This is a genomic window from Pseudomonas sp. Irchel 3H9 (assembly GCF_900187495.1).
Taxonomy (GTDB): domain Bacteria; phylum Pseudomonadota; class Gammaproteobacteria; order Pseudomonadales; family Pseudomonadaceae; genus Aquipseudomonas; species Aquipseudomonas sivasensis.
The window spans coordinates 57672-115342 of sequence record NZ_FYDK01000007.1 but is presented as its reverse complement, the minus strand read 5'-3'; the positions used below and the strand labels follow the sequence as shown (position 1 = coordinate 115342).

48 protein-coding genes and 2 tRNA genes (2 of these 50 cut by a window edge) are annotated in these 57671 nt (G+C 59.9%); 34 read left to right on the top strand and 16 right to left on the bottom strand.

Translation table 11 applies throughout. The features are described 5' to 3' along the window. The 9 genes from mutL to CKW32_RS22725 all read left to right on the top strand — a co-directional run. Positions 1–662, top strand: partial view of a DNA mismatch repair endonuclease MutL gene (gene mutL, locus CKW32_RS22765; protein WP_032890480.1) — the 3' portion only. 1252 nt of this gene lie to the left of the window's left edge; the window shows 662 of its 1914 coding nt (coding positions 1253–1914); the start codon falls outside the window, past its left edge; it ends in the stop codon at positions 660–662. Then, positions 662–1633, top strand: a complete 972-nt coding sequence (miaA, locus tag CKW32_RS22760; protein WP_095186068.1) for a tRNA (adenosine(37)-N6)-dimethylallyltransferase MiaA — start codon at positions 662–664, stop codon at positions 1631–1633. Before mutL ends, miaA begins: the two co-directional genes overlap by 1 nt. A gap of 94 nt (positions 1634–1727) precedes the next feature. After that, positions 1728–1988 (top strand): RNA chaperone Hfq, encoded by a 261-nt coding sequence (gene hfq, locus CKW32_RS22755; RefSeq protein WP_003188059.1) that lies wholly within the window; start codon positions 1728–1730, stop codon positions 1986–1988. A gap of 12 nt (positions 1989–2000) precedes the next feature. After that, complete coding sequence (gene hflX, locus CKW32_RS22750) at positions 2001–3302, top strand: ribosome rescue GTPase HflX (RefSeq protein WP_032890483.1); 1302 nt, start codon at positions 2001–2003, stop codon at positions 3300–3302. 96 nt (positions 3303–3398) lie between these two features. Then, complete coding sequence (gene hflK / locus CKW32_RS22745; protein WP_032890485.1) at positions 3399–4574, top strand: FtsH protease activity modulator HflK; 1176 nt, start codon at positions 3399–3401, stop codon at positions 4572–4574. Then, complete coding sequence (gene hflC / locus CKW32_RS22740) at positions 4574–5440, top strand: protease modulator HflC (RefSeq protein WP_010213607.1); 867 nt, start codon at positions 4574–4576, stop codon at positions 5438–5440. The genes hflK and hflC overlap by 1 nt, the downstream gene beginning before the upstream one ends. Before the next feature lie 293 nt (positions 5441–5733). Further along, on the top strand, positions 5734–6921 hold the full coding sequence (locus CKW32_RS22735; protein WP_032890487.1) for an ATP phosphoribosyltransferase regulatory subunit: 1188 nt from the start codon (positions 5734–5736) through the stop codon (positions 6919–6921). A 54-nt stretch (positions 6922–6975) separates the two neighbouring features. After that, positions 6976–8265: an adenylosuccinate synthase gene (locus CKW32_RS22730; RefSeq protein WP_032890489.1), complete on the top strand. Its 1290-nt coding sequence runs from the start codon at positions 6976–6978 to the stop codon at positions 8263–8265. Positions 8266–8404: 139 nt separating this feature from the next. Next, positions 8405–10339, top strand: coding sequence for a methyl-accepting chemotaxis protein (locus CKW32_RS22725; protein ID WP_095186067.1), 1935 nt, complete (start codon positions 8405–8407; stop codon positions 10337–10339). A gap of 19 nt (positions 10340–10358) precedes the next feature. Here CKW32_RS22725 and CKW32_RS22720 read toward each other — a convergent pair whose 3' ends face one another. From CKW32_RS22720 to CKW32_RS22705, 4 genes are all read right to left on the bottom strand, one after another. Beyond that, complete coding sequence (locus CKW32_RS22720; protein WP_095186066.1) at positions 10359–11924, bottom strand: iron ABC transporter permease; 1566 nt, start codon at positions 11922–11924, stop codon at positions 10359–10361. Next, positions 11924–12949, bottom strand: coding sequence for an extracellular solute-binding protein (locus CKW32_RS22715; RefSeq protein WP_032890495.1), 1026 nt, complete (start codon positions 12947–12949; stop codon positions 11924–11926). Before CKW32_RS22715 ends, CKW32_RS22720 begins: the two co-directional genes overlap by 1 nt. A gap of 142 nt (positions 12950–13091) precedes the next feature. Next, positions 13092–13178, bottom strand: a tRNA-Leu gene (locus CKW32_RS22710). Positions 13179–13331: 153 nt separating this feature from the next. Further along, positions 13332–13418, bottom strand: a tRNA-Leu gene (locus CKW32_RS22705). A 224-nt stretch (positions 13419–13642) separates the two neighbouring features. Here CKW32_RS22705 and rnr point away from each other — a divergent pair. From rnr to dnaB, 7 genes are all read left to right on the top strand, one after another. Continuing rightward, entirely contained in the window at positions 13643–16276 is a 2634-nt protein-coding gene (gene rnr, locus CKW32_RS22700) for a ribonuclease R (protein WP_095186065.1), read from the top strand. Next, positions 16273–17034, top strand: coding sequence for a 23S rRNA (guanosine(2251)-2'-O)-methyltransferase RlmB (gene rlmB / locus CKW32_RS22695; protein WP_095186064.1), 762 nt, complete (start codon positions 16273–16275; stop codon positions 17032–17034). The genes rnr and rlmB overlap by 4 nt, the downstream gene beginning before the upstream one ends. Positions 17035–17345: 311 nt before the next feature. Continuing rightward, positions 17346–17768 (top strand): 30S ribosomal protein S6, encoded by a 423-nt coding sequence (gene rpsF, locus CKW32_RS22690; RefSeq protein ID WP_003171371.1) that lies wholly within the window; start codon positions 17346–17348, stop codon positions 17766–17768. A gap of 29 nt (positions 17769–17797) precedes the next feature. Beyond that, positions 17798–18028 (top strand): 30S ribosomal protein S18, encoded by a 231-nt coding sequence (rpsR, locus tag CKW32_RS22685; protein WP_003171373.1) that lies wholly within the window; start codon positions 17798–17800, stop codon positions 18026–18028. Between the two features lie 36 nt (positions 18029–18064). Then, complete coding sequence (locus CKW32_RS22680) at positions 18065–18955, top strand: hypothetical protein (RefSeq protein ID WP_032890500.1); 891 nt, start codon at positions 18065–18067, stop codon at positions 18953–18955. Between the two features lie 18 nt (positions 18956–18973). Further along, a complete protein-coding gene (rplI, locus tag CKW32_RS22675; protein WP_003171376.1) occupies positions 18974–19420 on the top strand; it encodes a 50S ribosomal protein L9 in 447 nt (148 codons plus the stop codon). A gap of 110 nt (positions 19421–19530) precedes the next feature. Continuing rightward, positions 19531–20925 (top strand): replicative DNA helicase, encoded by a 1395-nt coding sequence (gene dnaB / locus CKW32_RS22670; RefSeq protein WP_003217484.1) that lies wholly within the window; start codon positions 19531–19533, stop codon positions 20923–20925. A gap of 5 nt (positions 20926–20930) precedes the next feature. On the opposite strand, the gene CKW32_RS22665 is transcribed toward dnaB, so the two are convergent. Next, complete coding sequence (locus CKW32_RS22665; protein ID WP_256585354.1) at positions 20931–24938, bottom strand: dermonecrotic toxin domain-containing protein; 4008 nt, start codon at positions 24936–24938, stop codon at positions 20931–20933. 206 nt (positions 24939–25144) lie between these two features. On the opposite strand from CKW32_RS22665, the gene CKW32_RS22660 reads away from it, so the two are divergent. The 6 genes from CKW32_RS22660 (at position 25145) to CKW32_RS22635 (ending at position 36039) form a co-directional block, all read left to right on the top strand. Next, complete coding sequence (locus tag CKW32_RS22660) at positions 25145–27448, top strand: YgiQ family radical SAM protein (RefSeq protein ID WP_032890504.1); 2304 nt, start codon at positions 25145–25147, stop codon at positions 27446–27448. Positions 27449–27657: 209 nt separating this feature from the next. After that, positions 27658–28590 (top strand): NAD synthetase, encoded by a 933-nt coding sequence (locus CKW32_RS22655; RefSeq protein WP_032890506.1) that lies wholly within the window; start codon positions 27658–27660, stop codon positions 28588–28590. After that, positions 28587–29036 carry a hypothetical protein gene (locus tag CKW32_RS22650; protein ID WP_095186062.1) on the top strand — a complete coding sequence of 150 codons (450 nt, stop codon included), beginning with the start codon at positions 28587–28589 and terminating at the stop codon, positions 29034–29036. Before CKW32_RS22655 ends, CKW32_RS22650 begins: the two co-directional genes overlap by 4 nt. Before the next feature lie 187 nt (positions 29037–29223). Continuing rightward, positions 29224–32514, top strand: a complete 3291-nt coding sequence (locus CKW32_RS22645) for a DUF2126 domain-containing protein (protein WP_095186061.1) — start codon at positions 29224–29226, stop codon at positions 32512–32514. 148 nt (positions 32515–32662) lie between these two features. Further along, positions 32663–35149, top strand: coding sequence for a circularly permuted type 2 ATP-grasp protein (locus CKW32_RS22640; protein WP_095186060.1), 2487 nt, complete (start codon positions 32663–32665; stop codon positions 35147–35149). Beyond that, positions 35149–36039, top strand: coding sequence for a transglutaminase family protein (locus tag CKW32_RS22635; protein WP_032890514.1), 891 nt, complete (start codon positions 35149–35151; stop codon positions 36037–36039). Before CKW32_RS22640 ends, CKW32_RS22635 begins: the two co-directional genes overlap by 1 nt. Positions 36040–36086: 47 nt before the next feature. Here the strand turns inward: CKW32_RS22635 and CKW32_RS22630 are convergent, their stop codons facing one another. Next, positions 36087–36269 (bottom strand): hypothetical protein, encoded by a 183-nt coding sequence (locus CKW32_RS22630; protein ID WP_032890516.1) that lies wholly within the window; start codon positions 36267–36269, stop codon positions 36087–36089. A 332-nt stretch (positions 36270–36601) separates the two neighbouring features. Here CKW32_RS22630 and azu point away from each other — a divergent pair, with 332 nt between their 5' ends. Further along, positions 36602–37048, top strand: a complete 447-nt coding sequence (gene azu / locus CKW32_RS22625) for an azurin (protein ID WP_032890518.1) — start codon at positions 36602–36604, stop codon at positions 37046–37048. A 136-nt stretch (positions 37049–37184) separates the two neighbouring features. Here the strand turns inward: azu and nadE are convergent, their stop codons facing one another. The 3 genes from nadE to CKW32_RS22610 all read right to left on the bottom strand — a co-directional run bounded on the left by nadE (position 37185) and on the right by CKW32_RS22610 (position 40326). Further along, complete coding sequence (nadE, locus tag CKW32_RS22620; RefSeq protein ID WP_032890520.1) at positions 37185–38012, bottom strand: ammonia-dependent NAD(+) synthetase; 828 nt, start codon at positions 38010–38012, stop codon at positions 37185–37187. A gap of 3 nt (positions 38013–38015) precedes the next feature. Then, positions 38016–39230, bottom strand: a complete 1215-nt coding sequence (gene pncB / locus CKW32_RS22615; protein WP_032890522.1) for a nicotinate phosphoribosyltransferase — start codon at positions 39228–39230, stop codon at positions 38016–38018. Between the two features lie 205 nt (positions 39231–39435). Then, a complete protein-coding gene (locus CKW32_RS22610; protein WP_032890523.1) occupies positions 39436–40326 on the bottom strand; it encodes a LysR family transcriptional regulator in 891 nt (296 codons plus the stop codon). A gap of 154 nt (positions 40327–40480) precedes the next feature. On the opposite strand from CKW32_RS22610, the gene CKW32_RS22605 reads away from it, so the two are divergent. The 9 genes from CKW32_RS22605 to CKW32_RS22565 all read left to right on the top strand — a co-directional run bounded on the left by CKW32_RS22605 (position 40481) and on the right by CKW32_RS22565 (position 51560). Next, the gene (locus CKW32_RS22605) at positions 40481–41971 is read left to right on the top strand and encodes an aldehyde dehydrogenase family protein (RefSeq protein WP_095186059.1); all 1491 of its coding nucleotides are present in this window, start codon (positions 40481–40483) and stop codon (positions 41969–41971) included. 170 nt (positions 41972–42141) lie between these two features. Next, on the top strand, positions 42142–43425 hold the full coding sequence (locus tag CKW32_RS22600; protein WP_095186058.1) for an FAD-binding oxidoreductase: 1284 nt from the start codon (positions 42142–42144) through the stop codon (positions 43423–43425). 374 nt (positions 43426–43799) lie between these two features. Next, a complete protein-coding gene (locus tag CKW32_RS22595) occupies positions 43800–44936 on the top strand; it encodes a branched-chain amino acid ABC transporter substrate-binding protein (protein ID WP_095186057.1) in 1137 nt (378 codons plus the stop codon). Between the two features lie 184 nt (positions 44937–45120). Next, entirely contained in the window at positions 45121–46035 is a 915-nt protein-coding gene (locus CKW32_RS22590) for a branched-chain amino acid ABC transporter permease (RefSeq protein WP_003188099.1), read from the top strand. Positions 46036–46037: 2 nt separating this feature from the next. Then, complete coding sequence (gene livM, locus CKW32_RS22585) at positions 46038–47315, top strand: high-affinity branched-chain amino acid ABC transporter permease LivM (protein ID WP_032890532.1); 1278 nt, start codon at positions 46038–46040, stop codon at positions 47313–47315. Next, positions 47312–48187 (top strand): ABC transporter ATP-binding protein, encoded by an 876-nt coding sequence (locus tag CKW32_RS22580; RefSeq protein WP_027607703.1) that lies wholly within the window; start codon positions 47312–47314, stop codon positions 48185–48187. Before livM ends, CKW32_RS22580 begins: the two co-directional genes overlap by 4 nt. Further along, positions 48184–48900: an ABC transporter ATP-binding protein gene (locus CKW32_RS22575; protein ID WP_032890534.1), complete on the top strand. Its 717-nt coding sequence runs from the start codon at positions 48184–48186 to the stop codon at positions 48898–48900. Before CKW32_RS22580 ends, CKW32_RS22575 begins: the two co-directional genes overlap by 4 nt. A 785-nt stretch (positions 48901–49685) precedes the next feature. Next, entirely contained in the window at positions 49686–50450 is a 765-nt protein-coding gene (locus tag CKW32_RS22570) for an SDR family oxidoreductase (protein WP_095186056.1), read from the top strand. Positions 50451–50654: 204 nt separating this feature from the next. Next, complete coding sequence (locus CKW32_RS22565; RefSeq protein ID WP_095186055.1) at positions 50655–51560, top strand: cation diffusion facilitator family transporter; 906 nt, start codon at positions 50655–50657, stop codon at positions 51558–51560. Here CKW32_RS22565 and CKW32_RS22560 read toward each other — a convergent pair. From CKW32_RS22560 to ureE, 5 genes are all read right to left on the bottom strand, one after another. Continuing rightward, on the bottom strand, positions 51532–52650 hold the full coding sequence (locus tag CKW32_RS22560; RefSeq protein ID WP_095186054.1) for an AGE family epimerase/isomerase: 1119 nt from the start codon (positions 52648–52650) through the stop codon (positions 51532–51534). The genes CKW32_RS22565 and CKW32_RS22560 overlap by 29 nt on opposite strands. A 163-nt stretch (positions 52651–52813) precedes the next feature. Beyond that, positions 52814–53386 (bottom strand): HupE/UreJ family protein, encoded by a 573-nt coding sequence (locus CKW32_RS22555; RefSeq protein WP_095186053.1) that lies wholly within the window; start codon positions 53384–53386, stop codon positions 52814–52816. A gap of 22 nt (positions 53387–53408) precedes the next feature. Then, positions 53409–54026, bottom strand: coding sequence for an urease accessory protein UreG (ureG, locus tag CKW32_RS22550; RefSeq protein WP_032890544.1), 618 nt, complete (start codon positions 54024–54026; stop codon positions 53409–53411). 24 nt (positions 54027–54050) lie between these two features. After that, positions 54051–54725 carry an urease accessory protein UreF gene (locus CKW32_RS22545; protein ID WP_095186052.1) on the bottom strand — a complete coding sequence of 225 codons (675 nt, stop codon included), beginning with the start codon at positions 54723–54725 and terminating at the stop codon, positions 54051–54053. After that, the gene (gene ureE / locus CKW32_RS22540; RefSeq protein WP_095186051.1) at positions 54722–55222 is read right to left on the bottom strand and encodes an urease accessory protein UreE; all 501 of its coding nucleotides are present in this window, start codon (positions 55220–55222) and stop codon (positions 54722–54724) included. Before ureE ends, CKW32_RS22545 begins: the two co-directional genes overlap by 4 nt. A gap of 341 nt (positions 55223–55563) precedes the next feature. Here ureE and CKW32_RS22535 point away from each other — a divergent pair, with 341 nt between their 5' ends. Continuing rightward, entirely contained in the window at positions 55564–56094 is a 531-nt protein-coding gene (locus tag CKW32_RS22535) for a C40 family peptidase (protein WP_095186050.1), read from the top strand. A 5-nt stretch (positions 56095–56099) separates the two neighbouring features. On the opposite strand, the gene CKW32_RS22530 is transcribed toward CKW32_RS22535, so the two are convergent. Beyond that, positions 56100–56732, bottom strand: a complete 633-nt coding sequence (locus CKW32_RS22530; protein WP_032890551.1) for a TetR family transcriptional regulator — start codon at positions 56730–56732, stop codon at positions 56100–56102. 153 nt (positions 56733–56885) lie between these two features. Then, the gene (locus CKW32_RS22525; RefSeq protein WP_032890553.1) at positions 56886–57257 is read right to left on the bottom strand and encodes a hypothetical protein; all 372 of its coding nucleotides are present in this window, start codon (positions 57255–57257) and stop codon (positions 56886–56888) included. Positions 57258–57602: 345 nt separating this feature from the next. Here CKW32_RS22525 and CKW32_RS22520 point away from each other — a divergent pair, with 345 nt between their 5' ends. Continuing rightward, positions 57603–57671 carry the start of an AsmA family protein gene (locus CKW32_RS22520; protein ID WP_095186049.1) on the top strand. The gene runs 2001 nt beyond the window's last position, so only the first 69 of its 2070 coding nucleotides appear in the window; it begins with the start codon at positions 57603–57605; the stop codon falls past the right edge of the window.

Sequence of the window (57671 nt, the reverse complement as noted above, 5' to 3'; positions counted from 1 at the left end):
CGGCCTACCGCGAATTCTTCGCGCCTCTGCCAGGCGCCGAGCCGGGCGCAGTCGCCTTGCCGGAGGGTGGCGGTGACATTCCTCCGCTGGGGTATGCGCTGGCGCAGCTAAAAGGCATCTATATCCTCGCGGAAAACGCTCATGGCCTGGTGCTGGTGGACATGCACGCCGCCCACGAGCGGATCATGTACGAACGCCTGAAAATCGCCATGGCCAGCGAAGGCCTCAGCGGTCAGCCGCTGCTGGTGCCGGAGTCTCTTTCCGTCAGTCAGCGTGAAGCCGATTGCGCCGAAGAGCATCACAGCGTGTTCCAGAAACTGGGCTTTGAACTGCAACGCCTGGGCCCGGAAACCCTGGCGATCCGCCAGATTCCCGCGCTGCTCAAGCAGGCCGAAGCCAACCGGCTGGTGGCCGACGTGCTGGCGGACCTGATGGAGTACGGCACCAGTGACCGTATTCAGGCACACATCAACGAATTGCTCGGCACCATGGCCTGCCACGGCGCCATCCGCGCTAACCGGCGCCTGGCCTTGCCGGAAATGAACGGCCTGTTGCGCGACATGGAAAACACCGAGCGCAGCGGACAATGCAACCATGGCCGGCCGACCTGGACCCAGATGGGCCTGGACGATCTGGACAAACTGTTCTTGCGCGGCCGTTGATGAGTGCCATGCCCCCCGCGATCTTCCTGATGGGCCCTACGGCCGCCGGTAAGACCGACCTGGCCATTGAGCTGACCAAGGTGTTGCCTTGCGAGCTTATTAGTGTCGACTCTGCCCTGGTTTACCGGGACATGGACATCGGCACGGCCAAGCCGTCTAAAGCGCAATTGGCTCAGCATCCGCACCGCCTGATCGACATCATTGACCCGGCCGAGAGCTATTCGGCCGCTGACTTTCGTACCGACGCCTTGGTCGCCATGGCCGAGATCACCGCGCGGGGCAATATTCCGCTGCTGGTGGGCGGCACGATGCTCTATTACAAAGCCTTGCAGGAAGGTCTGGCGGATATGCCGCCGGCCGACGCTCAAGTGCGTGCGGAGCTCGAAGAAGAAGCTGCACGCTTCGGTTGGCAGGCTCTGCACGATCAGTTGGCTGCGGTTGATCCAGTCTCGGCCGCGCGCATTCACCCTAACGATCCCCAGCGTCTCAGTCGCGCCCTGGAAGTCTGGCGTGTCAGCGGCCAGACCATGACTGAACTGCGGCTTAAACAAAGTGCGCAAAGTGCTGACGCAGGCGCATCTGGACAGTCACAATTGCCCTATACTGTGGCGAATCTGGCCATCGCTCCGGCAAATCGCCAGGTGCTGCATGAACGAATTGCACAAAGATTCACAATTATGTTGGAACAGGGGTTTATCGACGAGGTCGTAGCACTGCGTTCCAGAGGTGACCTGCATCCAGGGTTGCCTTCGATACGTGCTGTAGGCTATCGCCAAGTCTGGGATCATCTGGATGGCAAGCTGACGTCAGCCGAAATGCAGGAGCGCGGAATCATTGCCACGCGCCAATTGGCGAAACGCCAGTTCACCTGGCTGCGCAGCTGGAGCGATTTGCACTGGTTGGACAGCCTGGACAGCGACAATCTGTCACGCGCCTTGAAATACTTGGGAACGGTCTCCATATTGAGCTGAGTCCTTGCAATTGCCGTCTATCCTTGGGGGTGTGACGGCCTTGAGCTATCTATTTTCCGATTTTTTATTATTGATCCTTAAAGGAGTGCGGCACATGTCAAAAGGGCATTCGCTACAAGACCCTTACTTGAATACTTTACGTAAAGAGAAAGTTGGGGTTTCCATCTATCTGGTCAACGGTATCAAGCTTCAAGGCACGATCGAGTCGTTCGACCAGTTCGTGATCCTGCTGAAAAACACCGTCAGCCAGATGGTTTACAAGCACGCTATCTCGACAGTCGTTCCAGTTCGTCCAATCCGTCTGCCTAGCGCAGCTGGTGACGAACAAGGTGACGCTGAGCCAGGTAACGCCTGATAGGAGTCTCCTTTGTTCTTTGAGCGCCACGGTGGTGGTGAGCGAGTAATCCTCGTTCACTTGGATGGACAGGACCCTGAGGCGCGCGAAGATCCGCAGGAGTTTCAGGAGTTGGCAAATTCGGCCGGCGCCGAGACCGTTGCGTTTTTTAACGTGCCGCGTCATCGGCCAACCGCCAAATTTCTGATTGGCAGCGGCAAGGTCGAGGAATTGCGCGACCTGGTCCACGCCGAAGAAGCCGATCTGGTGATCTTCAATCACACCCTCACGCCCAGTCAGGAACGTAACCTCGAACGTGTTTTCGAGTGTCGCGTGATCGACCGTACCGGCCTGATCCTCGATATTTTCGCCCAGCGCGCCCGTACCCATGAGGGCAAGCTCCAGGTAGAACTGGCCCAGCTTGACCACATGAGCACCCGGCTGGTTCGCGGCTGGACTCACCTTGAGCGTCAAGGTGGTGGTATAGGCATGCGCGGCCCGGGTGAAACCCAGCTCGAAACCGACCGACGCCTGTTACGGGTTCGCCTGCGTCAGATCAAGGGGCGCCTGGAAAAAGTGCGCAGCCAGCGCGAGCAATCGCGACGCGGGCGTTCCCGAGCGGATATCCCTACTGTGTCCCTGGTGGGCTATACCAACGCAGGCAAGTCCACGTTGTTCAACAACGTGACCAAATCCGACGTTTACGCAGCCGACCAACTCTTCGCCACCCTCGATCCGACCTTGCGCCGTTTGGACATTGACGACCTCGGCCCGATCGTCCTGGCTGACACGGTGGGTTTCATTCGTCACTTGCCCCACAAGCTGGTCGAGGCATTTCGGTCTACGCTCGAAGAGTCGAGCAATTCCGACCTGCTTTTGCACGTGATCGATGCGGCCGAACCGGATCGCATGTTGCAGATTGAGCAGGTGATGGTGGTGCTGGGCGAGATTGGTGCCCAGGACTTGCCGATCCTTGAGGTGTATAACAAACTCGATTTGCTTGAAGGCGTTGAGCCACAAATCCAGCGCGACGAGAACGGCAGGCCCCAACGGGTATGGCTGTCGGCGCGTGATGGCAGTGGTTTGGAGCTGCTTGAACAGGCCATTGCCGAATTGCTCGGCAGCGATTTGTTTGTCGGCACCTTGCGCTTGCCTCAGCGTTTTGCTCGACTGCGTGCACAGTTTTTCGAGCTGGGCGCGGTACAGAAAGAAGAACACGACGAAGAAGGTGTCAGCTTGCTGGCCGTTCGGTTGCCGCGCTCGGAGCTCAATCGGCTGGTCAGCCGTGAAGGTGTAGTCCCGACAGAGTTCATCGAACAACACACTTTGCAATAAAAGCCTCCGAAAGCGGTTGTGCCGCAGTAGCAGGCATTCTGTAGCATTGGTCGGCGCGCCGTGGGCGCGTCTTTGCTTTATCAGATGGAGAGCGCTATGGCTTGGAATGAGCCGGGTGGCAACTCGAATAATCAGGATCCTTGGGGTGGTAAGCGCCGCAATAATGGCGACCGCAAGGGGCCACCAGATCTCGACGAGGCCTTCCGAAAGCTGCAGGAAAGCCTGAATGGGTTGTTCGGTGGTGGAAAAAAACGTGGTGGTGACGACGGTGGTCGCACAAGCAAGGGCGGCGGCTATGGCCTGCTGGGCCTCGGTCTTGTCGTGCTGGCGTCCGTATGGCTGTACAGCGCAGTCTACGTCGTGGACGAGCAGGAGCAGGCCGTGGTGCTGCGCTTCGGCAAGTACTACGAAACGGTCGGGCCGGGTCTGAATATCTACTTCCCGCCGATCGACAAGAAGTACATGGAGAATGTCACGCGTGAGCGTGCCTACACCAAGCAGGGCCAGATGCTGACCGAAGACGAGAACATCGTCGAAGTGCCGCTGACCGTGCAGTACAAGATCAGCAACCTGCAGGACTTCGTGCTGAATGTTGATCAGCCGGAAATCAGCCTGCAGCACGCAACCGAAAGCGCCTTGCGCCACGTGGTGGGTTCCACTGCGATGGACCAGGTGCTGACCGAAGGTCGTGAATTGATGGCCAGCGAGATCAAGGAGCGCCTGCAACGGTTCCTCGATACCTATCGCACCGGCATCACTGTCACTCAGGTAAACGTACAGAGCGCAGCTGCACCGCGCGAAGTGCAGGAAGCCTTCGATGACGTGATCCGCGCCCGTGAAGACGAGCAGCGTTCGCGCAACCAGGCTGAAACCTATGCCAACGGCGTTGTGCCGGAAGCTCGTGGTCAGGCCCAGCGTATCCTTGAGGATGCCAACGGTTACCGTGACGAAGTGGTTTCCCGCGCCAAGGGTGAGGCGGATCGCTTTACCAAACTGGTCGCCGAATACCGCAAAGCTCCTGAAGTCACCCGTGAGCGTCTGTACCTGGACACCATGCAGGAAGTCTTCAGCAACACCAGCAAGGTCCTCGTGACCGGCAGCAAGGGTGGGCAGAACAACCTGCTGTACCTGCCGTTGGACAAGATGATCGAAGGTGGTCGTAGCAGCACCAGCGCACCGGCCTCCGGCTCCAATGCCGCTGCCAACGAAGCGAGCGCCCGTGCCGCCGCTGACTTGCTGCAACAGCAATCACGTACCAGGGAGAGTCGTTGATGAGCAATAAATCGCTGACAGCCCTGATTGTGGGCGTCGTCGTTGTCATCGCTGCCTGGAACTGCTTCTACATCGTGGCTCAGACCGAGCGTGCGGTGCTGCTGCAATTCGGTCGCGTGGTTCAGGCGGATGTCCAGCCGGGCTTGCATGTGAAAGTGCCCTACGTCAACCAAGTGCGCAAGTTCGACGCCCGCCTGATGACCCTGGATGCACCAACACAACGCTTCCTGACCCTGGAAAAGAAAGCCGTGATGGTTGATGCCTACGCCAAGTGGCGCGTCAAGGATGCCGAGCGCTTCTACACTGCGACCTCCGGCCTCAAGCAGATTGCCGACGAGCGTTTGTCGCGCCGTCTGGAATCGGGCCTGCGTGACCAGTTTGGTAAGCGCACTCTGCACGAGGTGGTATCCGGTGAGCGTGACGCACTGATGGCTGACATCACGCGTTCGCTCAACACGATGGCGGAAAAAGAGCTGGGCATCGAAGTGGTCGATGTTCGGGTCAAGGCTATCGACCTGCCTAAGGAAGTGAATCGCAGCGTGTTCGAGCGAATGAGCACCGAGCGTGAGCGGGAGGCTCGTGAGCACCGCGCCAAGGGTAACGAGCTGGCTGAAGGTATCCGCGCGGATGCCGACCGTCAGCGTCGCGTACTGCTGGCAGAAGCCTATCGCGAGTCTGAAGAGGCCCGTGGTGATGGTGATGCTCAAGCTGCGGCGATCTACGCCAAGGCGTACGGCCAGGACCAGGAGTTCTACGCGTTCTACCGTAGCCTGCGCGCCTATCGTGAAAGCTTCGCAAACAAAACCGACGTCATGGTGCTGGACCCAAGCAGCGACTTTTTCCGCTACCTGGAAAAGTCCAAGTAATCAGCCTGTGATTTTGTAGGGCGCACTCCGTCGGGCGGCTAAAATGCCTGGCGGGGTGATCCTTTCAGAAAACGGGTGTATGATGCGGCAGCCGGGAAATTCCCGGCTTTTTTGCGTCTGCATGTTTGATTCGGCAGGCGTGACAGGTTTTTCGAGGAAAGTGCCCGACGAGGCCGTTTACAGGCCGTTCGTCACGTCGCTCTTGCGCGTGGTTTATGCAGGGGGCGGGTATTTTCTGCTTCACTCAAGGCTCGGCCGAGGGCTGGCCGCCCGGATCAAAGGGGAATGGCGTAATGGCAACGGTAGACCGCTGGCTGCTGCCAGATGGCATCGAAGAAGTACTGCCACCAGAAGCTGCGCGCATTGAAGTAGCGCGTCGCCAGGTGTTGGATCTGTTCCAGAGCTGGGGTTACGAGTTTGTCGTAACTCCTCATATCGAGTACCTGGAATCCCTGCTGACCGGCGCGGGCCAGGACCTGGATCTGCGCACCTTCAAGGTCATTGATCCGCAATCGGGCCGGCAAATGGGCTTTCGGGCAGACATCACGCCGCAGGTGGCGCGCATCGATGCGCACACCCTGCGCCGCGAAGGCCCTAGCCGTCTGTGCTACGCCGGTAGCGTGCTGCATGCTCAGCCGCGTGCCTTGTCGTCTTCCCGTAGCCCTATCCAGCTGGGCGCCGAGTTGTACGGTGATGCCAGCCCGAGCAGCGACGTTGAAGTGATCAGCTTGATGCTGGCCATGCTGCAACTGGCTGACGTGCCTGATGTCCACATGGACCTGGGTCACGTCGGTATCTACCGTGGCCTGGCCCGTGCGGCCGGTTTGTCCGGTGAGGTAGAGCAACAGCTGTTCGATGCCCTGCAGCGTAAGGCTATCGATGAAGTAATCGCACTGACCGAAGGTGTGCCTGCCGACCTGGCTGGCATGCTGCGCGCGCTGGTGAATCTGTGCGGCGGCCGTGAAGTGCTGGCAGCTGCGCGTGAACGCCTGGCCAATGCGCCTGCGCCGGTACTGGCGGCGCTGGATGATGTGCTGGCGATTGCCGAGCAGCTGTCGGCACGTTTCCCAGATTTGCCGCTGTACTTTGATTTGGGCGAGCTGCGCGGTTACCACTACCACACCGGTGTGGTGTTTGCGGTGTTTGTTCCGGGCGTTGGCCAGGCCATCGCCCAAGGCGGTCGTTACGACGATATCGGCGCCGACTTCGGTCGTGCGCGTCCGGCGACTGGCTTCTCCACCGATTTGAAAACCCTGGTGACCCTGGGGCGTGCTGAGGTCGAGCTGCCGTCTGGTGGCATTTGGATGCCCGACAGTACGGACGCAGCACTCTGGCAGCAGGTTTGCCAGTTGCGCAGTGAGGGTCAGCGTGTTGTCCAGGCCTTGCCTGGCCAGCCATTGGCCGCCGCCCGTGAAGCGGACTGCGACCGGCAATTGATTCTGCAGAACGGGCTTTGGCAAGTATCGCCACTGGCTTCTTGAGTTTTCCTGCCGGCCATCGCCGGCACCAAGTTTGCGCGAATGAGGACAAGTGTTATGGGTAAGAATGTCGTAGTCCTGGGCACCCAATGGGGTGATGAGGGCAAAGGCAAGATCGTTGATCTGCTGACCGAACATGCTGCCGCCGTAGTGCGCTACCAAGGTGGCCACAACGCTGGCCATACCCTGGTCATCGATGGCGAAAAAACCGTCTTGCACCTGATCCCGTCGGGCGTCTTGCGCGAAGGTGTGCAGTGCCTGATCGGCAACGGCGTGGTGGTTGCACCTGACGCCCTGCTGCGCGAGATCATCAAGCTGGAAGAGAAGGGCGTACCGGTGCGCGAGCGCCTGCGTATCAGCCCATCTTGCCCGCTGATCCTGTCCTTCCACGTTGCGCTGGACCAGGCCCGTGAAAAGGCCCGTGGCGAGCTGAAGATCGGTACGACCGGTCGCGGCATCGGCCCAGCCTACGAAGACAAAGTTGCACGTCGTGGCCTGCGTGTGGGCGATCTGCTCAACATGCCGCGTTTTGAAGACAAGCTGCGTGAGCTGGTGGACTACCACAACTTCATGCTGGTCGGTTACTACAAAGAGCCAGCCATTGAGTTCGACAAGACCCTGGCCGAGTGCAAGGAATACGCTGAGCTGCTCAAGCCGCTGATGCTGGACGTGACGGCCGAGCTGCACGACCTGCGTCGCGCTGGCAAAGACATCATGTTCGAAGGCGCCCAAGGTTCGTTGCTGGACATTGACCACGGCACCTACCCGTACGTGACCAGCTCCAACACCACCGCTGGCGGCGTTGCGACCGGGTCGGGCGTTGGCCCGATGTTCCTGGATTACATCCTGGGCATCACCAAGGCTTACACCACGCGCGTAGGTTCGGGCCCATTCCCGACTGAGCTGTTTGACGAAGTCGGTGCGCACCTGGCCAAACAAGGTCACGAGTTCGGTGCTACCACCGGTCGTGCCCGTCGTTGCGGCTGGTTCGACGCCGTTATCCTGCGTCGCGCTATCGATGTGAACAGCATCTCGGGCATCTGCTTTACCAAGCTGGATGTACTCGACGGTCTGGAAACCATCAACATCTGCGTCGGCTACAAAGATGCGGAAGGCAATGATGTTGCTCCGACTGATGCTGACAGCTACGTAGGCTTGCAGCCTGTGTACGAAGAAGTGCCGGGCTGGACCGAATCGACCGTGGGTGCTAAGACCCTGGAAGAGCTGCCGGCCAACGCCCGCGCTTACATCAAGCGTGTCGAAGCGCTGATCGGTGCGCCGATTGACATTATTTCGACGGGCCCGGACCGCAACGAAACTATCGTTCTGCGTCATCCGTTCGCTTAATAAGCTGTTGATGTAAAAAGCAAAGGGCTCCTTCGGGAGCCCTTTTTCGTTTCTGTTTGCGAGGCGGCACGACCCTTGCTGTGTTTCTCTTTTTCGCGGTGCTATCAAATTAATGGCACCCGTGGTGGAGGGATTCTTGATGTCTGCCGTTCTGTCGTTGTTACAAAGTCGTCTGTTGCGACCGGTCTTCGTTACCTTGGGTATCGCCCTTTTGGTGCAAGTGCTGGTGGCGGTCGCTCTAACCCGGAGCACCGTCACTGCATTGGAAGCTGATTTGGGTAATCGTCTGGGTATCGATAGCCAGAAGCTGTCTGGTGAGTTGGCCCAAGCCGGTAAGGAGGTCACGTCAAGCCTCGATAGCTTGTCTGCCAGCACTCGGCAACGTCTGACGGCAGGGCTTTCCACACGCCTGCAGGAAGAGCAGAAGCAGCTGCGTGCGACCCTGGAAAAAGACTTGAAGGATTCCGCCAACGACATGGCGCAGCTGCTGGCTTCGGTGGCGCCCCGCGCCATGTGGGACAGCGACGTACCTACATTGTCCGAGTTTGCCCGACGGGCCCAGCGCAATCCCAACGTGCTGTTTGTGGTCTACGACGACGCAGCGGGTGAGCATCTAACCCGTTACCTTAATCGCGAAAATCCGATCAACAAGGCGCTGCTGGAAAAAGGCCAAGGCGACCGCGCCTTGGACAAAGTGCTGAATGCCGCGAAAAACGACCCTTCGGTGTTCTACGTTGAGGCCTCCATCAGCCCCAATGGCGTAGAAATCGGCAAAGTGCTCATGGGCGTATCGACTGCTTCGGTAGAGGCCGACCTGCAAGCACTGGACAAGCGCTTTGCCGCCCTGATTGCCAGCGGTGATCAGTTGGTCGGCGATAGTCTCAAAGGCGCCGCAGCCGACAGTGCGGCGGCCATGGGTGCTCGCCTGCAGTCGGCACAGGCCACTGCGACCCAGATGACTGCCAACACCACCGAGGCCGTGCAGGAGGCCGCGGGCACGCTGCGCTGGCGTATCGGCATGGGGTTGGCCGTAGTGGGTTTCGGCGTATTGGTGTTGATCGCTGTCGTGCTCGGTCGCCGCGTGGTCAATCGCCTGAAGTTGTTGATTGCCGCTATGGATGATCTGGCGGCGGGCGAGGGGGATCTCACCAAGCGCGTGCAGATCAGTAGCAAGGACGAAATCGGCGACATGGCCTCAGCGGTCAATCGCTTTGTGGATAAGTTGCAGCCCATCGTGCGCGAGGCGGGCGATGTGGCCCAGCGTACCGGTGTGGAGATTGGTGCCATGACCTTGCGTAATGCCGGTGCTGATGCGGCGGCTGGCTTGCAGCGCGACGAAGTGGCCGAGAGCTTGCGCGCGTTGTCGCAGATGGCCGACGAAGCCCAGGCCGAAAGCCACGCCATGCAGGCGGCATTGCAACAGGTCGTCGATATTCGCCAGGCCACGGATGAAAACTCACGCACTTCGGCTGAAGTCGGCAGCTTGATCGAGGCGTTGGCGGGGCAGGTCCAGGCTGGCTCACAGGTGATCGAACGGCTGGCTCAGCAAAGTGAGCAGATCGAAGTGGTGTTGACGGTAATCCATGGTATCGCCGAGCAAACCAACTTGCTGGCGCTCAACGCGGCCATTGAGGCGGCACGCGCTGGTGAGACCGGGCGCGGTTTTGCGGTGGTGGCGGACGAAGTGCGTGCGCTGGCCAGTAAAACCCAGAGCTCCACCGGTGATATCCAGGCGCATATCGTGGCGTTGCAACAGGGCGCGCGTGAGGCTGTGGAAACCATTGGCAAGGCCGGGCGCCAGGCCAGCGAAGGTTTACTGGTGCTGCGTGAGAGCGAGCGCTTGCAGCAGACGGTGCAGGCTTCGGTAGAACAGGTGCATGCCGCGATCGGCTTGGCTACCCGTGCGGCTGAGCATCAGGCCCAGGGCGCCCATGCAGTGCGTGGTCGGGTGGAGGTGATCCATGCCCAGGCTGAGCGTGCCGCGCAGGCGGTGGTGGAAACGACCGCCAGTGGCAAAGTCCTGGATGGGCTGGCGGCGCAGTTGAAGGCGAGCTTGGGGCAGTTTCGCGCTTAGCATTGCCTCAATAGCGGTTTCAGCGACTCAGATACATCCGCGTCGTGAGCAGATACACCGGCAGCCCCGACACCAGTATCAACAACGCCGCATAAGGGGCTGCCGCCGCGAATTCTACATTCGACGTATGCGACCATACCGCCGTGGCGAGTGTGTTTAGCCCAGTCGGGCTGAGCAGCAGCGTCGCCGTCAATTCCTTCATCGCATCCAGGAACACCAGCGCAAACGCTGCCCCCAGCGCCGGGAAGATAATCGGCAAAGTCACTCGGCAAAACGCACTGAACGACGAAGCACCCAGTGTGCGCGCTGCTTCCTCCAGCTGCGGCGCGGCCTTATTCAAGGCGGTGCGAATCGGCGCCTGAGCCAGTGGCAAGAACAACAGCGCATAGGCGATCAGCAACAACGCAGACGTCTGGTACAGCGCAGGCACGTAATGCAAGGCGAAATACACCAGCGTAAGCGCAATCACCAGGCCGGGCAGCGCGTGCAGCAGGTACGGCAGACGCTCAGCCCAGATCGCCAGTTTGCCTTTATAGCGCACCACCAGCAGGCCGACCGGCACGGCCAGTACCAGGCACAACGCTGCACCGCCCAGGGACAGCGCCAGCGAGGACAGAAGCGCTTCACCAATTTCTGCCACTGGAAAAGCCGCCGACGAACCTACGGCCAGCCAATAGCCGAGCATGCCCAGCGGAATCCCACTACCGATGACCGCCAATGCCAGGCAGTACACCTGGCCGAGTGGCGCCCACTTGCCCAATCGAACCTGCTCGGCATGCCGCGCCGCGCCTTGGCCGATACGTACATGTCGGCCCTTGCCGCGCACGCGCAGTTCCAGCCACAGCAGGGTAAGGCACATCACCAGCAGTACCGCTGAAAGCATCGCAGCGTTGGCGTTGCTGAATTCCAGCTCGAACTGCTGGTAGATCGCGGTGGTGAAGGTTTGCAAGCCGATGATCGAAAGCGCACCGAATTCCACCAGCATATGCAGCGCGATCAGCAGTGCCCCGGCCAGCAGCGATGGCCACAGCAGCGGCAACGTAATGCGCAGAAAAACTGCCCGGCGATTGAGGCCCAGCGTGCGAGCAGATTCTTCAAGGGAGGGGTCAAGGTTACGCAATGTTGCTGCCACTGGCAGAAACACTAGCGGGTATTTGGACAGGCTCATCACCAGGATCGCCCCGCCCAGCCCTTCGAAGTTGGCGCTCAGCGACACCCAGGTAAAGCTGCTGACAAACGCAGGGACCGCAAACGGCAGGCACAGGATCACGCCCCATATGCGTCGCCCTGGCAGGTTGCTGCGTTCCAGCAGCCAAGCCAGGGACAGGCCGATCACGCCGCAGGTTACCGTTACCCCAACCATCAGCGCCAAGGTGTTGCGCAGCAGCCCGAACACATAAGGCCGCCACAGCAGATGCACCGCCTCCGCCCATCCAGCTTGCCAGGCTTTAAGGCCGACATAGGCCAATGGAAGCAGGCTCAGGCTAACCAGAAACAGCACTGGAAGCAGCAGCCAGATTGACGGGCGTTTGCGTCGAGGGCTCAATCCCCTGCGCAGGGCGGTGGCGGGTAGCGATGGGTTCATCAGTTCAAGCCAACGTCACGTTCCAGCTCCAGCGCTTCTTCGGCGTTGCCAAGGTCCGCAGGCGTGACTTTTGGCGGTTGTAGCTCGCTGAAAGGCTTAAGGCCTCGGTTGGATTCCATGCCTTTACGCAGCGGGTATTCCGCGGAGGTGTTGGTGATGACCCGCTGGCCTTCTTCACTGGCCATGAACGCCAGCAGTTGTTGGGCTTCCTTGGGGTGCTTGCTGGATTTCAATGCGGCAGCGGACGACACGGTAATCAGGCCGCCGGCATCGCCGTCGGTGAAGTAATGCAGCTTGGAGTCCAGGTTGGTTTTTTCTTTCTTAAGGGCAAACCAGTAATAGTTGTTCACCAGTACGGTGGCCACTTCGCCGTTCTCCACGGCTTTAAGGGCGACCATGTTGTTGCTGTAAACCTTGCCAAAGGCGCGCAGGCCGGTCAGCCATTCTTCAGCTGCCTCTCGACCGTGCAATTTGATGATCGCCACGGCCTGTTCTTGGAACGCGCCGCTGGTGGGCACGAAACCGACCTTGCCTTGCCACTCGGGGCCGGCGAAATCCAGCACGGATTTGGGCAGGTCTTTCTCGGCAATCAGTTTCGGGTTGAAGGCCACGACGCGGGTGCGCGCAGTCACTCCCATCCAGTCGCCGTTGCTGCCGACGTAATCTTTGGGCAGCACGTCGAGGGTGCTCCCGTCGATCTTGGCCAGCAGGCCTTGCTCGCCGAGTTTGTTCAGGGGAGGGGATTCTTCGGTGTAGATGACGTCGGCGGGAGAGCGGTCGCCTTCTTCCACCACCTGGCTGGCCAGTTGGTTGCTACTGCCTTTGCGTACGTTGACGTGAATGCCGGTCTTGGCTTCGAAAGCCTTGGCGAGTTCGTCGCCGACTTCTTTGTGCTGGCCGTTGTATAGGGTCAGGGAAACTTTGTCGGCAGAGTAGGCCGCGGGCGAGAGCAGGGCCAGGCCGAGCAGAGTGATGGTAAGGCCACGCAGAAGGGATGTCTTGGGGCGGGTATCGCGGATCATCATCCGGGGTGTTCCTCACTTGTAAGCAACAAATTCTTACAAGGATAAACGATAAAACTTCTCAAGTGCGACCCAGGAGGGAATCACCTGCAAAGTTTCAGCCCCAGAAACGAAAAAACCCGCTTTCGCGGGTTTGATCTGAATTTGGTGCCCAGGAGAAGACTCGAACTTCCACGACCTTGCGATCACCAGCACCTGAAGCTGGCGTGTCTACCAATTTCACCACCTGGGCTTTATCAAGCAACGTTGCCGCTGTTGATGGGGCGAACTATACGGCGGGCTTTTTGATCTGTAAACCCCTGATTCAATAAAATAAATCGGGATTTACGTTAAAAATCAGAAGCCTGAAACGAAAAAACCCGCTTTCGCGGGTTTGATCTGAATTTGGTGCCCAGGAGAAGACTCGAACTTCCACGACCTTGCGATCACCAGCACCTGAAGCTGGCGTGTCTACCAATTTCACCACCTGGGCATCATCAACAACGTTGCCGTCGTCGATGGCGCGCACTATACGGAGAGGCTTATAAGCTGTAAACCCCTGCTATGAAAAAAGCCTGGAATATTTCGCCAATGGTCGTGCAAGGTGCGCAGCGAGGGCCATTAAGGGCTTTAAAACGCTTGTTGATGCCTGAAATTTCCCGTTTCAATACGCGTATGCCAAACTAACCCACATATAGACAAGGTGAAAACTCTCTAATGGCCGATTGGCAGTCCCTCGATCCCGAGGCCGCTCGTGAAGCGGAAAAATATGAAAACCCTATTCCTAGCCGCGAACTGATCCTGGCGCATCTCGCCGATCGGGGTTCGCCTGCTAGCCGCGAGCAGTTGGTTGAAGAATTCGGTCTGACCACCGAAGACCAGCTTGAAGCCCTGCGCCGCCGATTGCGTGCCATGGAGCGCGACGCTCAACTGATCTACACCCGCCGTGGCACTTACGCGCCTGTGGATAAGCTCGACTTGATCCTTGGCCGCATTGCCGGTCACCGTGATGGCTTCGGCTTCTTGATCCCGGATGACGGCAGTGACGACCTGTTCATGAGCCCGGCGCAAATGCGCTTGGTGTTCGATGGTGACCGTGCCTTGGCGCGCGTTTCCGGCCTGGACCGTCGCGGTCGCCGTGAAGGCGTGATCGTCGAAGTGGTGTCCCGTGCCCACGAGTCCATCGTTGGTCGTTACTTCGAAGAAGGCGGTATTGGCTTTGTTGTGCCGGATAACCCAAAGGTCCAGCAGGAAGTGCTGATTACCCCGGGCCGCAATGGCGCTGCGAAGGTCGGTCAGTTCGTTGAGGTGAAAATCACCCACTGGCCTACTGCGCGCTTTCAGCCTCAGGGCGACATCGTTGAAGTTGTCGGCAACTACATGGCGCCGGGGATGGAAATCGACGTCGCGCTGCGCACCTACGATATTCCTCACGTCTGGCCTGAAGCTGTGCTGAAAGAAGCCGCCAAGCTCAAGCCTGAAGTTGAAGAAAAAGACAAAGAAAAACGCATCGACCTGCGCCATCTGCCGTTTGTCACCATCGACGGCGAAGATGCTCGCGACTTCGACGACGCGGTTTACTGCGAAGCCAAGCCCGGCAAGTTGCGTCTGTTCTCTGGCGGCTGGAAGTTGTTCGTCGCGATTGCCGACGTGTCCAGCTATGTGAAGATCGGTTCTGCACTGGATAACGAAGCCCAGGTGCGCGGCAACTCCGTGTACTTCCCGGAGCGCGTGATCCCGATGCTGCCTGAGCAATTGTCCAACGGGCTGTGCTCCCTGAACCCGAAAGTCGACCGTTTGGCCATGGTGTGCGAGATGACTATCTCGAAAACCGGCGAAATGACCGATTACCAGTTCTACGAAGCGGTGATCCACTCCCAGGCGCGCCTGACCTACAACAAGGTCAGTACCATTCTGGAACAGCCTAAAACAAGCGAAGCCAAGGCTTTGCGTGGTGAGTACGGGCATGTCGTGCCGCACCTCAAGCAGCTTTACTCGCTGTACAAGGTGCTGTTGGGTGCTCGTCATGTGCGTGGCGCGATCGATTTTGAAACCCAGGAAACCCGGATTGTCTTCGGTTCCGAGCGCAAGATCGCCGCAATCACCCCGACGACCCGTAACGATGCGCACAAGCTGATTGAGGAGTGCATGCTGGCGGCCAACGTGGCCACCGCTGAATTCCTGAAGAAGCATGAGATTCCTGCGTTGTACCGCGTGCACGATGGTCCTCCGCCAGAGCGTCTGGAAAAACTGCGCGCGTTCCTCGGAGAGCTCGGCCTTTCCCTGCACAAAGGCAAGGACGGTCCGACGCCGAAGGACTACCAGGCATTGCTGGCCAGCATCAAGGACCGTCCTGATTACCATGTGATTCAGACCGTGATGCTGCGTTCGTTGAGCCAGGCGGTGTACAGTGCCGATAATCAGGGCCACTTCGGCTTGAACTACGAGGCGTACACCCACTTCACCTCGCCAATTCGCCGTTATCCTGACCTGCTCACGCACCGCGCGATCCGCAGTGTGATCCATTCCAAGCAGAACACCCCGCACGTTAAGCGCGCTGGCGCCATGACCATACCGAAAGCACGGATCTATCCGTACGACGAGGCGGCCCTGGAACAGCTGGGCGAGCAGTGCTCCATGAGCGAACGCCGCGCCGACGAAGCCACGCGCGACGTAGTGAACTGGCTCAAGTGCGAGTTCATGAAAGACCGCGTGGGCGAAACCTTCCCGGGTGTAATCACCGCCGTGACAGGCTTTGGCCTGTTCGTCGAGCTGACCGACATCTACGTCGAAGGCCTGGTGCACGTTACGGCCTTGCCGGGTGATTACTACCACTTCGATCCTGTGCATCACCGCCTGGCGGGCGAGCGCACCGGTCGCAGCTTCCGTCTGGGTGACACGGTTGAAGTGCAGGTCATGCGCGTCGACCTTGACGAGCGCAAGATCGACTTCGGTATGCCAGACAAGCCAGCCGAACCGGCGGGTCGTAAAAAGCGCGGCGTCGAAACCGCAGCGCCGACCGCCAAAGGCAAAGGAATTCCTGCGAAAGCAGCGGCCGCCGAGCCTGCGCCAGCCAAGGCTGGTCGCCGGTCCTCCGTCAAGGACAAGGCCCCCGAAGCTTACCGTCCAAGTGACGCAGCGGCGAAAAACGCCGAGCTGCGCAAGAGCCGCGAGCTGAAGCAGCAGTTGCTCAACGAAGCCAAAAGCGGTGGTAAAGCGGCGTCTGGGGGAAAGTCCCAAGGGGCGGAAAAGCCGTCGAGCAAACCCAGTAAACATCGTAAAGGCCCGCCAAAAGCGGGTTCGGCCCCCGCGAAAAGCGGCGGGTCGCGCAAACCTAAGGCCAAGTCATGAGTCTGGAAAAAATCTACGGCGTCCACGCCGTAGAAGCACTGCTGCGTCATCACCCTAAACGCGTCAAACAAGTGTGGTTGGCGGAAGGTCGCAGCGAGCCTCGCGTGCAGGCGCTGGTTGAGTTGGCCACTCAAAACAAGGTTGCCATCGGCCAGGCCGAGCGTCGTGAAATGGACGTGTGGGTCGAAGGCGTTCACCAGGGTGTGGTCGCGGACGTGAGTCCTAGCCAGGTCTGGGGCGAAGCCATGCTCGACGAGCTGCTCGACCGCACCGAAGGCGCGCCGCTGTTGCTGGTGCTGGACGGCGTGACCGACCCGCACAACCTTGGCGCCTGCCTGCGTTCGGCGGATGCTGCCGGCGCGTTGGCAGTAATTGTGCCTAAAGACAAGTCGGCTACCCTGACGCCGGTTGTGCGCAAGGTCGCCTGCGGCGCAGCGGAAGTGATTCCGCTGGTGGCCGTGACCAACCTGGCGCGCACTCTGGAGAAGCTCCAGCAGCGCGGGCTGTGGGTCGTGGGTACGGCGGGGGAGGCCGAGGTCAGTATTTATGACCAGGACCTCACTGGGCCGACCATTCTGATCATGGGGGCTGAAGGTAAGGGTATGCGTCGTTTGACCCGTGAGCATTGTGATTATCTGGTGCATTTGCCGATGGCAGGCAGCGTCAGCAGTCTCAACGTGTCGGTTGCGACCGGCGTGTGCCTGTTTGAAGCTCAGCGTCAGCGTGGTGCCCAGATCAAGGCCAAGGTGAAGAAGTAATTCTGATCCTGATATAGCGTCAAAATGTGGGAGGGGGCTTGTCCCTCGATAGCAGTGGTTCAGTTACAGCTGTTGTGACTGGCCCGCTGCAATCGGGAGCAAGCGCCCTCCCACATTTGTTTTTGTGAGGTGTGGGAGATTGTTCAAATAATCACCAATCACCTTGCGCCCGTTCTTCCCCTTCTCTACAATTGCGCCCCTTGCCCACTCGGCAGGCACGCATGTGCCTCCCTGCGGCAAGATCCATAAGTGTCATTCACTCCTTGTCTGACCGTTTTTGAGCGGCAGGCTACAACCCGTAAGGAGCATTCATGCGTCATTACGAAATCATCTTTTTGGTCCACCCGGATCAAAGCGAGCAAGTCGGCGGCATGGTTGAGCGTTACACCAAGCTGATCGAAGAAGACGGCGGCAAAATCCACCGTCTGGAAGATTGGGGTCGTCGTCAACTGGCCTACGCAATCAACAATGTTCACAAGGCTCACTACGTGATGCTGAACGTTGAGTGCACTGGCAAGGCCCTGGCCGAGCTGGAAGACAACTTCCGCTACAACGATGCAGTGATCCGTAACCTGGTCATCCGTCGCGAAGAAGCCGTTACCGGCCAATCCGAGATGCTCAAGGCTGAAGAAAACCGCAGTGAGCGCCGTGAGCGTCGCGACCGTCCTGAGCACGAAGGCGCTGATAGCGCTGATAGTGATGACAGCGACAGCAGCGATAACGCTGACGAGTAATCCACGGACCTTATTAAGGAGCCTATCAAATGGCACGTTTCTTCCGTCGTCGTAAGTTTTGCCGCTTCACCGCTGAAGAAGTGAAGGAGATCGATTACAAAGATCTCAACACTCTGAAAGCCTACGTATCCGAGACCGGCAAAATCGTTCCAAGCCGTATCACCGGTACCAAAGCACGTTATCAGCGTCAGCTGGCCACCGCTATCAAGCGCGCCCGCTTCCTGGCCCTGCTGGCCTACACCGACAGCCACGGCCGCTGAGACCGGGCAGTCGACAAGTAGTAAGGGATTGAATGCATGCGCGCCTTAGCTGAGTTCATCATGCGCGGTCGTGTGCAGGCCACTCTGGTAGTGGCTGGATGTGCAGTGTTGCCGATGTTGTTTTGGTTGAGTGCTGCTGCAGGTTGCCTTGTGCTTCTGCGGCGCGGTTCGGACGCTTTGAGCGTCCTGGGTCTAGGGTTGTTGTCAGTGTTGGTGAGCTGGCATTTCCTGCAAGACCCGACAGCGCTTCTTGTGCTGTTTGGGAGTTGTAGTCTGGCGTTGGTTTTGCGCGCCGGTCATTCCTGGAATCGTGTGCTGCTGGTCAGCACGGCCGTGGGGTTGTTGTGTGCAGTGAGCCTGGGGACCGTATTCGGTTCTTTCATCGAGTCATTGGCGCAGACGTTTCAACACGTTTTGCCGCTGGTGATGGGTGAGTCTTACGAGAAGTTCTCGGCGGACCAGAAAGCAGTTCTCGCTTCGTTGACAGTCCCGCTGTTGATCATTTCAACGTCGGTTTCGGTGCAGATCTTTAGTGTGTTGTGCCTGATTCTTGGGCGCTACTGGCAAGCGTTGTTGTATAACCCCGGAGGTTTCGGAAGCGAGTTTCGCGCAATCCGAATCCCCAAGCGCGTTGCGCTGTCACTGCTGGCCGTCATGTGTGTCGCTCCGTTTATCGGTTGGCATACCTTGATCTTGTTGCCGTTGTGCGGTGTACCGCTGTTCTTCGCTGGCCTGTCCTTGATTCATGGGCTGGTTGCGCAGAAAAAATTGGCCAGTTTTTGGCTGGTGGGGTTTTACGTCACTGTCTTGCCGCTTATGCACTTGATTGGTCCGTTACTCGTGGTCTTGGCCATTGTCGACAGCCTGATTGATTTTCGCGGACGTTCTGCGCCGAAAGACGCCGATAACGCGAACGGTGAAGGTTAAAAGTTAGAGGATTTTCACATGCAACTGATCCTTCTGGAAAAAGTCGCCAACCTGGGCAACCTGGGCGACAAAGTGAACGTTAAGGCCGGTTACGGTCGTAACTACCTGCTGCCATACGGCAAAGCCACCGCTGCAACCGCTGCCAACCTGGCTGCGTTTGAAGAGCGTCGTGCTGAGCTGGAAAAAGCAGCAGCAGACAAAAAAGCTTCGGCCGAAACTCGCGCTGCCCAACTGGCTGAGCTGGAAGTGACTATCACTGCCACCGCCGGTGACGAAGGCAAGCTGTTCGGTTCGATCGGCACCCACGACATCGCTGATGCACTGACCGCCTCCGGCGTTGAAGTGCAGAAGAGCGAAGTTCGTCTGCCGAACGGCACCATCCGCAACGTAGGCGAATTCGACGTAGCCGTGCACCTGCACGCTGAAGTTGAAGCCACCGTACGCGTTGTCGTGGTAGCAGCTTAAGCAGCACCTAACTGGCTGGCACCTCGTGTGCCGGACGGTTAACATCGGGCACGATCCTGTTTACAGGTCGTGCCTTTTGTTTTTCTACAAACCCCAAATTCCAAGTGGCCATGAACGATATTTCAGCTCCTGAGCAATACGATCTGCAAACCGCTGCCCTGAAGGTGCCGCCGCATTCCATCGAGGCCGAACAGGCCGTGCTCGGTGGTTTGATGCTGGACAACAACGCCTGGGAACGCGTGCTGGATCAAGTCTCGGATGGCGATTTCTACCGTCATGACCATCGCCTGATCTTCCGTGCCATCGCCAAGCTGGCCGACCAGAACTCGCCGATCGACGTAGTGACCCTGGCCGAGCAATTGGACAAGGAGGGCCAGACCTCCCAAGTGGGCGGCCTGGGTTACTTGGGTGAGCTGGCGAAGAACACGCCATCGGTCGCCAACATCAAGGCCTATGCGCAGATTGTTCGTGCACGGGCCACGTTGCGCCAGTTGATCGGTATCGCCACCGAGATCGCCGACAGTGCTTTCAACCCGGAAGGCCGTACCGCTGAAGAGATTCTTGACGAGGCCGAACGGCAGATCTTTCAGATCGCCGAGGCCCGGCCGAAAACCGGCGGCCCGGTCAGCGTCAACGACCTGCTGACCAAAGCCATCGACCGTATCGATACCCTGTTCAACACAGACAACGCCATCACCGGCCTGTCCACCGGCTATACCGATCTGGATGGTATGACCAGCGGCCTGCAGCCAGCTGACTTGATCATCGTCGCCGGCCGTCCGTCCATGGGTAAAACTACTTTCGCCATGAACCTGGTGGAAAACGCTGTGTTGCGCAGCGACAAGGCGGTACTGGTCTACTCCCTGGAGATGCCAGGTGAATCGCTGATCATGCGTATGTTGTCGTCCCTGGGCCGCATTGATCAGACCAAAGTGCGTGCCGGTCGCCTGGAAGATGATGATTGGCCGCGCCTGACCTCGGCGGTCAACCTGCTCAACGACCGCAAGCTGTTTATCGATGACACAGCGGGCATCAGCCCGTCGGAAATGCGCGCGCGTACCCGACGTCTCGTGCGCGAGCACGGCGATATCGCCCTGATCATGATCGACTACCTGCAATTGATGCAGATCCCAGGCTCCAGCGGCGACAGCCGTACCAACGAAATTTCCGAGATTTCTCGCTCGTTGAAAGCCCTGGCCAAAGAATTCAACTGCCCGGTGGTTGCCCTGTCGCAGCTCAACCGCTCCCTGGAGCAACGCCCGAACAAGCGCCCGATCAACTCCGACTTGCGGGAGTCTGGAGCGATCGAGCAGGATGCTGACGTGATCATGTTCGTTTACCGGGACGAGGTGTATCACCCGGAAACCGAGCATAAAGGCATCGCTGAAATCATCATCGGTAAGCAGCGTAACGGCCCGATTGGGACCACGCGTCTGGCCTTTATCGGCAAATACACCCGCTTCGAAAACCTGGCGCCGGGCAGTTACAACTTCGAAGATGAGTAACCGTACTAAGGGCGAGGAAACAGCTCCCGGATGGTAGATTCGTCGTACTGGTAGTTCCAGCGTAATTCGGCGCCGGCGGCTATGTCCTCGCTGGCGAACAGACCCGTGAGTATCAGTTGTTCCTGTGTGTTGTCGTCCACTTGCGCCTGGATACGAAATTGCGCGGCCTCAACGTTATAGCCCACGCTCGCCTGCCGGATCGGCAATTCGCCTTCGTACTCGAAAATCGTGTTTATCCTTGAGAGCGCGTTGTCTCCCGAGAGCACCAATTGCATATTCACGGCGTGCGGGGTAGTAGGCCTGAGGTTTTTGATCGGCATCAGGTAAGGATCCTGCCTTGCCCTGGCGACGTATAGCGGCAAGAGTTCTCCACCGTAGACGCCCAATGCTTGACCTTTTTTCAGGGCGCGGCGGGTGACGACTGTGGCCTCGCCAATCAGCGACGCTTCCTGTGCACACTTCTGATGAGCTGCGGTGAAGGAGGTGACCTCAAGCTTGTCTTCATACAGGCGGGCCACATTTTCGTAACCTTGCCACCGAATGTAGGGGTGCAATTCGCTGGCGGCGAAGACGGCTTCTGTGGTCAACGATTTGCCGTGGCTCTGTATCTGCCGGATTCGCATAGGCCGGCCCAGTGTGTCGCGCAACGGGTATCGGCCGTTGTTGGCGCGGTCGTAGATGCGCCGGTAGTTCTGGCTGTACTGGTAGCCGCGGTGGGTGCGCATTTGGCTAAGCTCGGTTGCAGAATAGTGCGCCCTCACCACGCCCTCTTCGGCTGACTCGTAGTCGCTGCTCAAACTAACCGATTCGGCCGACTCAAACTCCTCACCGGATTCCATGCCTTCCTCCAGCCGTACAGGTGAGTCCTTGCCGCCGAGCAATGCGCCTTTGGCCTGATCAATTTCCCAGCCGCCCTCGGTTTTCTGGCGCAGGTAGGGCTGATAGGCACGAAAGCGGCTGCGGGCATCGAGCAGGCGCCATCCCATGGTGTCGTATTTGACTTGGTAATATTTCTGGTTGTCCTGGATGTAATAGCGATAGTTGCCGTTGGCCAGCGGGGGAGCTTGATGAATGCCGTCTGCGCGTTGTGTCAGGCCCAACGGCGGCGAGGGGTCGCTGAATAAGGGGTCTAAGGGTAAGCCGACTGCGCTTGATGTCTGTGCGGAGGCGACTCGGGTGCGAATGGGTGGCGGGCCTTCGTTCATCACCGACAAGCCGGTTTTATAAAGCGCCTGCTCGAGCGAATCGGCTCCTGAGCGTTGCAGGATTACGCTGCGCTCTGACTCCGGCAGCATGCGCTCGATAGCCCCGAGCAAAGGCATGGGCGCACTTTTGTCATTGTGGAGGGCGTAAAGCTCGCCTTGGCGAATCAACACATCGCGGGCTGTGACCTCCGCGGTGCCGATCCGACCCAGCAACGGGCCGCCGTGGCTTACGTCATGTACTTCGATCAGGCGCGCCTTCGGCCAGCCAGGGATGCGCTCCAGGGTGTGCAGAACAAGTGGCACGCTCTCACGGCTGCGTAGGCATTCAAGAAAAATACTTTCACCCAAACGCGTTGCCTGTTGGGTCTGGGCGTATTGCTCGGCTTCCCAGCGCTGTGCGTTCGGTAAGGTTGTTAGCCCCTCCAGCTGCTGGCGCTCGGATTGCGAGAGTGTACCTTGCATGTCTTCAAGGTGGCGTTTGGAGAGTGTCGGCGCGGCGGTGTGAAGGCTCTTTTCGGTCGGAGACATCAGTTTTTCATTCGGCGCGGTGAGTAAGGTAAACAGCCGCTGCTTTTGCCCCACGGCTTGCTCTTCCAAGGTCCGCGCCAGGTTTTCGACTTTGGTGAAGTAGTCGATATACACCGGTGGCAGCAGCGCGTTGAATTCGTCTTGGGGCAGTTGCTCTTGCAGTGCGTGCAGCAACTCGCCACGCCGGAAACGCGCCGCGTCTATACGGGTTTCGGCTGTACCGGTGCCATGGCTCAGCACCTCCTGCTGTTGTTCATCGACAATTTTCAGCACGCGGTTGGCGGGCCATTGCGCCAGTGACGTGAGGAGGTGGAATTGAATCTGCGGCGAATGCGGGCTGAGCGTCATGCCCTCGGCGCGACTCAGGTCGAAGTCATTGATTTCTTGTTCCAGATTGAAGTGGTTGAGGGTATCTAGCAGCAATGGCGGTGGGCGCACCATCTCTTGATGGATCTGACGCAGCGCCGCCTTATCCACGCCGCAGAGCAACAGGATCGGCTCCACCGCCGCTTGCTTGATCTGCGTCGCATCCGGGCCCAGACGCTTAATGAGCTGAATGTCCTCCCACTCGCCGGGCGTTTCGTGCAGATGGCGCCAGCCGCCCGCTTGGTTACTAAGCAGCGGTGGTGAATAGGCGTGTGGGTCAGTCGGGTGCGCCAGTTCCCATTGCTTGCCCTCAGCGGTACGGCGTACGGCGTGGGCGTGATCATCCAGCTTCAGGAACTGCTGTTGCCCGTGCTGATACAAGCCTTGGCTGTCGGCAACCAGATGTTCCGGCAGCCCGTCGGGATGACGGTACGGCGTGAGGTCCGAGTGCCACAGGCGCCAGCCTTTGTTGCGCACTCGGACTTTTATCAAGCCGGCGGTGAAACCTGCGGTCTTGATCGCGCCGGCGGTTGCAGCGGCGAGGGCGAGATTGTCCGCCACATCCAGCAGATCGTTGAGCGCCTCGTCACTGTCGCCGCGGCTCCAGGCGGAGAACCCCTCGTAAATCGTGTCGATCAACTGGGCGGCGCTGACCACCAGCAGCACTTCGCCCACAATCGGAATGAACGACGCTGCAAAGAACAGCAGGGATTTGCCCGCATCGATATAGCCCTGCAGACGCTTTTGCCGGCTCAGCACGTCGACGTTTGCGGTGAGTGCCGCGAGGGTTTGGGCATCACTCTTGATCTGCGCGATGGTGTGCTCGGCGATGGACAGGAACACATCTGCGCTGCATGCGGTGAGGTCCACAGGAAGGTTCAGATGGGCCGGCTCGGTGTAGATCCGTCCTCCCATTTCGATATTGTCTGAGCCGGATTGCTCCGGCGTTGCGTCCAGCAGGCTGCCCTGGTGCTGCAAGGGCACCAGCCGCTCGAAGACGGCGCGGTAGTTTTCATCCAGCAGCCGTTCGGCCAGCTTGCGCTTGAGTTCGGCTAGGCTCGCGTGCGGACGTAGCGCAGCGCTTGGATCGTCGGGCGTGTAGAGGATGAACGGGAGGCCGATCTTTGGCGCCTCAATCACCAGCACGCCCGGCAATACCACCTCGTTGATCGTCAGGTGATGGCACTGCATATCCGGGGGTGACCCCGACCGGTACAGACTGTTCAGTTGCAGATGCTGCTTGGCGGTGAGGCGGCGGTTCATATAAGCGATATGTATCGCGACCCCAAAGGCATGCTGCACCTGAGCGCGAAACACCCTTCGCACCTCTTGCGGCGTGCGCCCCGAGGCGGAGCTCGACGACGGCTCAAGCGCGCTGAAGATATGTGCAAGGTATTGGCCGCCCAGGTCCAGATTGCGGCAGAACTTGGCGAATGCCGGGCCAGTGATCGAACTGGATACCTCGCCGGTTGCCGTGACGTTATAAATTGCCGTGCCGGTTTCCATGCCGCCTTCTTGCGCTTCAGAGGCTTCGAAGTTCTGCAGGGCCGCCTCTAGCAGCGTCTGCCGAGTGGTTCTGGCATGGGTTTTTATCAGCCCGAGCAGGTGATGGTTTTTCCATTCGCGCACTAGGATCGCGTTTTCGTCGGCAATCAGCGTGAAAAACTGCGCAGTCAGTGCCGCGCGCAAGCGGGGGCGGGCAAAGTCTTCAGGGCTTTGGATCTCGCCCAGCAGCGCTTTGAGGTCGTGCCGGGCCAGGTTGCTGTTGATCAGGCAGTCGCGAAAATCCTTGAGCTGCGAGGCGGGTGCCTGACGCAGCCAGGACGGCAACTGAGGCCCTATCATCGCGTGATGTGCCGTCAGGAGAGGGCGGCGTGGTGGTGGGGTGGGGCGTGTATTCATGGGCTGGGCCACCAGGGGCTGTGGTTGATTGAAACCAGCCTATCGAGGATGTTTTTGCCGATGAGTTAGTGGAATAGCCCCGTATGTGCTTGATTAACTGGGGTGAATACGGAAGCGGCAGATCGCCGGTTTAAAAGCCGACCATTACCGTCGGAATTGGTCAAAATTTGTGCTATATTCCGCGCCCGCGATTTTTCATCTCAACACCGGTCACCGTCATGCAAACAGCCAAGCCGTTATTTGACTATCCCAAGTACTGGGCCGAATGTTTCGGTCCTGCGCCATTCCTGCCCATGAGCAGGGAGGAGATGGATCAGCTTGGCTGGGATTCCTGCGACATCATCATTGTCACTGGTGATGCCTACGTGGATCACCCGTCGTTCGGCATGGCCATCATCGGCCGGCTGCTGGAGTCCCAAGGCTTCCGCGTCGGGATCATTGCCCAGCCGAACTGGCAGTCCAAAGACGACTTCATGAAGCTCGGCGAGCCGAACCTGTTCTTCGGCGTCGCGGCCGGCAACATGGACTCGATGATCAACCGCTACACCGCGGACAAGAAAATCCGTTCCGACGACGCCTACACTCCAGGCGGCATGGCCGGCAAACGCCCGGACCGTGCGAGCCTGGTGTACAGCCAGCGTTGCAAGGAAGCGTACAAGAACGTGCCGATCGTACTCGGCGGCATCGAAGCCTCCCTGCGCCGCATCGCCCACTACGACTACTGGCAGGACCGTGTGCGCAACTCGATCCTGATCGACGCCACCGCCGATATCCTGCTGTACGGCAACGCCGAGCGGGCCATCGTCGAAGTCGCCCAGCGCCTGTCGTGGGGTCACAAGATCGAAGACATAACCGATGTGCGCGGCACCGCGTTCATTCGCCGTGACACGCCCGAAGGCTGGTACGAGGTGGACTCCACCCGCATCGACCGTCCGGGCAAGGTCGACAAGATCATCAACCCGTACGTCAACACCCAGGACACCCAGGCCTGCGCCATCGAGCAGGAAAAGGGTCCGGTTGATGACCCGGAAGAAGCCAAGGTCGTGCAGATCCTGGCCAGCCCGCGCATGACCCGCGACAAGACCGTGATCCGCCTGCCATCGGTGGAAAAAGTCCGTGGTGACGCGGTGCTCTATGCCCACGCTAACCGCGTGTTGCACCTGGAAACCAACCCAGGCAACGCCCGCGCCCTGGTGCAGAAGCACGGTGAAGTGGACGTATGGTTCAATCCGCCTCCCATCCCGATGACCACCGAAGAAATGGACTACGTGTTCGGCATGCCGTACGCACGCGTCCCGCACCCGGCGTATGGCAAGGAAAAAATCCCGGCCTACGACATGATCCGCTTCTCGGTGAACATCATGCGTGGCTGCTTCGGCGGCTGCACCTTCTGCTCAATCACCGAGCACGAAGGCCGCATCATCCAGAACCGTTCCGAAGAGTCGATCATCCGCGAGATCGAAGAGATCCGCGACAAGGTGCCTGGTTTTACCGGCGTGATCTCCGACCTCGGCGGCCCGACCGCGAACATGTACCGCATCGCCTGCAAGAGCCCGGAAATCGAATCCGCGTGCCGCAAGCCGTCGTGCGTGTTCCCTGGTATCTGCCCGAACCTGAACACCGACCATTCGTCGTTGATCCAGCTGTATCGCAGCGCCCGAGCCTTGCCGGGTGTGAAGAAGATTTTGATCGCTTCCGGCCTGCGCTACGACCTCGCGGTCGAGTCGCCGGAATATGTGAAAGAGTTGGTAACGCACCACGTCGGTGGCTACCTCAAGATCGCCCCGGAACACACCGAGGAAGGTCCGCTCAACCAGATGATGAAACCGGGCATCGGCAGCTATGACAAGTTCAAGCGCATGTTCGAGAAGTACACCAAGGAAGCGGGCAAGGAGCAGTACCTGATCCCGTACTTCATCGCCGCCCACCCAGGCACCACCGATGAAGACATGATGAACCTGGCCCTGTGGCTCAAGGGCAACGGCTTCCGTGCCGACCAGGTGCAGGCGTTCTATCCGTCGCCGATGGCCACTGCCACCGCGATGTACCATTCGGGCAAGAACCCGCTGCGCAAGGTCACCTACAAGAGCGACGCGGTGACCATCGTCAAGAGCGAGGAGCAGCGCCGTCTGCACAAAGCATTCCTTCGCTATCACGACCCGAAAGGCTGGCCGATGCTGCGTGAAGCGTTGACCCGCATGGGCCGTGCCGACCTGATCGGGCCGGGCAAGGACCAACTGATCCCGCTGCACCAGCCGAGCACCGACAGCTACCAGAGCGCCCGTCGCAAGAATTCGACGCCGGTCGGCAGCCATAAGGTCGCCAAGGAAACCACCACCAAGATCCTCACCCAGCATACTGGCCTGCCGCCTCGTGGCAGCGATGGCAGCAACCCGTGGGACAAGCGTGAGCAAGCCAAGGCCGCGGCCCAGGCACGTAACAAACAGGCGGCCAAAGAGCGCAGCGATGCGGCCAAGGGCAAGGGCGGCAAGCCCGCGCGTAAGCCGGTTGTGCCGCGTTGATCGCCGCTTGACTATGTAAAACGCCAGCCTCGTGCTGGCGTTTTGCTTTCTAGGCGGTGGGGAGTCTGTTTGTTAAGGTGGCGCCCATTAAATCGCTATCGGGGGCAAGCCCCCTCCCACATTTTGAATGTATTCACACATCACATGTGGGAGGGGCTTGCCCCCGATAGCGTCAGTTCGGTCTCCACCCCTTCAAGGAAGAACACCCCATGGGCAACCCCCTGGCCGGCATCGGCATGGACTTCAACCGTTCGCAGTTCATGGCGCGCCAGCGCATCGAAAGCCAGATCAACCTACCGCGCCTGTTCGCTGCCATCGACGCCGACCCCGGCATCGTCGGCGCGGGCGTTGTGTACATCGACGCCGACTTCAACGTCATCACCCTGCGCGAATTCAAGCCGATCTGCAGCATCAAACCCAAGCGCATCATCTTGCGCGAGGCGCAGAAGTACATCTCGCCCGCACAGTTTGTGGAGCAGGTGAAGACCGATCCCCGGGAAGGGCGCCTCCAGAAGGAAGCGTTTGACATGGGCCTTTCCTGTAGCGCCGCGGTGATCGGTTGGATCGTGGTATTCAGCGGCAGCGTCGCGGTGCCGTTCACCGCCGGTGCCAGCGCGTTTGTGGTCGGCATTGGCATCACGGCGGCATTGGCCAGCAGCGCTCAATGCGGGTTTGGTGTGGCGCGCACTTATAACGAAGTGCTTGATCCGGATGCCAACGACCGCATGGATGACGCCGCATGGTACGGCGCCGTTTCCCCCCTTCTCGATGCGGCTTCGTTGGTGGGTATCGGAACAGGTGCCTTGACCACGATTCGGTTGCTCAAGGCCAACAAAGCAGCTGCGTTGGGCAAAAGTTGGTACGAGTTGCTCAAGGGCCTGAGCCGCCAGGAACGCAAGAAGCTGACCAAAGAACTGCTGAGCCTGAAAGACCCCAGCCTGACCCCCAAGTTGCTTAAATTGCAGCAGCGCGCCGGCACGTTGACCAAGAGCTACAGCTCCACCGAAATCCGGCATGCCACGCTGACTCAGCTCAAGGATGCCATCGGGGGGCTGTTGGGGATCTGGGGCAGCCATCGAACCGGCCACGTGGGCACGGCCGAAACTATTGCTATCGGCCTGTACGAGGATCTGACGGAATGAACGGCTTTCCCGATATGGGCGGATTTCTGGCCCGATATTTCCCGGTGTTCATGGGCACTATTTTCATGGCGATCTTCTCCGGTTCGGCTGCGGTGTCCATGGCCGGCGTGACGTATCTGCGCGGTGTCGATCCTGCCCTCAAGTCCAGCTATTCGGGAGGCGCCATCCTGGTGCTGGTGGCGGTGCTGGTTTTTGGCAATGTCATGATTGCGCGCGGGTATCCCTGGGCGACGCGGCTCGTCGCGGGGTATTTGGGCGCCTGCCTATTGTTCGTACTGCCGATGATTCAATACGGCCTCAATGGCTGGGTCTATGGCTCGGCCGTGCTGTTTCCGTTGCTGGGGTTATTGCTGCTTAACAGCAAGCGCCATCGTGAAATGCGCCAAAAGCTCTTCGAAATACGCCACCTGCGCCAGGCGGTGATCGCGAAGGGTAAGCGCGGCTGACTGGGTAGATTCGCCACCTGTTTGCACACGCTCGCCACAAATATGTGCAACCCTCGCACCACGGCACCTACGATGGCGCCGTTTTGGTGCTGTACTGCACCGGGTCTTACGATAAAGCGCAATGGCTGCCGCTCTGGCATAAGTCTTGCGCGCGTTGTGTTCATGCCCTGGCTCGCAGGAGGCCGCCGTGTCGATTCATGTCGCGTTGCACCACGTTACGCATTACCGCTACGACCGTGCCGTCGAACTCGGGCCACAGATCGTGCGCTTACGTCCGGCGGCCCATAGCCGCACGCGGATTTTGTCCTACGCACTGAAAGTGCTGCCCGAGCAGCACTTCATCAATTGGCAGCAAGACCCCCAGGGCAATTACCTGGCGCGCCTGGTATTCCCGGAAAAGACCGATGAGCTGCGGATCGAAGTTGACCTGGTCGCTGAGATGGCAGTCTTTAATCCGTTCGACTTCTTTCTCGAACCCTACGCCGAAAAAATCCCCTTCAGCTACGCCGCCGATGAGCAGCGCGAGCTGGCGCCGTACCTGGAAACCCTGCCGCTGACGCCGAAGTTTGCCGCCTACCTGGCCGGCATCGACCGCACGCCACTGCCCGCCGTGGACTTCTTGGTGGGGCTCAATCAGCGTTTGGCCACCGATATCGGTTACCTGATCCGCATGGAACCTGGCGTGCAAACCCCGGAGTTCACCCTGGAAAACGCCTCCGGCTCCTGCCGCGACTCGGCGTGGTTGTTGGTGCAGTTGCTGCGCAATCTGGGGCTGGCGGCGCGGTTTGTGTCCGGCTATCTGATCCAGCTGACCGCCGACGTCAAAGCCCTGGATGGCCCGTCCGGCACTGAGGTGGACTTCACCGACCTGCATGCCTGGTGCGAAGTGTATTTGCCCGGCGCCGGCTGGATCGGGCTGGATGCAACCTCCGGATTGTTTGCCGGTGAAGGGCATATCCCGTTGGCCTGTAGTCCTGATCCATCGTCCGCCGCGCCGATTAGTGGGCTGGTGGAACCCTGCGAGTGCGAATTTACCCACGAAATGTCGGTGGAGCGCATCTGGGAAGCGCCACGGGTCACCAAGCCCTACACCGAAGAGCAGTGGCTGGCGATCCAGGCCCTGGGCCGGCAGATCGACGGCGACCTGCTCAAGGACGACGTGCGCCTGACCATGGGCGGTGAGCCGACCTTTGTGTCCATCGACGACCCCGACGGCGCCGAGTGGAACACCGCGGCCCTTGGCCCCGACAAACGCCGCTTGTCCGCCGAGCTGTTCCAGCGCATGCGCAAGCACTACGCGCCCAAGGGCCTGGTGCACTTCGGCCAGGGCAAGTGGTACCCCGGCGAGCAACTGCCGCGCTGGTCGCTCAACTGTTACTGGCGCCGCGACGGCGTGCCGATCTGGCACAACAGTGCACTGATTGCCGATGAGCAAGAGGACTACGGTGCCGATGGCGTGCTGGCCGGGCGCTTCCTGGCCAGTGTTGCCGAACGCCTCAAGTTGCCGGCGCGTTTTGTATTCCCGGCCTTCGAAGACAATTTTTACTACCTGTGGCGCGAAGGTGCGTTGCCTCAGAACGTCACCGCCCAGGACCCGCGCTTGAGCGACGACCTAGAGCGCGAACGCCTGCGCAAAGTGTTCAGCCAGGGCCTGGATAAAGTCATCGGCCAGGTGCTGCCGCTGGCACGTACGGCCGCGAATGACCGCTGGCAAAGTGGGCGTTGGTACCTGCGCGATAACCACTGCCGCCTGGTACCGGGGGATTCACCGCTTGGCTATCGCCTGCCGTTGGCCTCGCAGCCTTGGGTGACGGCGGCGGAGTATCCGTTCGTGCACCCCACCGACCCTAATCAGGATCAGCCGGAACTGCCAACCAGTGCCCAACTGCAAAGCCACGGCGAAGCAGCGCCGAGCGATGAGCGAGTGCCCGAGGTCGACGAGTCCGCTGACTGGCTGACCCGCACCGCACTGTGCGCCGAAGCACGGGAAGGGCGCCTGTACCTGTTCATGCCGCCGCTGGAGCGCGTCGAGGATTACCTGGAACTGGTTGCCGCCATCGAAGCGACTGCTGAAGAGCTGCACTGCCCGGTGCTGTTGGAAGGCTACGAACCGCCGTTCGATATGCGCCTGAGCAACTTCCGGGTGACGCCGGATCCGGGTGTGATTGAGGTCAACGTGCAGCCGTCCGCCACGTGGGATGAGTTGGTCGAGCGCACCGAGTTTCTCTACGAAGAGGCGCGACAGACCCGCCTGACCACCGAAAAATTCATGATCGACGGGCGCCACACTGGCACCGGTGGTGGTAACCACTTTGTGCTCGGGGGCGCGACGCCCAAGGATTCACCGTTTCTGCGTCGTCCCGATTTGCTGCGCAGCCTGATCAGCTACTGGCATAACCACCCGTCACTGTCCTACCTGTTTTCTGGCTTGTTTATCGGCCCGACGTCCCAGGCGCCGCGAGTGGATGAGGCGCGTAACGACGCGCTGTATGAGCTGGAAATCGCTTTCGCGCAAATGCCCGAGCCCGGCGAGGAGTGCCCGCCCTGGCTGGTGGACCGCCTGCTGCGCAACCTGCTGATCGACGTGACGGGCAACACTCACCGCGCCGAATTCTGCGTCGACAAGCTTTACTCGCCCGACGGCGCCACCGGCCGCCTGGGCCTGTTGGAGCTGCGCGCCTTTGAAATGCCGCCCCACGCGCGCATGAGTTTGACTCAGCAACTGCTGCTGCGGGCGCTGGTGGCGCGGTTCTGGCGTGAGCCTTACGCACCGCCGAAACTGGCGCGCTGGGGCACCGAGTTGCATGACCGCTTTTTGCTGCCGCACTTTATCGAGCAGGACTTTGCCGATGTGATCGTCGAACTCAACGCCGCCGGCTACCCACTGCGTGCCGAATGGTTCGCCGCGCATTTGGGGTTCCGTTTCCCCAAGGTCGGCGACTATGCCGTCAGCGGTATCGAACTGGAACTGCGCCAGGCCCTGGAACCTTGGCATGTACTGGGCGAAGAGGGCGCAGTGGGCGGCACGGTACGCTATGTGGATTCGTCCCTGGAGCGTCTGCAAGTGAAGTTGAGCGGGTTGCCACCGCAACGCTACCTGTTGACCTGCAATGGCATCCCAGTGCCGCTGCAACCGACCGGGCGAGTCGGCGAGTTTGTCGCTGGCGTGCGTTACCGCGCCTGGCAACCGGCCAACTGTTTGCAGCCGACTATCCCGGTCCATGCGCCGCTGGTGTTCGACCTACTGGACACTTGGATGCAACGCTCGTTGGGCGGTTGCCAGTACCACGTCGCGCATCCGGGCGGGCGCAATTACGACAGCTTACCGGTGAACGCCAATGAGGCTGAGAGCCGGCGCATGGCGCGGTTTTTCCGTCTCGGCCACACGCCTGGGAAGCTCACCGTACCGAGTGTTGTGATCAATGACGAATTCCCTATGACCCTGGATCTGCGGCGTTTCCCCAATAAAAATGACTGAGCCCTATCCAACTGTGACTCCAGATTATGTAGTGAGCGAGCATGCCTCGCGCGGGGCAAGTCCGCTCACCACAAAGCCTGGAAACCACAGAGGGATTTGCAGTGTTTGTTAGGGTAATCTGAGCCCCTTTGCCTCTGCCGAGCGTTCCATGTCCGACTTGCTCGACCGTTACCCGCTAACTGCGGGCACTTATCACGAACTGCTGGATGACAGCGGCGCGGTGCGTGCCCATTGGCGGCGCTTGCTCGATCACCTGCAACGCAGCACCCCCGCGCAGTTGGCCCAGCGCCAGGCGCTGCTGACGCGGCAGATCCAGGAAAACGGCGTGACCTACAACGTCTATGCCGACCCCAAGGGCGCCGATCGTCCGTGGGAGCTGGACCTGCTGCCCCATGTGTTGGCGGCGGATGAATGGCAGCATCTGTCGGCCGGTATCGCCCAGCGGGCGCGCCTGCTCAATGCCGTGCTCGCTGATCTGTATGGCCCGCAACGCTTGATCAAAGAAGGCTTGCTGCCGGCGGAGCTGGTGTTCGGGCATAACAATTTCCTGTGGCCGTGCCAGGGTATCCAGCCCCCCGACGGTGCTTTCCTGCATCTGTACGCGGTTGACCTGGCGCGCACTCCGGATGGTCGTTGGTGGGTGACGGCCGACCGCACCCAGGCCCCATCGGGCGCCGGTTATGCGTTGGAAAATCGCACCATCGTGTCTCGCGCCTTCCCGGACTTGTACCGTGACTTGCAGGTGCAGCACCTCACCGGTTTCTTCCGCACCCTCCAGGAAACCCTGGTTCGCCAGGCGCCCGGCGATGATCAGACACCGCTGATCGTGCTGCTCACCCCAGGCCGCTTCAACGAAAGCTACTTCGAACATCTCTACCTGGCGCGCCAGCTCGGCTATCCGCTGGTGGAAGGTGGCGACCTCACCGTGCGCGACAGCACCGTGTTCCTCAAAACCCTCAGCGGTCTGCGCCGGGTGCACGCGATCATGCGGCGCCTGGACGACGACTTCTGCGACCCGCTTGAACTGCGCACCGACTCGGCCCTCGGCGTGCCGGGCCTGTTGGATGCGGTGCGCCAGGGCAATGTGCTGGTGGCCAATGCCTTGGGCAGCGGCGTGCTGGAGTCGCCCGGGTTGCTGGGGTTCCTGCCGAAAATCAACGAGTTTTTGTTCGGCGAAGAACTGATCCTGCCGTCCATCGCCACCTGGTGGTGCGGTGAAGCACCGGTGCTCGCCGAAGCCTTGGAAAAACTGCCGGAGCTACTGATCAAACCCGCGTTCCCCTCGCAGAGTTTCGCCCCGGTGTTTGGCCGCGATCTGAACGACGAGCAACGCGAGGCCCTGGCCGAACGCATGCGTGCGCGGCCGTACGCCTACGTCGCCCAGGAGCTGGCGCAACTGTCCCAGGCGCCGGTGTGGCACACCGTGGATGACCACCTGCAGCACCGTGCCATTGGTATGCGTGTTTACGCCGTGGCCAGTGACGAGGGCTATCGCGTATTGCCCGGGGGCCTGACCCGTGTGGCTGCTGAAGCCGATGCCGAAGTGGTGTCGATGCAACGCGGCGGTGCGAGCAAAGACACCTGGGTGCTCGGCGAACGCGCCCCCGGTGGTGAGCAGTGGCGTGCCCAGCGCACGATTGGTGCCCATGACTTGGTGCGCCGCGATCCTTATCTGCCGTCGCGGGTGGTGGAAAACCTGTTCTGGTTTGGCCGTTACTGCGAGCGCTGCGATGACAGCGCGCGCTGGTTGCGAATCGTGCTGGCGCGTTATGTCGACGGCGACGATCCCTTGGCGTTGCAGGCGGCGGTGGAGCTGGGCGAAAACCTGCGCCTGCTGCCGGAAGAGGGCGAACTGCCGGAGCGTCTGCTTGCAGCGTTGCTCGGCGATGACTGGCCATCGAGCCTGCGCGCCAACCTGCAACGCTTGCAGTGGGCGGCGTCCCAGGTGCGTGGCAAGTTGTCCCGCGAGAACTGGCAGGCCTTGGTGGAGCTGCAACGCGAAGCCATGGAGCTGGAAAGTGAAGCGCCGGACTTTGGCGAGTTGCTGGATTTTCTCAACCGCCTGGTGATGTCTTTGGCGGCGCTGTCCGGGTTTGCCCTGGACGACATGACCCGCGACGAAGGCTGGCGTTTCCTGATGATGGGCCGGCGCATAGAACGCCTGCAATTCTTAAGCAGCAGCCTGGCGGCGTTCCTGCGTGGCGTCGCGGTGTTCGATCAGGCGGGGCTGGAGTGGTTGCTGGAGTTGGGCAACAGCAGCATCACATACCGCTCGCGCTACTTGGCGGTGCCGCAGTTGATTCCGGTGCTCGACCTGTTGCTGCTCGACGAGCAGAACCCCCATGCCGTGCTGTTCCAGCTCAAATTGGTCAGTCGCACTTTGCGTCGCCTTAATGATGATTTTGGTGTGCCACGGGAAACGGGCCTGGCGCCCTTGGTGGAGCGCCTGGCGCGTTTCGACTTGGGTTGCCTGGAGAACCCGTTGTTTGGCGAGTCCAGCGTACGTGCTGCGTTGGACGGCCTGGCCGACCTGCTGCAAGCGGTGGCCGATGAAAGCGGGCAAGTGTCGGATCGCCTCGCGTTGCGCCATTTTGCCCATGTGGATGATGTCAGCCAGCAAACGGTGTCGGTGTAATGAGCGCTCGCTATCAGATTTTCCACGATACCCACTACCACTACGACAGCCCGGTGTCCCTGGCCCAGCAGTTGGCGCACTTATGGCCACGACCCTGTGCCTGGCAGCGCTGCACATCGCAACAACTGGATATCAGCCCGGAGCCGACCTCGCGCCGCGATGAGCTGGATGTATACGGCAACCCGATCACCCGCCTGGCGTTCGAACGGCCTCACGATGAATTGCTGGTCAACGCTGGGCTGACCGTGGAGGTGCTGGCGCGGCCTGTACTGGATTTTCGGCAGTCGCCGGCCTGGGATCAGACCCGTGACAGCCTGACCTACAGCAGCCAGCCGATGACCCCTGAGCGAATCGAAGCCTGTCGGTATCGCTTTGAATCACCCTACGTACACCTGAAAAAAACCTTCGTCGAGTTCTCCGAAAGTTGTTTTCCCCCTGGCGAACCCTTGTTGTTGGGCGTGCAGGCGCTGATGGAAAAGATCTTCAGTGAATTCACCTTCGATGCCGAAGCGACCCAAGTCGCCACACCGCTGGTGGAAGTGCTGGAACGCCGCCGTGGCGTGTGTCAGGACTTCGCCCACCTGATGCTCGCCTGCCTGCGTTCGCGGGGCTTGGCTGCGCGGTATATCAGCGGCTACCTGCTCACCCAGCCACCGCCCGGCCAGCCACGGCTGATCGGTGCTGATGCGTCCCACGCGTGGGTATCAGTGTTTTGCCCGGTGTCAGGCTGGGTGGATTTTGATCCGACGAACAATGTGCAGCCGGCACTGGAGCACATCACCTTGGCCTGGGGCAGGGACTTTTCCGATGTGTCGCCGTTGCGTGGGGTAATTCTGGGGGGAGGGAACCATGACCCGGAGGTGCGGGTGACGGTGATGCCGCTGGAATAACGGTGGAGTGTGGTGAGACAGGGGGGGCCTGCTCACCACAACAGAATTTATTCAGCCGGGTCTTTCGGGGTTTCGGTCTCGTCTGCTGCCACTTCACCTTCCGCGTCCGGGTTCAGTGCGCCCGCTTCTTCATCGACAGCGGCTTTCTTGCGTTGCAGTTTTTCCTCTTTCTTCTGTTCCTTGGCCAAGTCTCTCTGACGTTTGGCGAAGGAGTAATTAGGTTTGGCCATGGGCGATCCTCTAGGGTCGAAGGTGAGGGTGGCGGCGCGCAGCTGCCTTGTGACGACATGGTAGCAGCTTCAAGGGGCGCTTTGCCTTCACTTACCGCAGGCGTACGCGGCCAGCAGGCCATTGAACAGGTGATTGAGGCGCATGGTTCGGACTCCAGTGGGTGATGGGCCGATCATAGGCAGGTACTGCTACTTTGGCTGGTAGATTGTGTTGATAAGTCTGATAGCCTAAAGTTGTATACAATCTGTTGATTCAGATCATAAGAATTCAAGCCTGCTTGAGGCAACCTTACCGCAATCCGCGTTTTATAAACCCTGCCTTGGAGATTCACATGTTTGCCAAACTCGTTGCTGTTTCCCTGCTGACTTTGGCCAGTGGCCAGTTGTTTGCCGCAGAGTGCAATGTCACCGTCGACTCCACCGATCAGATGTCCTTCAACACCAAGGAAATCGTGATCGACAAGAGCTGCAAGACGTTCACCGTGAACCTGGAACACTCGGGCAGCTTGCCGAAAAACGTCATGGGCCATAACTGGGTGCTGACCACTGCCGCCAACATGCAACCGGTTGCCACTGACGGCATGGCCGCTGGCATCGACAAGAACTACCTGAAAGAGGGTGACGACCGCATCATCGCCCACACCAAGCTGATCGGTGCCGGCGAGAAAGATTCGGTGACTTTCGATGTTTCCAAGCTGGCTGCTGGTACGGACTACGCGTTCTTCTGCTCGTTCCCAGGCCACATCTCGATGATGAAAGGCACTGTGGTCGTCAAATAAGACCGCGTTATCGTTTATCGGGAGCAAGCCCCCTCCCACACTTGACCGAGTTCCAACATGAGAATGCGATCAAATGTGGGAGGGGGCTTGCTCCCGATAGCGGCCTGCCAATCAACACAAAAATATCTGGCTCACCTCACGGCGCAAACGGCATCACCCGCTTGTGCTCAGTCTTGCGATAGGTCTCGCAGATAATCCTGAACGCCTCTTCGCGCACCGGTTCACCGTGCAGGAACGCATCGATCTCGGCATACGTCACGCCATGTGACGCTTCATCCGGCTTACCTGGCGACAGGTCTTCAAGGTCGGCCGTCGGCACCTTCTCCACCAACGACTCCGGCGCGCCAAAGTGCCGTGCAATCGCGCGTACCTGGTTTTTTACCAGCCCGCTCAACGGCGCCAGATCGCATGCACCGTCACCGAACTTGGTGAAAAACCCCATCACCGCTTCCGCCGCATGGTCGGTGCCGATCACCAAACCACCGGCCGCGCCGGCGATGGTGTATTGCGCCACCATTCGCATGCGCGCCTTGGTGTTGCCAAGCACGAAGTCACGGGACACCGCCGCCTTGCCTTCAAACGCCGCCACTTCACTGGCCAGTGCTTTCACCGCCGGGCCGATGTTCACGGTGTGGCGCTCGTCGGGCTCGATAAAGTCCACCGATGCCTGGGCGTCGATTTCGTCGAACTGGGTTTCGTAGGGCAGGCGCACGGCAATAAAGCGGTACGCCTCGTCACCGGTGCTGGCGCGCAGTTCTTGCATCGCGCGCTGGGCCAACAGGCCGGCGGTCAGGGAATCGACACCGCCGCTGATGCCCAGCACCAACGTTTTGAGTCCGGAATTGCGCAGGCAGTCCTGGATAAAGGTCACGCGTCGGGCAACCTCGGCCTCAAGGGCGGCTTGGTCGTTGAACGGCGCTTGCACCTTGAGCTGTTCAGCAATCTCGCGCTGTACGGCTTGCATGATTCACTCCTTGCTGGAAATGGCAGGTACTTTGAAAACGTGACGCAAATAGGCGACAAAATTCGGGTCGGTGCAGTGGGTCTTGCCCGCTTCATCGGAGATTTTGGCGACGGGCTGGCCGTTGCAGGCGGTCATTTTAAGCACGATGCTCATCGGTTCCACCCCTGGAATATCGCAGGTCAGGTTGGTGCCGATGCCGAAGCTCACATTAATGCGACCGCGCAGCGCACGGAAAATCTCCAAGGCCTTGGGCAGCGACAGGCTGTCGGAGAACACCAGGGTTTTGCTCATCGGCTCGATACCCAGCTTGTGGTAGTGAGCGATGGCTTTTTCCGCCCACTGCACCGGGTCCCCAGAATCGTGGCGCAGGCCGTCGAACAGCTTGGCGAAGTACAAGTCGAAGTCGCCGAGGAACGCGTCGGTGGTGATGCAATCGGTCAGGGCGATGCCCAGCAGGCCACGGTATTCGCGGACCCAGCAATCGAGGGCGGCGATCTGACTGTCGATCAGGCGGGGGCCGAGTTGCTGGTGGGCCATGATCCATTCGTGGGCCATGGTACCCAGGGGCTTCATGTCCAGCTCGCGGGCCAGGTGCACATTGCTGGTGCCGACAAAGCGCCCGGGGAAGTCATGCTTGAGCACATTGACCACTTCTTCCTGCACCCGGTACGAAAAGCGTCGGCGCGTGCCGAAGTCGGCCACTTGCAGCTCCGACAGTTCCTCGCTGCTGGCATTCGCCGTCAGCCAATCGAACTTGCGGTACAACTGCTCGCGGGCCTGTTCGAGGATCACGGTCTGGTAGCGGTAGCGGTTACGCACTTCGCTGACGATGGCCAGCATCGGCACTTCAAACAGAATCACATGCAGCCACGGCCCGCGCAGGCGGATAAACAACTCGCCGTTCTCGATGCCGGTCTGCACATAACGCAGGTTGAAGCGGAATAGCCCGAGGAAGCGCAGGAAGTCCGGCTTCATAAAGCTGATGCGTTCCAGGAAGCCCAGTTGGTCCGGGCTCAGGCTCAGCTCGGCGAGGCGTTCGATCTGGTAGCGAATCTCCGCCAGGTACGGGCGCAGGTCCTCGCTGTTACGGCAACGGAATTCCCATTCAACTTCCACGTTGGGGTAGTTGTGCAGCACCGCCTGCATCATGGTCAGCTTGTAGAAGTCGGTGTCGAGCAGGTTCTGCACGATGCGATCGGCAAACACACTCTCGCTCATAACGGGAATCTCCAGACGGGTCGGCGATGGGCGCCGGCCTTTACGCACAATTAAGGAAGGGGGCTAGTGGCGCATAGACCTGTGGGGTTTTGCCAGTGATTTTTTCAGTGAGGCCACTGGCGTCATCGGGGGCAAGCCTCCTCCCACACTTGGAATGTGTTTCAAATGTGGGAGGGGGATTGCCCCGATGGCGGTATTCCAGGCACTAAAGAACCTGCTCCATCATCCACTTCACAAACTCGCGCACCTTGGGCACTTCCGCCGAATGCTCGGGATAAGCCAGGTAATACGCATCCTGGCTCGGCATCGCGTGCTGCCAGGGGATCACCAACTTGCCGTCGGCTAGTTCTTCTTCCACCAGAAACCGCGGCAGCAGCGCTACACCGCAGCCTACCTGCGCCGCTCGAATGCACATATAAAAGGTGTCGAAACGCGGCCCGTGGTAGCTGTGCTCGGTGTGATAACCCTGATCGGCGAACCAGTCATGCCAGCCCTGGGGGCGTGAGGCGTTTTGCAGCAGCACCAGTTCGCTCAGTTGCGTGGGGTCGTTGAAGGGCTTCGCGGGCAGACTTTCCGGTGCACACACCGGCACCAGTTCTTCGCTGAACAGCTTCAGGCTCTCGGTGCCGGGGCGCGAGCCCTGGCCGAAGTAGAAGGCCATGTCGGCCTTGCCTTGCAGCAGTTCGTCCGGCTCCTGCTCGTTGCACAGGTCCAGGTGGATCTGCGGATGGCGCAACCGCCAACCCTTGAGGCGCGGCACCAGCCAGCGCGCGCCGAAGGTGTAAGGCGTGGACACGCGCAGCACTTCGGTCTCGCCGCCGTAGGAGCGCAGGTAGTGGGTGGACATCTCCACTTGCGTGAGGATCTTGCGCACTTCCACCAGGTACAGGTCGCCCGCCGGGGTCATCTGCAAGCGGCGACGCACGCGGCGAAACAGCAGGTGTTGCAGCAGCTCTTCCAACTGCGCCACCTGTTTGCTGACCGCGCTTTGCGTGAGGTTCAACTCCTCGGCGGCGCGGGTGAAGCTCAGGTGGCGGGTGGCTGCTTCGAAACACTGCAGGGCGGTGATCGAGGGCAAATGTCTTTTGTTCAGCACGGCGTGCCTCTTTTTATGCTTTGCATGAATAAACGGAATGATATCTCGCCTAATCGTCGTTTGTTGGCAAGTCTTGAGCCAGCTACAAATAAGGTCTGGATTGCCGTGCGCGCCGCGGCGCGAATTTTCTGTTTGCAGTTTGAAGGAGTGACCCATGGTTGCCGCATTGCTTGATCGTCTCGGGGTGAACCCGTCGCTGTACCAGGCGGGCAAACAGCCCGTGCATTCGCCGATTGATGGCAGCCAAATCGGCAGTGTGCATTGGGAAGGTGCCGCCGAGGTGGAGCAACAGGTCAGTCGCGCCGAGCATGCATTCGACGCCTGGCGCAAAGTTCCAGCGCCGCGTCGCGGTGAGCTGGTGCGCCAATTCGGCGACGTGCTGCGCGAATACAAGGCCGACCTGGGCGAGCTGGTGTCCTGGGAAGCGGGCAAGATCACCCAGGAAGGCTTGGGTGAAGTGCAGGAAATGATCGACATCTGCGATTTCGCGGTCGGTCTGTCGCGTCAGTTGTACGGCTTGACCATCGCTTCCGAGCGCCCAGGCCATCACATGCGTGAAACCTGGCACCCGCTGGGCGTGGTCGGTGTCATCAGCGCCTTCAACTTCCCGGTCGCCGTGTGGGCATGGAACACCGCCCTGGCCCTGGTGTGCGGCAACGCCGTGATCTGGAAACCCTCGGAAAAGACCCCGCTCACGGCCCTGGCTTGCCAGGCGCTGTTCGAGCGCGTGCTGAAGAAATTCGACGGCGCCCCTGAGTATCTGAGCCAAGTGATCATCGGTGGTCGCGATGCAGGCGCCGCGCTGGTGGATGACCCGCGTGTGGCGTTGATCAGCGCCACCGGCAGCACGCGCATGGGCCGCGAAGTGGCGCCGAAAGTCGCCGCACGTTTCGCCCGCAGCATCCTGGAACTGGGCGGCAACAACGCGATGATCCTCGGCCCAAGCGCCGACCTGGACATGGCCGTGCGCGCCATTCTGTTTAGCGCCGTCGGCACCGCCGGCCAGCGTTGCACCACCCTGCGCCGCCTGATTGCCCATGAATCGGTCAAGGAAGAAATCGTCACCCGCCTCAAGGCCGCCTATTCCAAAGTGCGCATCGGCCACCCGCTGGAAGGCAACCTGATCGGCCCGCTGATCGACAAGCACGGTTTCGACAATATGCAGGACGCACTGGAGCAAGCGCTGAGCGAAGGCGGCAAAGTGTTCGGCGGCAAGCGCCAGTTGGAAGACACATTCCCCAACGCCTACTACGTATCGCCGGCCATTGTGGAGATGCCCGAGCAAAGCGACGTGGTGTGCACCGAAACCTTCGCGCCGATTCTGTATGTCGTCGGCTACACCGACTTCGCCGAAGCCCTGCGCCTGAACAACGCGGTGCCCCAAGGTCTGTCCTCGTGCATCTTCACCACTGACGTGCGTGAAGCCGAGCAGTTCATGTCGGCAGTCGGCAGTGACTGCGGCATTGCCAACGTCAATATCGGCCCAAGCGGCGCAGAAATTGGCGGCGCGTTTGGCGGTGAAAAAGAGACCGGCGGCGGTCGTGAGTCGGGTTCGGATGCGTGGCGCGGGTATATGCGCCGCCAGACCAATACCGTGAACTACTCGCTGGAACTGCCGCTGGCCCAGGGCATCACCTTCGACTGATTTCCTCAAGTCGGAGTGAGGTCAGTGTGGGAGGGGGCTTGCTCCCGATGGCGGTGAATCAGGTTTGAAGTGTTGTCTGATACACCGCCATCGGGAGCAAGCCCCCTCCCACATGTGACCTCATTTACAGTTCGGAATAGATGTTTGTTGGGTCTCACCGGAGTCTGGCAATGGCATTACGCGAAACGTGTTTGTGGGAACACCTCACCCCTGGCCGGCCGGATCGTGCCGCGCTCAAGGGCGAGGTCAAGGTGGATGTGTGCGTGATCGGCGCCGGCATCACCGGATTGTCGGCCGCCATTCACTTGCTGGAACAGGGTAAAAGCGTCGCCGTGCTGGAGGCTCATCGCACTGGCCACGGCGGTTCGGGGCGCAATGTTGGGCTGGTGAACGCCGGTTTATGGATCCCCCCGGACGACATCGAAGCCGGTTTCGGCGAAGCGGTGGGCAGCCAGCTCAACCGCATGTTGGGCGCGGCACCGTCTCTGGTGTTCAGCCTCATCGACAAATACAACATCGATTGCCAACTGCGCCGCGAGGGCACCTTGCACATGGCGCACAACGCCCGTGGCGAGGCGGATTTGCGCAGTCGTGAAGAACAATGGAAGCGCCGTGGCGCGCCGGTTGAGTTGCTCACCGGTCAGGCCTGCGAGCAAGCCACCGGCACTAAAAAAATTGCCGCCGCCTTGCTGGATCGGCGTGCGGGCACCTTGAATCCCATGGCCTACACCTCTGGGCTGGCCAATGCTGCGGTCGGGCTCGGCGGGCAGTTGTTTGACCATTCACCGGTCACCCAATTGGAGCGCCAAGGTGCACTTTGGTCGGTTCAGACCCAGCACGGGGCAGTGCAGGCTGCACAAGTGGTCATTGCCTCCAATGCTTACACCGAAGGCGAATGGACCGAGCTGCGGCGTAACTTTTTCCCCGGTTATTACTACCAGGTCGCGTCGGCCCCGCTCACCGACGAAGCCGCCCAGCAGATTCTCCCTGGCGGCCAGGGATCGTGGGACACGCGTCAGGTATTGAGCAGTATTCGCCGCGATGCCGATGGTCGTTTACTGCTCGGCAGTCTGGGCAATGGCAACCAGAAACCGGCGTGGTTCTTAAAGGCGTGGGCCGATCGGGTGCAGCAACACTACTTCCCGTACCTCAAATCGGTGCAGTGGGAATTCACCTGGACCGGCTGCATCGCGTTCACCCCCGATCACTTGATGCGCCTGTTCGAACCGGCCCCTGGACTGGTCGCTGTCACGGGCTATAACGGACGCGGCGTGACCACCGGCAGTGTGGTCGGCAAGGCGTTCGCCGACTACTTGTGTCACCAGGATCCCCAAGCGCTGCCGATTCCCTTCGCGCCCATGCAACCGTTGGCCGGAGTGGGTCTGCGCAGTTGCCTGTACGAGGCGGGATTCTCGCTGTATCACGCCGGGCAATGCTTGAGGATCGTGATCTGATCAGCGAAATACCGCTCAGAAGCCTGCATTTTCTTAGCAGGCTACTAATCTGTATTGGTGCAGGTCGTAGCAATCACGCACTGTAAATGTGCAGTTCCGTTACGCACGCTGTTACAGGTGTGGAGCGGGGTGTTTATCCATTCGGTTGCAGGTGCGACCCGTCACGGTTGTACTTTTTTAAGTGGCTGGTTGCACCTGTCGAGGCTAGAGGGTTGCACGTCCTGGCAAGCGGCGTCGAAACGCCTGTAATAACAATGACACCGTGTCTTTTTGAAGAATAAAAACGTAATGGCACGGGGCTTGCTCTGAGCTTTCAGTGAAAAGTTTGAACGCAAGTTGTAGTGCCAAAAATCAAAAATATCGGAGCACCACTCATGTCCCAGACGTTTTACAAGAAAGGTTTTCTGGCCCTCGCCGTTGCAGCGGCGCTGGGTGTTTCTACGTTTGTTCAAGCTGATGTGAAGATTGGTGTAGCGGGGCCGATGACCGGCGCCAACGCCTCGTTCGGTGAGCAGTACATGAAGGGTGCCCAGGCGGCAGCCGAGGTGATCAACAAGGCCGGTGGCATCAACGGCGAGAAAGTTGTGCTGGTGGCAGGCGACGATGCCTGTGAGCCGAAACAGGCCGTTGCCGTGGCCAACCGCCTGGCTGACCAGGACAAAGTGATTGGCGTAGTCGGGCACTTCTGCTCGTCGAACACTATCCCGGCCTCCGAGGTTTACGACGAAGCGGGCATCATCGCGATCACCCCAGGCTCTACCAACCCACAAGTGACCGAACGTGGCCTTGGCGCCATGTTCCGCATGTGCGGCCGTGACGACCAGCAAGGTATCGTCGCCGGCGACTACATCGTCGATGTGCTCAAGGGCAAGAAAGTCGCGGTCATCAACGACAAGGACACTTACGGCAAAGGCCTGGCCGACGCCACCGCTGCCCAGTTGACCAAGCGCGGCGTCAAGCCGGTGCTGGAAGAAGGCCTGACCCGTGGCGAGAAGGACTTCAGTGCGCTGGTCACCAAGATCCGCTCCCTGGGCGCCGACGTCGTGTACTTCGGTGGCCTGCACCCGGAAGCCGGTCCATTGGTTCGCCAGATTCGTGAAGCTGGCCTGAAAGACGTCAAGTTCATGTCCGATGACGGCGTGGTGACTGATGAACTGGTGGCCACCGCTGGCGGCGCGCAATACGTCGATGGCGTCTACATGACCTTTGGTGCCGACCCGCGCCTGCTGCCTGACAGCAAGGCTGTCGTGGAAGAGTTCCGCAAGGCCGGCTACGAGCCAGAAGGCTACACCCTGTACGCCTACGCCTCGTTGCAGGCCCTGGCCGCCGGCTTCAACGGCGCCAAGTCCAACAAGGGCGAAGACGCGGCCAAATGGCTGAAAGCGCACCCGGTCAAAACCGTGATGGGCGAGAAAACCTGGGACTCGAAGGGCGACCTGAAAATCTCCGACTACGTGGTTTACCAGTGGGATAAAGACGGCAAATACCATCAGTTGGAAAAGCAGAAGTAATCCATGTGGGAGGGGGCTTGCTCCCGATCGCGGAGTGTCAGTCAACAGGTGTTCAGCTGACCCACCGCATCGGGGGCAAGCCCCCTCCCACATTGGGACCCGTGTTGTTATCGAGATCTGTTTTTTCCTCCAGAAGCGCCGCACACCCGCCGGTGTGCAGGTGCTCACCGCGTGAGATTGCGTTATGGATGGTATTTTCCTGCAGCAACTGGTCAACGGCCTGACCCTCGGGTCGGTCTATGGCCTGATCGCCATCGGCTACACAATGGTCTATGGCATCATTGGCATGATCAACTTCGCCCACGGCGAGGTTTATATGATTTCCGCTTACCTCGCGGCGATCAGTCTGGCACTGCTGGCTTACTTCGGCATCGAATCCTTCCCGCTGCTCATTCTCGGCACTCTGATCTTCACCGTGGTCGTCACCGGCGTTTACGGCTGGGTCATTGAGCGTGTCGCTTACAAACCGCTGCGCAACTCCACCCGACTGGCTCCGCTGATCAGCGCCATCGGTATCTCCCTGATCCTGCAGAACTACGCGCAGATCGCCCAGGGCGCCAAGCAACAAGGTATCCCAACCCTGCTGGCCGGGGCCTGGCGTGTCGATATCGGCACAGGCTTCGTGCAGCTTACGTACACCAAAGTGTTCATCCTGGTCGCGGCATTCGCCGGCATGGCATTGCTGACCTACATCATCAAGTACACCAAGCTCGGCCGCATGTGCCGCGCGACCCAGCAAGACCGCAAGATGGCCTCGATCCTGGGCATCAACACCGACCGCGTGATCTCCTACGTGTTTGTCATCGGTGCTGCCATGGCCGCACTGGCCGGTGTGCTCATCACCCTCAATTACGGCACCTTCGACTTCTATGCCGGCTTCATCATCGGCATCAAGGCATTTACCGCAGCGGTACTCGGCGGCATCGGCTCCCTGCCTGGGGCGATGTTGGGCGGGATCATCCTCGGTATCTCCGAGTCGTTGTTCTCAGGGTTGATCAACTCTGACTACAAAGACGTGTTCAGTTTCTCCCTGCTGGTGGTGATTCTGATTTTCCGTCCCCAGGGCCTGCTTGGTCGCCCACTTGTGGCGAAGGTGTAAACATGTCTGCTGCCAAACCTATCGATATCAAGAAAAGTGTCGTCGATACGATCCTTGCCGGACTGATTTCGCTGATCGTGTTCGGTCCGATCGTCGGCGTGGTCCTCGACGGCTACAGCTTCAACCTGGAACCTGCGCGCGTGGCCATCTTGGTCGCCATCGTGATGGCCGGGCGCTTTGCCCTCAGCCTGTTCCTGCAAACCCCCAAGGGCGTGAAGATTCTGCAGGGCTTCGAGAGCAGTGGCTCCGGCGTGCATGTACTGCCACCGGACTACAAGTCGCGGCTGCGCTGGATCATTCCGGCACTGATCGTGATCGCCATCGTGTTCCCGATCTTCGCCAACAAGTACCTGCTGACCGTGGTGATCCTCGGGCTGATCTACGTGTTGCTCGGCCTCGGCCTGAACATCGTGGTTGGCCTGGCCGGCTTGCTCGACCTAGGTTACGTGGCGTTCTACGCCATCGGTGCCTACGGTCTGGCATTGGGTTATCAGTACCTCGGCCTGGGCTTCTGGAGCGTGCTGCCCCTGGCCGCCATCGCGGCGGCACTGGCGGGGTGCATACTCGGGTTTCCGGTATTACGAATGCACGGGGACTACCTGGCCATCGTGACTCTGGGCTTCGGTGAAATCATCCGTCTGGTGCTCAACAACTGGTTGTCGTTCACCGGTGGCCCGAACGGTATGCCGGTGCCTTCACCGACCTTCCTCGGCCTGGAGTTCGGGCGCAAGGCGAAGGAGGGTGGGATTCCGTTCCACGAATTTTTCGGCCTCGATTACAACCCCAACATCAAGTTCATGTTCATCTACATCGTGCTGTTCCTGGTGGTGCTGGCCGTGCTGTACATCAAGCACCGCCTGACCCGCATGCCGGTTGGCCGCGCCTGGGAAGCCTTGCGTGAAGATGAGATCGCTTGCCGTTCCATGGGCCTGAACCACGTGCTGGTCAAGCTTTCGGCATTCACCATCGGCGCATCTACTGCGGGTTTGGCCGGGGTGTTCTTTGCCAGCTACCAGGGCTTCGTCAACCCGTCGTCGTTCACCTTCTTCGAGTCGGCGCTGATCCTGGCCATCGTGGTCTTGGGCGGCATGGGCTCGACGGTCGGCGTGGTCATCGCGGCCTTCGTGTTGACCGTGGCGCCTGAATTGCTGCGCAGCTTCAGCGAATACCGCGTGCTGCTGTTTGGTGTGTTGATGGTGGTGATGATGATCTGGCGACCACGCGGCTTGATCCGCATCAGCCGTACCGGTGTGACCCCACGTAAAGGAGTGGCGCCATGAGCAAGGAAGTCGTCCTCTCCGTGGAACACCTGATGATGCACTTCGGTGGCATCAAGGCTTTGAGCGATGTGAGCCTCAAGGTCGAACGCAACTCGATCTTCGCCCTGATCGGCCCTAACGGCGCTGGCAAAACCACGGTATTCAACTGCCTCACCGGGTTTTACAAAGCCAGTGGCGGCAAGATCGAACTGAACATTCGTGGCAAACAGACCAACGTGATCCAACTGCTGGGCGAGCGCTTCAAGGCCGTCGACTTTGTGTCGCCGAAAAGCTTCCTCAGCCGCGTGTACTACAAAATGTTCGGCGGCACCCACCTAGTCAACCGTGCCGGTCTGGCGCGGACCTTCCAGAACATTCGCCTGTTCAAGGAAATGTCGGTGTTGGAAAACCTGCTGGTGGCCCAGCACATGTGGGTCAACCGCAACATGCTCGCAGGCATCCTTAACACCAAGGGCTACCGCAAGGCCGAAAGCGATGCGCTCGACCACGCGTTCTACTGGCTGGAAGTGGTGGACCTGGTGGACTGCGCCAACCGCCTGGCCGGTGAGCTTTCCTATGGCCAACAGCGCCGCCTGGAAATCGCCCGCGCCATGTGCACCCGGCCGCAGATCATCTGCCTGGACGAGCCCGCTGCGGGCCTCAACCCCCAGGAAACCGAAGCCCTCAGCGCGATGATTCGCCTGCTGCGCGACGAACACGACCTCACAGTGGTGCTGATCGAACACGACATGGGCATGGTGATGAGTATTTCCGACCACATCGTGGTGCTGGACCACGGCAACGTGATCGCCGAGGGCGGGCCGGAAGCGATCCGCAACGACCCTAAAGTGATTGCCGCCTACCTGGGCGCAGACGAAGAGGAGCTGGTATGAGTGCACCTATCCTCGAAATGAAGGACCTGGACGTGTTCTACGGTCCGATCCAGGCCCTGAAGAAAGTCTCGCTGCACATCAACGAAGGCGAAACCGTCAGCCTGATCGGCTCCAACGGCGCGGGTAAGTCCACGCTGCTGATGTCGATCTTCGGCCAGCCACGGGCTGAGTCGGGGCAGATCATCTACAACGGTGTCGACATTACCCACAAGTCGTCCCACTACATCGCCTCCAACGGCATCGCGCAGTCGCCTGAAGGGCGGCGGGTGTTCCCCGACATGACTGTCGAGGAAAACCTGCTGATGGGCACTATCCCCATTGGCGACAAATATGCTCAGGAAGACATGCAGCGCATGTTCGAGCTGTTCCCCCGCCTCAAGGAACGGCGCAACCAGCGCGCCATGACCATGTCCGGTGGTGAGCAGCAAATGCTTGCCATCGCACGCGCGCTGATGAGCCGGCCCAAGCTGTTGCTGTTGGATGAGCCGAGCCTGGGGTTGGCGCCGATTGTGGTGAAGCAGATCTTTTCCACCCTGCGCGAGCTGGCAGCCACCGGGATGACCATCTTCCTGGTGGAGCAGAACGCTAACCACGCACTGCGCTTGTCGGACCGGGCGTATGTGATGGTCAACGGTGAGATTCGCCTCACAGGCACCGGCAAGGAGCTGCTGGTGAACGAGGAAGTGCGCAACGCCTACCTCGGCGGCCACTGATCTAAAGCCTGACGCAAACCCCCTGTGGGAGCGGGCTTGCTCGCGAATGCGGTGTATCAGTCAGTAGACTGGAACTGACCCACCGCTTTCGCGAGCAAGCCCGCTCCCACATTTGTTTTGCGGTGTTCATAAGGCCGATCCCAAATTGTGGAAAACAAATCCAGCCCCCCTCCAAAGCGCGACATATAGCCGCCGCAAATACCTGTTTTGTCACGCTTTTGACTTGTCCCCATCCACTGTGGAACCGGCTGTGGGTAACGTGGGAGTACCTGCCTGAACGCCTTTAAAACCGTGGCTTACAGCGTGGTGGTTGTTTTTTGATCAGCGGCTTTTTGGCGACCGGCCAAGGGGTTTGTCAACCTGTTTAAAGACACAGGTATATGACCGAAATATGACTCTTCAGCCTGTGGATAAGTCTGTGATTAAACTCTGGAAAGACCTCCGCAGAGGCCGGAATGACTGGCCTGGAGCCATCGTCCGGATTTCCACTCTGTCGATGGGCCTACATACGACCTCGCCAAGGTCAAGCAAAAAACTTTCTAAAACCGCCTGCAGGCCTTGTACACAGAGGCTTTCGGTATTTTGTACTTGCCCCCAAAGACTGTGGGCGCAGCTGTGGATAACCTGCGCGCATATGGCTGCAGGCCACGGTTCATAAGGCTTTGCTTGATTTGATCAAAAAGTGATCGGCTTTATATGAAAGGGTGTGCTTAGCGGTTGCCGCGACGGCGGTGTAAGGGCATTCTGCTGGCTGTTTTTTTCCCGATGCCCGCAAGGAGAACACCATGTCCGACACGCTGTTTATTACTGGCGCAACTTCAGGTTTTGGCGAAGCCTGCGCCCGTCGTTTTGCTGAAGCCGGTTGGAAACTGGTGCTCACTGGCCGCCGCGCCGAGCGTTTGAATGCCTTGGTTGAAGAGCTTTCCAAGCAGACCGAAGTGCACGGCCTGGTCGTGGACGTGCGTGACCGCAAGGGCATGGAAGACGCCATCGCCAGTCTGCCGCCGTCGTTCGCCAAACTGCGTGGCCTGATCAACAACGCGGGCTTGGCCGTGGGCACTGATCCTGCGCCCAAGTGCAGCCTCGACGATTGGGAGACCATGGTCGATACCAACATCAAGGGCGTGCTGACCACCACCAACCTGCTGCTGCCGCGCTTGATCGCCCACGGCCGTGGCGCCGGCATCATCAACCTCGGCTCCATCGCCGGTAACTACCCGTACCCTGGCAGCCACGTGTACGGCGGCTCCAAGGCGTTTGTGAAGCAGTTCTCCCTGAACTTGCGTTGCGATCTGCAAGGCACCGGCGTGCGCGTGACGAACATCGAGCCAGGCCTGTGTGAGAGTGAATTCTCGCTGGTGCGCTTCGGCGGTGATCAGGCGCGTTATGACGCGACCTATGCCGGCGCTGAGCCGATCCAGCCGCAGGACATTGCCGACACCATCTTCTGGGTGATGAACACGCCGGCGCACGTCAACATCAACCGCCTGGAGCTGATGCCGGTGAGCCAGACCTGGGCCGGGTTTGCGATTGAGCGGGGCGGTAAGTAAGGCTTTAAACCGCGTCGCTGCCATCGGGAGCAAGCCCCTCTCACACTTGACTGTGTTCACAAGTCGGAACGTGGGAACCCAATACCATGTGGGAGGGGGTTTACTCCCGATGGCGTCAAATCGGCCAAAACACGCCATAAGGTACACTCCACTCCTGAAGACCCCACCGCATCGTGCGGTTCAAAGGTTTTGACGGGAGGAAATGTGAGTAACCGAGGTGAGCAGGCACTGCTCAAACAATCGACGATTCTGATGTTCGCGGTAGCGATCGCCGGCATTGTCACGGGTGTGATATCCGGCGCCCAATCTATTCTGTTCGACGGCTTTTTCTCGCTGATCGCCACCGCCATCAAGGTGTTGATGCTGATCACGGCCAAGTTGATCGCCAAGAAAAGCAACGCGCGCTTCCAGTTCGGCTACTGGCACCTGGAGCCGTTGGTGCTGCTGATCGAAGGCAGCTTTCTGCTGTTGATCGCCATCTATGCATTCCTCAACGGTGTGTTCGGCATGATCAATGGCGGGCGCGAGATCGAGTTGGGCCTGGTGATCATCTACGCGGCGGTGTTCACCGTCGTTGAGTTCGCCTACTTCTTCTATGTGCGCTATCGCAATCGCGCGCTCAAATCGTCGTTGATCCAGTTCGATAACATCAGTTGGCTGGTGGACGCGATGCTGTCGGTGGGCTTGCTGATCAGCTTTCTGGCCGCGCTGTTGCTCAAGTCCCAGGGCTATGGCGAGTGGGCGGTGTATGTCGACCCCTTGATCCTGATCTTGCTGGCCCTGAGCATGCTGGCGCCGGCCTTCAAGATCCTGCGCCCAGCGTTACGCGAGGTGCTGGGGATTGCCCCCGACCACCTAGACGACAAGGTTCGCGAAGTCATGGATGCGGTCCGCGCCAGGCATGGTTTCGACGACTACGTGTCCTACGTGCAAAAGCACGGGCGGGCGCGGTTTATCGAGATTCACGTGGTGCTGCCGGCGGATTACCCGGTGGATAACGTCGCCACCCTGGATAGGTTGCGCGAAGAGATATCCACAGGGCTCGGCACGCCGGATGCGGCGCGCTGGTTAACGATCAGTTTTACGGGCGACCGTAAATGGATTGCGTGAGGCCCTGATAGCAGGTCGCCAGATGATAAGGCGTGGTCGACGGCATATCCCGTCGACTCACCGCGCCGTTGGCATCCAGGCATTCATGCCAGCCTTTCTCATGCAGGAAATGCTGTTGCAGCGCCAGCAATTGGCGTTGCAGCACCGCTTCGCTGTCGGGCCGCAAGGTCAGTGCCCGCAGGTATTCGGCCTGGGCCCAGATACGCTGCGTGGCGTCACGCACGCTGCCATCGAGGGCAAGCATGCCGCTGACCGCGCCGCTTAACGGATCCACACCCTTTTGCTCGGCGTAGGTAAACGCCCGGGTCAGTGAGGCATGCAACGGCGTGCCGCGTAAGGCGGGCGACGACTCCAGTAAAAAGAACCACTCGAATTGATGCCCTGGCTCAAACCAGTTATCCACAGCACCCAGCGGTTTTTCCATCATTACCCCATGCTGGCGGTCGATGAAGCGCTGCTGCATGGCCGTCGCCAAGCCCAGCAGGGCCGCTTGTACGTCGGCGTCTTCACGCACGGCGAGGGTGGCGAGGAAGCCCTCGGCCAGGTGCATCAAGGGATTTTGCAGGGGGCCGGACTTGAGGGAAGACCAGTTACGTTCAAGTACCGCTTCATACAGGCCATCGCCCGTGGCGAAACGCTCGGCGACCACTTCAAGGGCGGCATTGAGTACCGATTCCACCAGCGGCTCGCGCACTTTGGCCCAGTAATGGGCGCAGGCGAAGATGATGAAGGCGTGGGTGTAGAGGTCTTTGCGCTTGTCCAGCGGTTGCCCGGCGGGGTCGACGCTGTAGAACCAGCCGCCGTATTCGGCGTCGTGGAAGTGCCGTTGTAGGGAACGGAACAACGCGGCGGCGCGTTCTTCGGCAAAGGCAGCACCGGGCTCGCCGATCAGGCTGGCGAACAGGTACAGCTGTCGAGCGCAGGCCATGGCGCGGTAGCGTTGCGGCGGCAAAGGCCGATGATCGGCATCCAGCGCCTCATAGGGCAACGCCAACTCGGCATTCCAGCCTGGGCCCTGCCAGAGCGGCACGATCAGGGTATGGAAGTGGGTGAGCACAGAATTCAACGTGGGCTGGGAAGCGATGGGCATTGGCTGGCGTCGTCACGGCAGGGGTGTAGGCGCGCATGGTAGCAGGCTTGCGTTCTGTGGTGTCTGTGCCAGCGCTATCGGGGGCAAGCCCCCTCCCACCTTTGAAGGTGTTCACGCATCAAAATGTGGAGGGGGGCGATGAGGCCCTCAATAGCCCCGCAAATCAGCCCGCGAGCAACCAAACCCCGGTCGCCGCTGAAGCAGCACCGGCAACCCGCACCAACGGGGCCGCCGCCGCAGGCAGAAACCGCACCACGGCATAGCCGGCAGCGTGCAACGCAGCAGTTGCCCCGACAAAACCGGCCGCATACGTCCAAGGGCTGGACATGTCCGGCAGCTCCAGGCCATGCGCCACCCCGTGGAACAGCGCAAACAACGCCGTAGCGCCCACAGCCATGAACAGTGGTGGACGCACCGCCAGCGCCACTGCCAGGCCCAGCGCCAGCACCGACGCGGCAATCCCGCTTTCCAGCGCGGGTAATGCCAGCCCTTCAAAACCCAGCACGCCGCCGATCAACATGGTGCCGACGAAGGTGCACGGCAGGGCCCAACGGGCGGCGCCTTTTTGCTGGGCTGCCCACAGGCCGACTGCAACCATGGCCAGCAGGTGATCAAGGCCGCCCAGTGGGTGGCTGATACCGGCCATCAGGCCATTGTCGCCGTGGCCGGGGTGAGCGAAAGCCAAAGCTGGGGCGAGCAGCAGAGCGGCGGCGGCGAAGAGTTTGTTGAGGCTCATAAACAGGTTCCTTATGGGTTGATCAGGCGGCAGTGGTCAGCAGGCCCTGGCGCTCGATAAAAGCGACGATCTCGTCCAGGCCGACGCCGGTTTTCTGGTTACTGAACACAAAGGGTTTGCCGTTGCGCATGCGCTGGGTGTCGCTGTTCATCAGCTCCAGCGAGGCGCCGACCAAGGGCGCCAAGTCGATCTTGTTGATCACCAGCAGGTCTGACTTGCAGATACCTGGGCCGCCTTTGCGCGGCAGTTTGTCGCCAGCGGAGACATCGATCACGTAGATGGTCAGGTCTGACAACTCCGGGCTGAACGTGGCCGACAGGTTATCGCCGCCGGACTCCACCAGGATCAGGTCCAGGCCGGGGAAGCGACGGTTGAGTTGGTCCACCGCTTCCAGGTTGATCGAGGCGTCTTCTCGGATGGCCGTATGCGGGCAGCCGCCGGTTTCCACGCCGATGATGCGTTCGGGCGCCAGGGCCTCGTTACGTACCAGGAAGTCGGCGTCCTCGCGGGTGTAGATGTCGTTGGTGACCACTGCCAGGTTGTAGCGGTCGCGCAGCGCGAGGCACAGGGCAAGGGTCAGGGCGGTTTTGCCGGAGCCGACCGGGCCGCCGATGCCGACGCGCAGGGGTTGTGTGTTCATTTGCTTCTCCAAAATAAAGAGCTCCTAGGAACGGAACAGGCGGCTGTACTGGCGCTCGTGGGCCATGCACGCCAGTGACAGGCCGAACGCTGCGCTGCCGAAATGGTGGGGTTCGACGCGGCCCGCGTCCTGCTGGGCTTGTTGCAGCAGCGGCAGCAGTTCACTGGTCAGGCGCTGGGCGGCTTGTTGGCCCAAGGGCAGGGTTTTCATCAGCACCGCCAATTGGTTTTCCAACCAGCTCCACAGCCAGGCGGCGAGTGCGTCGTCGGGGTTGATGGTCCAGGCGCGTGCGGCCAGGGCCCAGCCCAGAGCCAGATGAGGTTCGCTGCGTTGCTCAAGAAAGGTGCGGGCCTGGCTGTCCAGTTCCGGCAAACCGTTGAGCAGTTGTTGCAGGGAGTAGCCCATCTGGCGGCTCTCTTGATACAGCTCGCGTGTCTCGCGGCTGGCTTGGTGCTCTTCGCACAGTTGCGAGAGTGTCGGCCAATCCTCTGCGGCAGCGGCGCGGCAATGGGCGAGCAGCAACGGTGCTTCGAAACGTGCCAGGTTCAGCAGCAACTGGTCGCTGATCCAACGGCGGGCGCTGGCCGCATCCTTCACGCGGCCGTTCTCCACGGCCATTTCCAGCCCTTGGGAATAGCTGTAGCCGCCAATCGGCAATTGCGGACTGGCCAGACGCAGCAACGCCCAGGCTGGGTTCATAAACGCACGCCGAACTGGTGCAGCTTGGGCGGATAGTTGAAGTCTTCATCGCCATGGCGCGAATGATGATGGCCGCCGCCATAGGCGCCGTGCTCCGGCTGGAATGGCGCTTCGAGGGTCTGCGTGGTGGCGCCCAGCTGTTCAAGCATGGCCTTGAGCACGTAGTCGTCGAGCAGGCGCAGCCAGCCATCCCCAACCTGCAACGCCACATGGCGGTTGCCGAGGTGATAGGCAGCACGTGTCAGTTCAAAGGCATTGGCGCACGTGACGTGCAGCAGTTGTTCAGGCCGTGCGCATACACGTACCACACGTCCGTCTTCAGCCTGTAGGCATTCGCCATCGTGCAACGGCGGCTGGCCGCGCTCCAGGAACAGGCCAACGTCTTCGCCGTCAGTACTGAAACAGCGCAGGCGGCTCTTGCTGCGCGCTTCGAAAGTGAGCAGCAACTCAGCGGCCCAGAGGGTTTGGGGGGCGATTCGGCGGTGGATCACCAGCATCAGGAAGCTTCCAGCTATGAGCGATGAAACAGCTAGAGCAAGTGGCTTGCCAATCACGGGTTGATGTAGGAAATCTCTGTCGGTACGCGGGGGAGTGCTACCGAATAGGGCGTTAGTGCTTGGTGGGAGTGTTTCAAATTGGTGCGTTGCCGCGTTTATAGCGCCAAAGAGGGGCGTTTTGGCGTCGAGGGCGATGCGGCGTGTATGAAGTTCCTTTCGTCCTTTTCGTTTCTGGGTGTTTTCGGATTAGTCCTACGAGAATTGAGGATTTGGAGTTCGTCGGCTTACGCGCAGGATCTTTAGGATTCGCCGCGTGCTAAACATTCACGACGGGTTCCATCATGTTTCGATCAATTTTGTGTTTATTCGTGTTCAGTCTTTATCTGGTTACGCCCTCATCCTCGGCCAATGTCCAAAAGCGTGCGGTGGCTCCGATCGCGGCCAGCAATCCCCTGCAAGCCCTACAGGCCTTGCCGTCCAAACCGTCCATCAACGATGTGATCGACCGCGCCCATGAGTTGCTGGGCACACCCTATAAGTGGGGAGGGAGCACGGTAGAGCAGGGGTTCGACTGCAGTAGCTTTCTGGTTTATCTGTTCAAGACCCAGGCCAATATCCGTATACCCCGCACCACGGCGGCAATGCACCGTTCAGATGCGATGACGATCAAGCGTCATGCGCTGAAACCTGGGGATGCCGTGTTTTTCAAAGGTAATGGGCGCGGTCAGGTCAGCCATGTCGGCCTCTATATAGGCGAGGGCAAATTCATTCACTCACCCCGAACCGGTAAGACGGTGCGTATCGATTCACTGAGCAATCGCTATTGGAGCAAAAACTACACCACCGCCAAGCGTTTCCATTCGGCCGGGTGACCGGTTTACTCGGTACTGCCCAGGCCCTGCCAGTGCTTGAGGCCGATGAAGATAAAGCGCAGTTGCTGGGTGATTTTCGCCTGGGGCGTGAGGTGAGCCGGCAAAGCATGAGCCGGCGGGTCGATGATATCGGGCAGGGTGGCAAACACGCTTTTGACGATAAGGTCGGCCATCACGTGCAGGCCATCGGGGTCCAGGTGCTGCAACTTGGGCATCTGCGTCAGGTCGGCCGCAAGGTCGCGGGTGATGTCTTCGCGCAGGGCGCTGATGGCTTGGCGCACGGCCAGGCAGCCACCGTATTGCTCGCGGGCCAGGAACAAGAATTGCGAACGGTTGGCTGAGACCACATCGAGAAAGATCCGCACCGAGGCGTCGATAATGCCGCCCATCACGAATTCGTTGTGGCGCACCAGGCGGATGGTAGCGCGAAAGGTCTGGCCGACCTCACTCACCAAGACAAGTCCAAGTTGATCCATATCGGCAAAATGGCGATAGAAACCAGTGGGAACGATGCCGGCCGTCTTGGCTACTTCACGCAGGCTCAGGCTGCCAAACCCACGGCCACACTCCATCAGATGGCGGGCAGCGTCCATCAAGGCAAGGCGGGTCTGTTGCTTCTGTTCGGCGCGGGGCAGCATGGGCGGGGGGCTTTGTCGGCAAGTACAGCGACGCACTCTAGCAAAACAGCTCTGTTGGCGTCGAACTTGGCGGGGGCGCGTTGCGTGACAGGTTCTACAAAAAGTCAAAAAGCCCGGTCGGGTGATCGGGCTTTTTTCTGGGCTACCACAGGGTTAGCTCTGTGCTTGGTTTTGTTCTTTCAGGCGATCAGAACCGTCTTCGGCAACACCTTCAGTGTAAGCGCGCTTGCTGATTTGATCGGCACCGTCTTCAACCAGACCTTTCTCTTGCAGGCGATCGCGACCGTTTTCGGTCAGGCCTTCGGCGTGAGCGCGTTTGCTGATCTGATCCGAACCGTTTTCTGCAACAGCGCCTTTGGCGTAGTCACGGCTATCTTCTTCTTGCGAACCGCTGCGGGCCAGAGTTTGGCTGGCGTGCACGGCGTCGGCTTTGACTTGTGGGGTCACTTGTTCGGCGGCTGGCAGGGCAAAGGCGCTGGAAGCCATGATGGACAACAGGACGGTAGCGAGTACTTGGCGTTTCATGATGGTTGCTCCTTGGGAGGGCGATAAAGTGGGTACGGGGCTAATGCTACTCTCGATATGTCGATATAAAAGTTCATAAACACAATGGTAATAATCAACAGAATTGATTGTTCCTCGCAGAGGCTCTAGACCGGACCTCTCAAGCACGCGGTTTTGCACCGTGGTGGGTATTTTCGACACGAACCTGGGTAACAATGGTGCGCCGTTGATGATTGGATTTGTCTGATCGATCAGAAAAATGGCTTTTTGCGACTAAATTGACCACTGGGTTAAACCCCCGGACGGTTTGCCAGTCGTACTCTTATGAGCTGTAGTTCAGCTATTCGTGTTGAGGAGTCCTGTGCAATGACGCGCACTCGTAAAATCGTCGCTTGGAGCTGCGCCAGCTTCGTTCTGTTAATCGCCGTTGCAGTC

What these genes read in the sequence shown, in the direction of transcription:
- CKW32_RS22555 (WP_095186053.1), bottom strand. Translation starts at nt 53,386, where the DNA reads ATGAGCCTCAACAAACTCTTCGCCGCCGCCGCTCTGCTGCTCGCCCCA.
- CKW32_RS22545 (WP_095186052.1), bottom strand. Translation starts at nt 54,725, where the DNA reads ATGAACCCAGCCTGGGCGTTGCTGCGTCTGGCCAGTCCGCAATTGCCG.
- CKW32_RS22655 (WP_032890506.1), top strand. Translation starts at nt 27,658, where the DNA reads ATGGGCAACCCCCTGGCCGGCATCGGCATGGACTTCAACCGTTCGCAG.
- CKW32_RS22715 (WP_032890495.1), bottom strand. Translation starts at nt 12,949, where the DNA reads ATGATGATCCGCGATACCCGCCCCAAGACATCCCTTCTGCGTGGCCTT.
- livM (WP_032890532.1), top strand. Translation starts at nt 46,038, where the DNA reads ATGTCTGCTGCCAAACCTATCGATATCAAGAAAAGTGTCGTCGATACG.
- CKW32_RS22600 (WP_095186058.1), top strand. Translation starts at nt 42,142, where the DNA reads ATGGCATTACGCGAAACGTGTTTGTGGGAACACCTCACCCCTGGCCGG.
- CKW32_RS22730 (WP_032890489.1), top strand. Translation starts at nt 6,976, where the DNA reads ATGGGTAAGAATGTCGTAGTCCTGGGCACCCAATGGGGTGATGAGGGC.
- rpsF (WP_003171371.1), top strand. Translation starts at nt 17,346, where the DNA reads ATGCGTCATTACGAAATCATCTTTTTGGTCCACCCGGATCAAAGCGAG.
- azu (WP_032890518.1), top strand. Translation starts at nt 36,602, where the DNA reads ATGTTTGCCAAACTCGTTGCTGTTTCCCTGCTGACTTTGGCCAGTGGC.
- CKW32_RS22660 (WP_032890504.1), top strand. Translation starts at nt 25,145, where the DNA reads ATGCAAACAGCCAAGCCGTTATTTGACTATCCCAAGTACTGGGCCGAA.
- CKW32_RS22575 (WP_032890534.1), top strand. Translation starts at nt 48,184, where the DNA reads ATGAGTGCACCTATCCTCGAAATGAAGGACCTGGACGTGTTCTACGGT.
- ureG (WP_032890544.1), bottom strand. Translation starts at nt 54,026, where the DNA reads ATGAACACACAACCCCTGCGCGTCGGCATCGGCGGCCCGGTCGGCTCC.
- rpsR (WP_003171373.1), top strand. Translation starts at nt 17,798, where the DNA reads ATGGCACGTTTCTTCCGTCGTCGTAAGTTTTGCCGCTTCACCGCTGAA.
- rlmB (WP_095186064.1), top strand. Translation starts at nt 16,273, where the DNA reads ATGAGTCTGGAAAAAATCTACGGCGTCCACGCCGTAGAAGCACTGCTG.
- miaA (WP_095186068.1), top strand. Translation starts at nt 662, where the DNA reads ATGAGTGCCATGCCCCCCGCGATCTTCCTGATGGGCCCTACGGCCGCC.
- ureE (WP_095186051.1), bottom strand. Translation starts at nt 55,222, where the DNA reads ATGCTGGTGATCCACCGCCGAATCGCCCCCCAAACCCTCTGGGCCGCT.
- hflK (WP_032890485.1), top strand. Translation starts at nt 3,399, where the DNA reads ATGGCTTGGAATGAGCCGGGTGGCAACTCGAATAATCAGGATCCTTGG.
- CKW32_RS22530 (WP_032890551.1), bottom strand. Translation starts at nt 56,732, where the DNA reads ATGCTGCCCCGCGCCGAACAGAAGCAACAGACCCGCCTTGCCTTGATG.
- CKW32_RS22635 (WP_032890514.1), top strand. Translation starts at nt 35,149, where the DNA reads ATGAGCGCTCGCTATCAGATTTTCCACGATACCCACTACCACTACGAC.
- rnr (WP_095186065.1), top strand. Translation starts at nt 13,643, where the DNA reads ATGGCCGATTGGCAGTCCCTCGATCCCGAGGCCGCTCGTGAAGCGGAA.
- CKW32_RS22650 (WP_095186062.1), top strand. Translation starts at nt 28,587, where the DNA reads ATGAACGGCTTTCCCGATATGGGCGGATTTCTGGCCCGATATTTCCCG.
- CKW32_RS22590 (WP_003188099.1), top strand. Translation starts at nt 45,121, where the DNA reads ATGGATGGTATTTTCCTGCAGCAACTGGTCAACGGCCTGACCCTCGGG.
- hfq (WP_003188059.1), top strand. Translation starts at nt 1,728, where the DNA reads ATGTCAAAAGGGCATTCGCTACAAGACCCTTACTTGAATACTTTACGT.
- CKW32_RS22735 (WP_032890487.1), top strand. Translation starts at nt 5,734, where the DNA reads ATGGCAACGGTAGACCGCTGGCTGCTGCCAGATGGCATCGAAGAAGTA.
- dnaB (WP_003217484.1), top strand. Translation starts at nt 19,531, where the DNA reads ATGAACGATATTTCAGCTCCTGAGCAATACGATCTGCAAACCGCTGCC.
- nadE (WP_032890520.1), bottom strand. Translation starts at nt 38,012, where the DNA reads ATGCAAGCCGTACAGCGCGAGATTGCTGAACAGCTCAAGGTGCAAGCG.
- CKW32_RS22580 (WP_027607703.1), top strand. Translation starts at nt 47,312, where the DNA reads ATGAGCAAGGAAGTCGTCCTCTCCGTGGAACACCTGATGATGCACTTC.
- CKW32_RS22525 (WP_032890553.1), bottom strand. Translation starts at nt 57,257, where the DNA reads ATGAAACGCCAAGTACTCGCTACCGTCCTGTTGTCCATCATGGCTTCC.
- pncB (WP_032890522.1), bottom strand. Translation starts at nt 39,230, where the DNA reads ATGAGCGAGAGTGTGTTTGCCGATCGCATCGTGCAGAACCTGCTCGAC.
- hflC (WP_010213607.1), top strand. Translation starts at nt 4,574, where the DNA reads ATGAGCAATAAATCGCTGACAGCCCTGATTGTGGGCGTCGTCGTTGTC.
- rplI (WP_003171376.1), top strand. Translation starts at nt 18,974, where the DNA reads ATGCAACTGATCCTTCTGGAAAAAGTCGCCAACCTGGGCAACCTGGGC.
- CKW32_RS22535 (WP_095186050.1), top strand. Translation starts at nt 55,564, where the DNA reads ATGTTTCGATCAATTTTGTGTTTATTCGTGTTCAGTCTTTATCTGGTT.
- CKW32_RS22605 (WP_095186059.1), top strand. Translation starts at nt 40,481, where the DNA reads ATGGTTGCCGCATTGCTTGATCGTCTCGGGGTGAACCCGTCGCTGTAC.
- CKW32_RS22725 (WP_095186067.1), top strand. Translation starts at nt 8,405, where the DNA reads ATGTCTGCCGTTCTGTCGTTGTTACAAAGTCGTCTGTTGCGACCGGTC.
- CKW32_RS22570 (WP_095186056.1), top strand. Translation starts at nt 49,686, where the DNA reads ATGTCCGACACGCTGTTTATTACTGGCGCAACTTCAGGTTTTGGCGAA.
- CKW32_RS22720 (WP_095186066.1), bottom strand. Translation starts at nt 11,924, where the DNA reads ATGAACCCATCGCTACCCGCCACCGCCCTGCGCAGGGGATTGAGCCCT.
- CKW32_RS22595 (WP_095186057.1), top strand. Translation starts at nt 43,800, where the DNA reads ATGTCCCAGACGTTTTACAAGAAAGGTTTTCTGGCCCTCGCCGTTGCA.
- CKW32_RS22680 (WP_032890500.1), top strand. Translation starts at nt 18,065, where the DNA reads ATGCGCGCCTTAGCTGAGTTCATCATGCGCGGTCGTGTGCAGGCCACT.
- CKW32_RS22640 (WP_095186060.1), top strand. Translation starts at nt 32,663, where the DNA reads ATGTCCGACTTGCTCGACCGTTACCCGCTAACTGCGGGCACTTATCAC.
- CKW32_RS22630 (WP_032890516.1), bottom strand. Translation starts at nt 36,269, where the DNA reads ATGGCCAAACCTAATTACTCCTTCGCCAAACGTCAGAGAGACTTGGCC.
- CKW32_RS22560 (WP_095186054.1), bottom strand. Translation starts at nt 52,650, where the DNA reads ATGCCCATCGCTTCCCAGCCCACGTTGAATTCTGTGCTCACCCACTTC.